This is a genomic window from Bradyrhizobium australafricanum (genome assembly GCF_020329495.1).
Taxonomy (GTDB): Bacteria; Pseudomonadota; Alphaproteobacteria; order Rhizobiales; family Xanthobacteraceae; genus Bradyrhizobium; species Bradyrhizobium australafricanum.
In genome coordinates, this window is record NZ_JAGKJL010000015.1 from 1 (window position 1) to 45,000 (window position 45,000).

The 45,000-nt window shown below is 64.9% G+C and carries 40 protein-coding genes, 1 rRNA gene and 1 riboswitch; of the genes, 20 read left to right on the forward strand and 21 right to left on the reverse strand.

What is annotated here, in order from left to right:
• From J6525_RS47260 to J6525_RS15395, 3 genes are all read right to left on the reverse strand, one after another.
• On the reverse strand, positions 1–251 hold a 251-nt coding region (locus J6525_RS47260; protein WP_312009796.1), incomplete at its 3' end, for a helix-turn-helix domain-containing protein.
• A 218-nt stretch (positions 252–469) separates the two neighbouring features.
• Complete coding sequence (locus tag J6525_RS15390; protein ID WP_225645307.1) at positions 470–1,381, reverse strand: NAD(P)-dependent oxidoreductase; 912 nt, start codon at positions 1,379–1,381, stop codon at positions 470–472.
• Positions 1,382–1,580: 199 nt separating this feature from the next.
• Entirely contained in the window at positions 1,581–1,964 is a 384-nt protein-coding gene (locus J6525_RS15395; protein ID WP_018268955.1) for a carboxymuconolactone decarboxylase family protein, read from the reverse strand.
• Positions 1,965–2,135: 171 nt separating this feature from the next.
• Between J6525_RS15395 and J6525_RS15400 the strand changes: the two genes are divergently transcribed.
• From J6525_RS15400 to J6525_RS15415, 4 genes are all read left to right on the forward strand, one after another.
• Complete coding sequence (locus J6525_RS15400; protein WP_168857835.1) at positions 2,136–4,754, forward strand: TIGR02302 family protein; 2,619 nt, start codon at positions 2,136–2,138, stop codon at positions 4,752–4,754.
• A 319-nt stretch (positions 4,755–5,073) separates the two neighbouring features.
• Positions 5,074–6,387: a pilus assembly protein TadG-related protein gene (locus tag J6525_RS15405; RefSeq protein WP_225645308.1), complete on the forward strand. Its 1,314-nt coding sequence runs from the start codon at positions 5,074–5,076 to the stop codon at positions 6,385–6,387.
• Positions 6,388–6,398: 11 nt separating this feature from the next.
• Positions 6,399–6,902 carry a TadE/TadG family type IV pilus assembly protein gene (locus J6525_RS15410; RefSeq protein WP_225645309.1) on the forward strand — a complete coding sequence of 168 codons (504 nt, stop codon included), beginning with the start codon at positions 6,399–6,401 and terminating at the stop codon, positions 6,900–6,902.
• Positions 6,899–7,276 (forward strand): TadE/TadG family type IV pilus assembly protein, encoded by a 378-nt coding sequence (locus tag J6525_RS15415; protein WP_225164603.1) that lies wholly within the window; start codon positions 6,899–6,901, stop codon positions 7,274–7,276. Before J6525_RS15410 ends, J6525_RS15415 begins: the two co-directional genes overlap by 4 nt.
• A 171-nt stretch (positions 7,277–7,447) precedes the next feature.
• Here J6525_RS15415 and J6525_RS15420 read toward each other — a convergent pair whose 3' ends face one another.
• Together J6525_RS15420 and J6525_RS15425 are read right to left on the reverse strand one after the other, a co-directional pair.
• Positions 7,448–7,825 carry a response regulator gene (locus tag J6525_RS15420; protein WP_225160505.1) on the reverse strand — a complete coding sequence of 126 codons (378 nt, stop codon included), beginning with the start codon at positions 7,823–7,825 and terminating at the stop codon, positions 7,448–7,450.
• A gap of 37 nt (positions 7,826–7,862) precedes the next feature.
• Entirely contained in the window at positions 7,863–8,729 is an 867-nt protein-coding gene (locus J6525_RS15425; RefSeq protein WP_225645310.1) for an MJ0042-type zinc finger domain-containing protein, read from the reverse strand.
• Positions 8,730–8,910: 181 nt separating this feature from the next.
• Between J6525_RS15425 and ftsE the strand changes: the two genes are divergently transcribed.
• From ftsE to J6525_RS15445, 4 genes are all read left to right on the forward strand, one after another.
• The gene (gene ftsE, locus J6525_RS15430) at positions 8,911–9,570 is read left to right on the forward strand and encodes a cell division ATP-binding protein FtsE (RefSeq protein WP_016845305.1); all 660 of its coding nucleotides are present in this window, start codon (positions 8,911–8,913) and stop codon (positions 9,568–9,570) included.
• Entirely contained in the window at positions 9,563–10,534 is a 972-nt protein-coding gene (locus tag J6525_RS15435; RefSeq protein WP_092080552.1) for a cell division protein FtsX, read from the forward strand. The genes ftsE and J6525_RS15435 overlap by 8 nt, the downstream gene beginning before the upstream one ends.
• A 164-nt stretch (positions 10,535–10,698) precedes the next feature.
• Entirely contained in the window at positions 10,699–11,409 is a 711-nt protein-coding gene (locus J6525_RS15440; protein ID WP_092080555.1) for a YdcF family protein, read from the forward strand.
• Between the two features lie 13 nt (positions 11,410–11,422).
• Positions 11,423–12,184 (forward strand): lysophospholipid acyltransferase family protein, encoded by a 762-nt coding sequence (locus J6525_RS15445; RefSeq protein ID WP_225645311.1) that lies wholly within the window; start codon positions 11,423–11,425, stop codon positions 12,182–12,184.
• 233 nt (positions 12,185–12,417) lie between these two features.
• On the opposite strand, the gene J6525_RS15450 is transcribed toward J6525_RS15445, so the two are convergent.
• The 4 genes from J6525_RS15450 to J6525_RS15465 all read right to left on the reverse strand — a co-directional run bounded on the left by J6525_RS15450 (position 12,418) and on the right by J6525_RS15465 (position 19,224).
• Positions 12,418–13,641: an ABC transporter substrate-binding protein gene (locus J6525_RS15450; RefSeq protein ID WP_225645312.1), complete on the reverse strand. Its 1,224-nt coding sequence runs from the start codon at positions 13,639–13,641 to the stop codon at positions 12,418–12,420.
• 163 nt (positions 13,642–13,804) lie between these two features.
• Positions 13,805–15,286: an aldehyde dehydrogenase gene (locus J6525_RS15455; protein ID WP_225645313.1), complete on the reverse strand. Its 1,482-nt coding sequence runs from the start codon at positions 15,284–15,286 to the stop codon at positions 13,805–13,807.
• 107 nt (positions 15,287–15,393) lie between these two features.
• The gene (locus J6525_RS15460) at positions 15,394–15,864 is read right to left on the reverse strand and encodes a peroxiredoxin family protein (protein WP_225645314.1); all 471 of its coding nucleotides are present in this window, start codon (positions 15,862–15,864) and stop codon (positions 15,394–15,396) included.
• Positions 15,865–15,921: 57 nt separating this feature from the next.
• Complete coding sequence (locus J6525_RS15465; protein WP_225645315.1) at positions 15,922–19,224, reverse strand: efflux RND transporter permease subunit; 3,303 nt, start codon at positions 19,222–19,224, stop codon at positions 15,922–15,924.
• Positions 19,225–19,229: 5 nt separating this feature from the next.
• Here J6525_RS15465 and J6525_RS15470 point away from each other — a divergent pair, with 5 nt between their 5' ends.
• Positions 19,230–19,520, forward strand: coding sequence for a hypothetical protein (locus J6525_RS15470; RefSeq protein WP_225645316.1), 291 nt, complete (start codon positions 19,230–19,232; stop codon positions 19,518–19,520).
• A 17-nt stretch (positions 19,521–19,537) separates the two neighbouring features.
• Here J6525_RS15470 and J6525_RS15475 read toward each other — a convergent pair whose 3' ends face one another.
• The gene (locus J6525_RS15475) at positions 19,538–20,134 is read right to left on the reverse strand and encodes a gamma-glutamylcyclotransferase (protein WP_225645317.1); all 597 of its coding nucleotides are present in this window, start codon (positions 20,132–20,134) and stop codon (positions 19,538–19,540) included.
• A gap of 153 nt (positions 20,135–20,287) precedes the next feature.
• Here J6525_RS15475 and J6525_RS15480 point away from each other — a divergent pair, with 153 nt between their 5' ends.
• On the forward strand, positions 20,288–21,475 hold the full coding sequence (locus J6525_RS15480) for a DUF2125 domain-containing protein (protein WP_225645318.1): 1,188 nt from the start codon (positions 20,288–20,290) through the stop codon (positions 21,473–21,475).
• 127 nt (positions 21,476–21,602) lie between these two features.
• On the opposite strand, the gene J6525_RS15485 is transcribed toward J6525_RS15480, so the two are convergent.
• Positions 21,603–21,833: a hypothetical protein gene (locus tag J6525_RS15485; RefSeq protein WP_225645319.1), complete on the reverse strand. Its 231-nt coding sequence runs from the start codon at positions 21,831–21,833 to the stop codon at positions 21,603–21,605.
• Positions 21,834–22,087: 254 nt separating this feature from the next.
• On the opposite strand from J6525_RS15485, the gene J6525_RS15490 reads away from it, so the two are divergent.
• From J6525_RS15490 to J6525_RS15500, 3 genes are all read left to right on the forward strand, one after another.
• Positions 22,088–23,656, forward strand: coding sequence for a hypothetical protein (locus J6525_RS15490; protein ID WP_225645320.1), 1,569 nt, complete (start codon positions 22,088–22,090; stop codon positions 23,654–23,656).
• Positions 23,657–23,783: 127 nt separating this feature from the next.
• Complete coding sequence (locus J6525_RS15495; RefSeq protein ID WP_092080590.1) at positions 23,784–24,293, forward strand: hypothetical protein; 510 nt, start codon at positions 23,784–23,786, stop codon at positions 24,291–24,293.
• A 298-nt stretch (positions 24,294–24,591) separates the two neighbouring features.
• Positions 24,592–25,581 carry a Bug family tripartite tricarboxylate transporter substrate binding protein gene (locus J6525_RS15500; RefSeq protein ID WP_225645321.1) on the forward strand — a complete coding sequence of 330 codons (990 nt, stop codon included), beginning with the start codon at positions 24,592–24,594 and terminating at the stop codon, positions 25,579–25,581.
• Between the two features lie 35 nt (positions 25,582–25,616).
• Here J6525_RS15500 and J6525_RS15505 read toward each other — a convergent pair whose 3' ends face one another.
• From J6525_RS15505 to J6525_RS15525, 5 genes are all read right to left on the reverse strand, one after another.
• Positions 25,617–26,468 (reverse strand): SH3 domain-containing protein, encoded by an 852-nt coding sequence (locus J6525_RS15505; RefSeq protein WP_225645322.1) that lies wholly within the window; start codon positions 26,466–26,468, stop codon positions 25,617–25,619.
• 246 nt (positions 26,469–26,714) lie between these two features.
• The gene (locus J6525_RS15510) at positions 26,715–27,149 is read right to left on the reverse strand and encodes a VOC family protein (RefSeq protein ID WP_225645323.1); all 435 of its coding nucleotides are present in this window, start codon (positions 27,147–27,149) and stop codon (positions 26,715–26,717) included.
• A gap of 90 nt (positions 27,150–27,239) precedes the next feature.
• A complete protein-coding gene (locus J6525_RS15515; protein ID WP_225645324.1) occupies positions 27,240–28,172 on the reverse strand; it encodes a prephenate/arogenate dehydrogenase family protein in 933 nt (310 codons plus the stop codon).
• Positions 28,173–28,176: 4 nt separating this feature from the next.
• Positions 28,177–29,274 carry a histidinol-phosphate transaminase gene (gene hisC, locus J6525_RS15520; protein ID WP_225645325.1) on the reverse strand — a complete coding sequence of 366 codons (1,098 nt, stop codon included), beginning with the start codon at positions 29,272–29,274 and terminating at the stop codon, positions 28,177–28,179.
• Between the two features lie 99 nt (positions 29,275–29,373).
• Positions 29,374–30,222 carry a chorismate mutase gene (locus J6525_RS15525; protein WP_225645326.1) on the reverse strand — a complete coding sequence of 283 codons (849 nt, stop codon included), beginning with the start codon at positions 30,220–30,222 and terminating at the stop codon, positions 29,374–29,376.
• 174 nt (positions 30,223–30,396) lie between these two features.
• Positions 30,397–30,476, forward strand: a riboswitch (SAM riboswitch).
• Positions 30,477–30,561: 85 nt separating this feature from the next.
• On the opposite strand from J6525_RS15525, the gene metX reads away from it, so the two are divergent.
• Both metX and metW read left to right on the forward strand, forming a co-directional pair.
• Positions 30,562–31,767 carry a homoserine O-acetyltransferase MetX gene (metX, locus tag J6525_RS15530; protein WP_225645327.1) on the forward strand — a complete coding sequence of 402 codons (1,206 nt, stop codon included), beginning with the start codon at positions 30,562–30,564 and terminating at the stop codon, positions 31,765–31,767.
• Positions 31,764–32,429 carry a methionine biosynthesis protein MetW gene (gene metW, locus J6525_RS15535; RefSeq protein ID WP_057017864.1) on the forward strand — a complete coding sequence of 222 codons (666 nt, stop codon included), beginning with the start codon at positions 31,764–31,766 and terminating at the stop codon, positions 32,427–32,429. Before metX ends, metW begins: the two co-directional genes overlap by 4 nt.
• Positions 32,430–32,518: 89 nt before the next feature.
• On the opposite strand, the gene J6525_RS15540 is transcribed toward metW, so the two are convergent.
• A complete protein-coding gene (locus J6525_RS15540; RefSeq protein WP_225645328.1) occupies positions 32,519–33,391 on the reverse strand; it encodes an alpha/beta fold hydrolase in 873 nt (290 codons plus the stop codon).
• 239 nt (positions 33,392–33,630) lie between these two features.
• Between J6525_RS15540 and J6525_RS15545 the strand changes: the two genes are divergently transcribed.
• Entirely contained in the window at positions 33,631–34,296 is a 666-nt protein-coding gene (locus tag J6525_RS15545) for a TIGR02594 family protein (protein ID WP_225645329.1), read from the forward strand.
• A gap of 42 nt (positions 34,297–34,338) precedes the next feature.
• Here J6525_RS15545 and J6525_RS15550 read toward each other — a convergent pair whose 3' ends face one another.
• Together J6525_RS15550 and J6525_RS15555 are read right to left on the reverse strand one after the other, a co-directional pair.
• The gene (locus J6525_RS15550; protein WP_225645330.1) at positions 34,339–35,130 is read right to left on the reverse strand and encodes an MOSC domain-containing protein; all 792 of its coding nucleotides are present in this window, start codon (positions 35,128–35,130) and stop codon (positions 34,339–34,341) included.
• A 55-nt stretch (positions 35,131–35,185) separates the two neighbouring features.
• Positions 35,186–35,701 (reverse strand): GNAT family N-acetyltransferase, encoded by a 516-nt coding sequence (locus J6525_RS15555; RefSeq protein ID WP_225645331.1) that lies wholly within the window; start codon positions 35,699–35,701, stop codon positions 35,186–35,188.
• 58 nt (positions 35,702–35,759) lie between these two features.
• Between J6525_RS15555 and J6525_RS15560 the strand changes: the two genes are divergently transcribed.
• The 3 genes from J6525_RS15560 (at position 35,760) to J6525_RS15570 (ending at position 39,978) form a co-directional block, all read left to right on the forward strand.
• On the forward strand, positions 35,760–36,323 hold the full coding sequence (locus tag J6525_RS15560; protein ID WP_225645332.1) for a helix-turn-helix domain-containing protein: 564 nt from the start codon (positions 35,760–35,762) through the stop codon (positions 36,321–36,323).
• Positions 36,324–36,622: 299 nt separating this feature from the next.
• Positions 36,623–39,274, forward strand: a complete 2,652-nt coding sequence (gene clpB / locus J6525_RS15565; RefSeq protein ID WP_225645333.1) for an ATP-dependent chaperone ClpB — start codon at positions 36,623–36,625, stop codon at positions 39,272–39,274.
• A gap of 293 nt (positions 39,275–39,567) precedes the next feature.
• On the forward strand, positions 39,568–39,978 hold the full coding sequence (locus J6525_RS15570) for a hypothetical protein (protein WP_225645334.1): 411 nt from the start codon (positions 39,568–39,570) through the stop codon (positions 39,976–39,978).
• A gap of 15 nt (positions 39,979–39,993) precedes the next feature.
• Here J6525_RS15570 and J6525_RS15575 read toward each other — a convergent pair whose 3' ends face one another.
• A complete protein-coding gene (locus tag J6525_RS15575; protein WP_225645335.1) occupies positions 39,994–40,251 on the reverse strand; it encodes a hypothetical protein in 258 nt (85 codons plus the stop codon).
• A gap of 94 nt (positions 40,252–40,345) precedes the next feature.
• Complete coding sequence (locus J6525_RS15580; RefSeq protein ID WP_225645336.1) at positions 40,346–42,409, reverse strand: M23 family metallopeptidase; 2,064 nt, start codon at positions 42,407–42,409, stop codon at positions 40,346–40,348.
• Positions 42,410–43,416: 1,007 nt separating this feature from the next.
• On the opposite strand from J6525_RS15580, the gene J6525_RS15585 reads away from it, so the two are divergent.
• Positions 43,417–44,905 (forward strand): 16S ribosomal RNA (locus tag J6525_RS15585).
• Positions 44,906–45,000 lie beyond the last annotated feature (95 nt).

Below are 45,000 nucleotides of genomic sequence, written 5' to 3' on the forward strand. Positions count from 1 at the left end.
AACACCGCGCGGCGCAGGCCGGGCTCCCGTTCGAGGCGTCCGCCCGTCCAGCGCCGCGCTCGCATCTGGTGCTGGGCATAGCTCGGCTTGTAGCCGACCTGGCTCCCCCGATTGCGCCTCAGTTCCCGAGAGATCGTTGATGGCGAGCGATCCAGAGCTGCCGCGATTTGCCGGACCGAGCTGCCATTGGCCGATAGGCAGGCAATCTCGCATCGGTCGTCCAGAGAGAGCTGCTTGTAAGTCCGCCCCATGGCAACACCTCCTCAAGGAAGTGTTGCACTTCGTTTGTGAACTCAGGAGACCCATTACCACCGCTTCTGATTGTTGTCCTGAGCTGGGGCCGCAGCTCAGCTAAACCACGAAGTCCTGTGGTGATGGGTCCCGGGTCGCGCGGAGCCTGTCATCGGGCGGCGCTTCGCGCCGACCCGTTGGCTTGCCCGGGACGACAGCGTTTATTTCGGCGAGAGCGTTACTTCGCGGCGTGACTGCCGCCTTTACCGCCGCCGACGATCACGCCCGCGGCCTTCTCGATCGGCTTGATCGCCGCGGTGAAGTCCGACTCCGGTCCCTCGTCGCGGATGATGACTTCCCAGAGCCGGCCGACCGCTTCGGCGACTTCCATCGACAGCCCCAGCGCGCGCATCTCCTCGACGGCGAGCCGCACGTCCTTCACCATCAGACCGGTGGCGAAGCCGAAGTCGAAGCTGCGTGGCAACACCGAACGCGGAAACTTGTCGCGGCTCGCGGTGTTCAGCCCGGAGCCGGCATTGATGACGTCGATCATCACGGCCGGATCGAGCCCGGACTTCACGCCCATCACAACAGCCTCCGAGGTCGCCACCATTGCGGTCGCCGACAGGAAGTTGTTGGCGAGCTTCATGGTCTGGCCGGAGCCCGGCTTGGTGCCGATGAAGAACACCTTGCCGATGACGTCGAGCGCGCCCTTCACCAGTTCGAAATCGGCGCGCGGGCCCGACACCATCACCGCGAGCGTGCCCTTCTCGGCGCCGGCGACGCCGCCGGAGACCGGGCTGTCGATCTGCACGATGTTCTTCTTGCCCAACAGCTCGTGGATCTTCACCGCCATCCGCGAGCCGACGGTGGAGAGGTCGACGAAGCGTTTGACGCGCGTGCCCTCGATCACGCCGCCGGCGCCGGTCGCCACCTCGAGCGAGGCCTGCAGCGAGGGCAGGCTCGCCATCACGGTCTCGACGCGGTCGGCGATGTCCTTGGGCGAGGTTGCGGCCACAGCGCCGAGTGCGACCAGCCTGTCGAGCGCGTCCTTGCTGGTGTCGAACACGGTGAGCTTGTGGCCGGCCTCGATCAGCCGGCGCGCCATCGGGAAGCCCATCTTCCCGAGGCCGATGAATCCGATTTCCATGAGTCGTTTCCTCTATGTCGTTATGTGCGATATGCGCGCCTCCCACATTCGCTGTCGTCCCGGCGAAGGCCGGGACCCATTACCACCGCGGTTGATTGCTGTGCTCCGCTGGAGCCACAGCGTGTTCCCACCACGAAGGCCTGTGGTTATGGGTCCTGGCTTTCGCCAGGACGACATTGCGGGTGAGGCAGCAGCTCGCTCACGCCTTGTTGTCGAGTTCGGCGAACACCTCGCGCGCGATGCGGAAGCTGTCGACGCCGGCGGGGATGCCGGCATAGATCGAGACCTGCATGAAGATCTCGCGGATTTCGTCGCGGGATACGCCGTTGGTCAGCGCGCCCTTGATGTGGGCCTTCAATTCGTGCGGCCGGTTCAGGATCGAGATCATGGCGAGGTTGAGCATGCTGCGGGTCTTGCGCGGCAGTTCCTCGCGGCCCCAGACCGCGCCCCAACAATATTCGGTGACGAGTTCCTGGAATGGCTTGTTGAAGCTGTCCGAATTCTTCAGCGCATTGTTGACATAGGCTTCGCCCAGCACCGCCTTGCGGATTTCGAGCCCCTTGTCGTGCGTTTTTTGGTCCATATCGCGTTCCTCATGCGTTAATGCGATGGTTCGGCCGGGACGTTACGGGGTCGAACCGCCGCAGTCACGCCTTCGTGTTATGCGTATTTCCCGGTGTGGGTTACTGCCTGGAACGGGTGCCTCAAAGCCGCCGCCGTGCTAGGCTGACCTGCCGGCTACCCGGAGATTTTATTGAGCGGAGCCAACATCGACCCCTCTGACCCGTCACGCGCCGTCCGCGACAGCGATGCGATCGCGCGGCTGAAACTGACAGAGGCTCTGCAGCGGGCAAGGTTCGCGATTGGGTGGGAACGGGCCTGGCCGCATCTGGCCCGGTTCCTGACGGTCGCAGGATTGTTCCTGGTCGCGTCCTGGGCCGGGCTGTGGCTGGTGCTGCCGTTTGTCGCACGCGTGGCCGGTGCCGGCCTGTTCGCGATTGCCGCGCTCGCGGCACTGTCGCCGCTGGTGCGCTTCCGCTGGCCGAGCCGCGAGGAGGGCCTGAGCCGGCTTGACCGCGGCGCCGGCATTCGCCATCGCCCGGCGACCACGCTCTCCGACACGCTCACCAACAAGGACCCGTTTGCGCTGGCGCTGTGGCAGGCGCAGCGCGAGCGCACGCTGGCCTCGATCAAGCGCATCCGCGCCGGGCTGCCGCGGCCGCGCGTGTCGCTGCACGACCCCTGGGCGCTGCGCGCGCTGGTCATCGTGATGCTGGTCGCGAGCTATGTCGCCGCCGGCGACGAGCGCGGCCTGCGGGTCGCCTCCGCATTCGACTGGAACGGCATCATGGCGCCGGCCAATGTCCGGGTCGATGCCTGGGTGACGCCGCCCAACTACACCGGCAAGCCGCCGATCATTCTGTCGAACGCCAACAAGGACGCCAACGCGGCGGACACCACCCCGCTCGCGGTTCCGGCCGGCAGCACGCTCCTGGTGCGCTCCAGCGGCGGCAGCATCGACGTCGTCGTCGGTGGCGGTGTTACCGAGGTCGCGCCGGACGGGCAGGCGCCCAAGGGCACCAACGAGCGGCATTTCAAGATCACCGGCGACGGCACCGCGCATGTCCGCGCGCCGGCCGGCCAGCCGCAATGGAAGTTCACTGCGACGCCGGACCGCCCGCCGTCGATTGCGCTCGCCAAGGATCCGGAGCGGCAGGCGCGCGGCGCGCTGCAGATGTCCTACCGGCTCGAGGACGATTACGGCGTCAGCGAAGCGCGCGCGCAATTCGCAGTGCGGCCGACCGATGCGCCGAAGGAGGCCGACGGCAAGAAGGATGCCGACGGCAAGGCGGCGCAGCCGCGACCGCTGTTCGAGCCGCCGCAATTCGCGCTGGTGCTGCCGAATGCGCGCACCCGCAACGGCGTCGGCCAGACCGTGAAGGACCTCAGTGAGGATCCCTATGCCGGCGCCGACGTGACCTTGACGCTGACGGCCAAGGACGAGGCCGGCAATGAGGGCAAGAGCGAGCCGTTCAACATGCGGCTGCCGGAGCGCCTGTTCACCAAGCCGCTGGCGCGCGCGCTGATCGAGCAGCGCCGTATCCTGGCGCTCGACGCCAATCAGAACGGCCAGGTGTTCGCCGCGCTCGAGGCGCTGATGATCGCGCCCGAAATGTTCATGCCGGAGACCGGCTATTACCTTGGCCTGCACACCGTGAGCCGGCAGCTCGAGGCGGCGCGCACCGACGACCAATTGCGCGAGGTGGTCGCCAGCCTGTGGTCGCTCGCCGTCACCATCGAGGACGGCAACATCTCGGACGTCGACAAGGCGCTGCGTGCGGCGCAGGACGCGCTCAAGCAGGCGCTCGAGCGCGGCGCGACCGACGAGGAGATCAAGAAGCTCACCGACAATCTGCGCGCCGCGCTGGACAATTTCCTCCGCCAGATGGTCGAGCAGTTCCGCAACAATCCGCAGCAGCTCGCCCGGCCGCTCGATCCCAATGCCAAGGTGCTGAGCCAGCAGGATCTCAAGAACATGCTCGATCGCATGGAGCGGCTGTCACGCTCCGGCGACAAGGATGCGGCGCGGCAGCTGCTCGAGCAGATGCAACAGATGCTGGAAAACCTGCAAATGGCGCAGCCCAATCAGGGCGACGACGACATGCAGCAGTCGCTCAACGAGCTCGGCGACATGATCCGCAAGCAGCAGCAATTGCGCGACAAGACCTTCAAGCAGGGCCAGGATTCCCGCCGCGACCGCATGCGCGGCAAGCAGGGCGAGCAGTCGATGGGCGACCTGCAGCAGGACCAGCAGGCGCTGCGCGATCGCCTGAAGAAGCTGCAGGAAGAGCTCGCCAAGCGCGGCATGGGACCGGACCAGCGCGGCCAGAAGGGCCAGAAAGGCCAGGGTCAGAAGGGCGACCAGGCGCAGCCGGGCGATCAAGGCGGCGACCAGGGCGATGACGGCGATGACGGGCTCGACCAGGCCGATTCCGCGATGGGCGATGCCTCCGGGCGGCTCGGCGAGGGCAATGCCGACGGCGCGGTGGATTCGCAGGGCCGTGCGCTGGATGCGCTGCGCAAGGGCGCCCAGAGCCTCGCCGACGCGATGCAGCAGGGCGATGGCGACCAGCCGGGCGACAGCCCCGGCAACCGCGCCGGCCGCCAGCAGAGCGGCGGCAACCAGACCGATCCGCTCGGCCGCCCGTTGCATGGCCGGGAATTCGGCGACGACTACACGGTGAAGATCCCCGGCGAGATCGACGTGCAGCGCGTCCGCCGCATCCTCGAAGAGCTGCGCCGCCGCCTCGCCGATCCGTCGCGGCCGCAGATCGAGCTCGACTACATCGAGCGGCTGCTGAAGGATTATTGAGCGCCTCGTCCTTCGACTGTCGTCATCCGTGAAAGCTCGTGCCTACTCACGAGACATCGGCGCTTGAATCGAACGGCCACGGCGACCTGTATGCCGCGCTTCCACTGGAATGACGCGGAATATGCACGACGGTCGTAAGCCTGCAGACGTCAGCTTCTGCGGGCTACGCGCCCCGCGTTCCAATCGGGTGCGATCGGGACCGGGTGTCGTCCGCCCGTTTCGCACAATTTTCCTAAAATTGTCGGGTTCCCGTTGGTGCGCATTTAAGTCGCTTGCGTCACCTTACTTCGGAAAATTGGCAAGCGTCTCAGGAGAGCACATGAGGCACAGCCGTTTATTCATTGCATCGTCATACCGGCCATTGGGTATTACTCGCCGGCACCAACATCAGACCAGCTTGGTTCGACAATTCGTTCGAGACCAGTCGGGCAGCTATGTGATCATTTCAGCGCTGCTCATGCCGGTCCTGGTCGGCACGGCAGGGCTCGGTACCGAAGTGGGATGGTGGTACTACAAACATAAGAACATGCAGAGTGCCGCCGACTCCGGCGCGGTGAGCGCCGCAACGGCGGCAAGTGCAGGCGCCGACCTTTTGTCCGAAGCCAATGCGGTCACGGCAAACTACGGTTACGCGAACGGGGCGAACAACGTCACGGTCACGGTGAATCAACCGCCGAAGACCGGCAGTCAGACGTCGAACCTGCAGGCGGTCGAAGTCATCGTGAGCCAACCGCAACAGCGGTTGCTGTCAGCCTTGTTCGGCTCGGCCCCGGTGCCGGTCACCGCGCGCGCGGTCGCGCTGCCGAATTCCGGGACGGGCTGCGTGCTTGCGCTCAACGCCAGCGCCAGTCCCGCGGTCAACGTGAGCGGCGGCAACCAGCTCAACCTGATCAAGTGCAACCTTTACAGCAACTCGGGTGCAAGCCCATCGCTCAACGTGGCCGGCAGCGCGACGGTCGCCGCCAATCAGGTCGGCGTCGTCGGCGACGTCTCCGGCACCAGCAACATCACCGCCACCAACGGCGTCAAGACGCATGTGAAGCCAATGGCTGACCCGTATGCGAACGTCTCTCCGCCGTCGAAGCCGAGCTGCACGAACGCCAAGATTACGGTCAATTCCAACGGAAAGACGAACTCCCTCAGCCCCGGCTGCTACTCGGGCAGCATTACGGTGAACGCCGGCGCAACGCTGAACCTCGATCCGGGCATCTATTACCTGGACGGCTCGAACTTGAGCGTCGCGGGCAACGCCACCATCACGGGCACCGGCGTGACCCTGGTCTTTACGGGCTCGGGAAGCAAGTGGGGCACGGCTTCGATCGGCAGCAACGCGATCGTCGATCTGACGGCGCCGACCTCCGGCTCCACGAAGGGCATCGTCATGTATGGCGACCGCAACATGCCGGCCGGGACTACCTTTAATCTCACGGGTGGTGCGACCCAGAACTTCGGCGGCGCCATCTACCTGCCGAAGGCCGACCTCAGCTTCGGCGGTGGTAACGGCACAAGCACATCATGCACCAAGATCATCGCGGACACGCTGACGTTCAGCGGCACGTCGAACCTTCAGGTCAATTGTTCGGCGCTCGGCACCGCGACGATAGGCACGCAAACCGCGCAACTCATCGAGTGAGGTTGGCCCCGATGCAAATCCAGAGATCCTCATCCAACAGCCGTGATCGATTGGCTTTCTCTCTGACGCGGCTGGTGCGCACCGCCGTTCACGACAGGGGCGGCGTCGCGGCCATCGAATTCGGCATCATGATCCCGTTGTTGTCCCTGATGGTCGTCTCGGTAACCGACATCGGACTCGCGCTCTATCGCAAGATGCAGGTCGAGAATGCCGCGCAGGCGGGAGCGCAATACGCCATCGTGCGCGGCTTTGACGAGACTGGCGTCACCAGCGCCGTAACAGCCGCCACGAATTCCACAGCCATCAATGCCTCGCCCAAGCCGTACCAGTTTTGCGGGTGCCCGACCAGTTCGGGGGTCAGCACCGTCAGTTGCGGTGCGGTCTGCCCCAGCGGCGCGCAGGCCGGAACATATGCCATGGTTTCGGCGCAAGGGACCTACTACACGCTGATCAATTATCAGATTGTGGCGGCCACCTACACCTATAGCGCCCAGTCCACTGCGAGGCTGCAGTGAAACTCACACCGCTATGGCGGGACAATCGAGGGGCCTCCGCGCTGGAATTCGCTCTGACCGCTCCCGTGTTCTTCCTGTTCATATTTGGCATCATCGAATTCGGACTGCTGTTCTGGACCCAGCTCGGGCTGCAGCACGGCACGGAAATGGCGGCGCGTTGCGCGACCGTCAACAGCACGCTCTGTCCAAGCGGCAGCGCCATCACGAATTACGCCGCGCAACAGGCGTTCGGCCTCACGCTCCCGGCGCAGACATTCACCTATTCCACGTCAGCCTGCGGCAACGTGGTCAGCGCGAGTTATGCATTTCAATTTGCACAATTTCTCAATCTGTCCCCGGTGACGCTGACCGCCCGGGCATGCTTTCCGAGTTGAGCTCGTAACCCTAGTGTCCCGAATCCGAAGTTCGCATCATTTGCCGCACCTTCGGAGCGAACTTCGGATTCGACAAGGACACTAGCAAACTTTTGATTCTAGTGTGCTTTATGAATGCGAAGTTCGTGAAAGTGGCTGCCGCGAAATCGCACGAACTTCGCATTCAGCACACTAGCGGGCCTTCCGCGCCGCCAGCGCGTCCGCGACCGCGGTGCGGATATCGGCCACCGAGAACGGTTTCGTCACCACGTCATGCACGATCGCCTCGAGGCCGGAGGCGCGTTCGCGCTGATGGGCGAAGCCGGTCATCAGCAGGATCTTCAGCGCAGGGAAGTCGCGCGCCGCGGTCAGCGCCAGCGCGATGCCGTCCATCACGGGCATCTGGATGTCGGTGAGCAGAAGGTCGAACGCGCCTTCGTCGCGCGTCAGCACCTCCAGCGCCTCGGCGCCGTCCTGCGCGGTCACGGTTTCGTGGCCGTCCATGGCGATGGCGCGCGCCACCAGCGAGCGCATCGAGTCTTCGTCGTCGGCGATCAGAACACGCGTCATGGTGATTGGTCGGTTCCCGATAGAGTTGGCCGGCGGCTCACGCGCGGCCGCCGGTGAGATCACGCTTGTTGAAGAAGCGTACGTCGATATTGCGGCCTTCGGGCGGCGGCGAGGCGAGGCGCGACTTGAAGAAGGCCCGCTCGCCGGGATTGAGCACCGGCTGCTCCAGCACGGCGTTCCAGGCATAGATTTCGGCGCCCTGGGCGTCGCGGACCGAGAAGCGCAGCCGCGGCAATTCGACCGGCTTCCTGGTCTGGCCGACGATCATGCCCTCGATCACCAGCACCGGCTTGCCGTCCACGGTCTCGTTGGTGATCTTGAGATCCTTGAAGGCGAGCCCGCGCAAATTCACGTCGAGCCCGGCCATCTTGTAGAACAGCGCGGTCTGCGGCAGCAGCCGCACCACGTCGTTGCGCCAGACGAACAGCGCGATGATCAGCGCGGCCATGGCGCCGCAGGTGGTCGGCAGGGCACCGATCACCGGCATGAACGGAATTCGGGGCAGGGCGGGCAGGCGGAACAGGCGGGGAAACCGGTGCAGGCGGAAGCGGCCCCTGGTTCCCGCGTCCCCGGCGTCGGCATGGGCCGCGGCATCCGCCTCGGCCAGCGCCGGCCATTCCGTGGCGGCGTCGCTGCCCTCGGCGGGCAAATCGGCCGAAATCGAGGGGCTCTCGACCATCGGGGTCGCGTCAGCCTCCTCCCGGCCCATGGCCTCCCATTCGGCGGCGAGGTCGGATCCGGCGGACTGATAGGCCAGAGTGGGCGCGGTCGCCCCGATGGCGTCCTCCGGCCGGGCCAGCCAGACCTCCCGGCAGCGGGAACAACGGACGGTGCGTCCGGCCTCGCCAAGGGTGGCCGGATTGATGGCGTAGGATGTTGTACAATGCGGGCAGACAATATGCATGGAGGCCGAATCTCCACCGTGTGGATGCCCGGATGCTACTTAGCGACCGTTAACGAATCGGAAACCATAACCGAAGCACAAGCTTTCTGTGCGGTTCGCGGGCGCTCGGCCGGGGTTCGGGCCGTCTTCGCCGTCGGTGTGGGGTATTGGGCCATCGGCCCTCTCGAACGGAGCTAGCGCATTGGTTCGGTTCGAAAATGTCGGTCTGCGCTACGGGCTCGGCCCGGAGATTTTGCGCGACCTCTCGTTCATGATCCCGGCGCACTCGTTCCAGTTCCTCACCGGGCCGTCGGGCGCGGGCAAGACCTCGCTGCTGCGGCTGTTGTTCCTGTCGTTGCGGCCGACCCGCGGGCTGGTCAATCTGTTCGGCAAGGACGTCTCGCTGCTGAGCAAGGACCAGGTCGCCGACCTGCGCAAGCGGATCGGCATCGTGCTGCAGGATTTTCGCCTGCTCGATCACATGACCACCTATGAGAACGTCGCGCTGCCGTTCCGCGTGATGGGCCGCGAGGAATCGAGCTATCGCCGAGAGGTGATCGATCTCTTGAAATGGGTCGGCCTCGGCGAGCGCATGGATGCGCTGCCGCCGATCCTGTCGGGCGGCGAGAAGCAGCGCGCCGCGATCGCGCGCGCGGTGATCTCGCGGCCGCAACTGCTGTTGGCGGACGAGCCGACCGGCAGCGTCGATCCGACGCTCGGGCGCCGCCTGCTGCGGCTGTTCATCGAGCTCAACAAATCCGGCACCGCGGTCATCATCGCGACCCACGACATCACGCTGATGGATCAATACGAGGCGCGGCGGCTGGTGCTGCATCAGGGACGGCTGCACATCTATGAATAGAGGCGGCGACGAGAAAGTGTCGTTGGTCGATCTCGGGCGCGAACGCCCGCAGGTCCCGGCCACCGCGCGCAACATGTCGCCGATCGTGCCGCGCGCCTCGATCTCGGGCCGTGCGCTGGTCGCGGTCGTCGCGATCATGACCTTCCTCGCCTCGCTGACAACGGGCACCGTGCTTTTGGTCAGCGCGTCAGCCGCCGAATGGCAGTCGGAAGTATCGAGCGAGATCACCATCCAGGTGCGCCCCTCGCCGGGCCGCGATCTCGATCGCGACGCGCAGGCCGCGGTGGAGGCGATGCGGGCGCAGCCCGGCATTCTCGAGGTCCGTCCGTTCAGCAGGGAGGAATCCGCCAAGCTGCTGGAGCCGTGGCTCGGCAGCGGGCTCTCGATCGACGAACTGCCGGTGCCGCGCGTCATCGTGGCGCGGGTGCAGCCCGGCACCACGCTCGATCTCGCCGGCTTACGCGCGCGGGTGACGCAGGCGGCGCCGACCGCAAGCGTCGACGATCACCGCGCCTGGATCGAGCGCATGCGCTCGATGACCGGCGCCACGACGTTCGCCGGCGTCGGCATCCTCATCCTCGTGATCATCGCAACCATCATCTCGGTGTCGTTCGCGACCCGCGGCGCGATGGCCGCCAACCGCCCGATCGTCGAGGTGCTGCATTTCGTCGGCGCCGGCGACAGCTTCATCGCCAACCGCTTCCTGCGGCATTTCCTTCGGCTCGGCCTCCAAGGCGGGCTGATCGGCGGCGGTGCGGCGATGCTGGCGTTTGGCTTCTCCGAGTCGATCGCCAACTGGTTCTCCGGCACGCCGGTGGGCGACCAGTTCGCGGCCCTGCTCGGCACGTTCTCGCTGCGTCCGTCCGGCTATCTGGTGCTGGCGATGCAGGCGGTGCTGATCGCGGCGATCACCGCGTGGGCATCGCGGCGCACCCTGTTTGCCACGCTCGACGACATCGACTGACGGCGCCGCGAAAACTCGAAATCATGGCGCCGCCTCGTGATCGCATTTCGTCGCCCAAGTGTGATTTCGCGCGCATGCACGCGGCCCTGGTCCCGGGGAAAACCGGTTTTCACTTTTCCGGATCATGCTTTAAAATCCCCCGGGGGGAAGGATAACCGCATCACATGAGTTTGCAGTCCGACGATACGTCGCCGAATGGCTTTGCCGCGCGCCCGCGCGGCTGGCTGCGTGCTGTTATCGTCGCGCCGCTGGCGCTTGCCTTCGTCGCCGCGGCGGTCGGCTTTGTCGGCTTCCTCTCGCAATTGCGCGGCGTCGAGACCGACCCGCCGCAAAATGCCGACGGCATCGTGGTGCTGACCGGCGGCTCGTCGCGGGTGTCCGACGCCATGGAACTGTTGGCCGCCGGCTACGGCAAGCGTTTGCTGATCTCGGGCGTACATCCGACCAACGACGCCAGCGACATTTCTCGCTCGGTGCCGGACAGCAAGGGGCTGATGAGCTGCTGCGTCGATCTCGACCGTTCGGCGCTCAACACCCGCAGCAACGCGGCGGAGACGCGGCGCTGGGCGCGCGAGCGCGGCTTCAAGTCGCTGATCGTGGTGACCTCGAACTACCACATGCCGCGGGCGATCGTGGAACTGTCACATGCGATGCCCGACGTCACGCTGATCCCGTTCGCGGTGGTCGGCGACAAATGGCGCGACGAGCCCTGGTGGACGAGTGGCGCGACGTTCCGTCTCTTGCTATCGGAATACGCCAAATATGTCGCCGCGGAGATGCGGGTGCGGCTGGCCGATCTCGGCCTCGACCTGACCTCCGATCTCGCCGAGCCGGCTGCCGCGCCACGCCGCCCGGCGACGGCGCAGGCGAATTAGGACCAAGGGTGAAATGATTTTCCTGCGCTCGCTGATCTTCAACGTGCTGTTCTATCTCGTGCTGGTGGTGCTCTGCATCATCGCGCTGCCGGCGCTGCTGTTGCCGCGGGGGGCGTTGATGGCGCTCGAAGTCGCGTGGGCCAACATCAGCCTGTTCCTGATGCGCGTGATCTGCAACATCAGGATCGAGTTTCGCGGCATCGAGAAGATTCCGAGCGGGCCGCTGGTGGTCGCCTCGAAGCACCAGTCGTTCTGGGAGACGTTTGCGCTGGTGCGCTTCTTCGAGCATCCGCTGTTCATCCTGAAGCGCGAGCTGATGATGATCCCGGTGTTCGGCTGGTACCTCAAGAAGGTCGGCATGATCTCGGTCGAGCGCGGCGGCGGCCCGCGCTCGCTGATCAAGACGCTGAAGCGCGCCGCGGCCGAGGTGAAGCTCGGCCGCCAACTTGTGATCTTTCCCGAGGGCACCCGCACCGCGCCCGGTGCGGCGCCGAACTACAAGGCCGGCGTCGCGCAGATCTATGCCGAGAGCGGCGTGCCGTGCCTGCCGATCGCGCTCAATTCCGGGCTGTTCTGGCCGCGCCGCACCTTCATGCGCTATCCGGGGACGCTGGTGGTCGAATTCCTCGATCCGCTGCCTCCGGGATTGCCGCGCGACGAGTTCATGGCTCGCCTGCGCGACCAGATCGAAACCGCCACCACCCGCATCGTCGAGGCCGGCCGCGCCGAGCAGGCGAAACTGTTCGGCGGTGTGCCGAACGCGGCGAAAGGGTAGGGCGCAGCACAAGCTTTGGTGCGGTTGCTGCCGGGAATTTCGTGCCCGCGGTTTCGTCGGTCCCTTCAGAAATCGTCATGCCCGGGCTTGTCCCGCGCATCCACGTTTTTGGTTCGGCCTGAAGCAAGACGGTGGATGGCCGGGCACAGGCAAGCCGAAGCGATGCCGTCCTTCGGGCGGCTGCCCGGCTCATGACGATGCGGAGAGTTACCGTATCGCGAAAGGCGTCGCCATCACTGACCGGCCGCCGCGTCGGTGTTGAAGGTCTCGCCTTGCGGCACCCAACTCTTGCCGTCGAATGTCGCTATCTGCATCTGCGTGAACGGCGCATAGCGGTCCGGCCGCGTCGAGATGGCGATGCCGGGCAGCAGCAGCGGCGCAACCACCTTGTTGAGGTTGGTTGCCTGCTTCAGCAAATTCTCGCGCGTCAGATCATCGCCGCACATCTCGATGACCTTCACCGTCATATAGGCCGAGATGTAGCCGGTGACGTTGCTGCCGTCGGCGATGTCGCCTTGCGGGTACCACTTCGCCAGGAACTCCTTGAACTCCTTCACGTCGGCGGTGTTCTCCCAGGTGGGATCGGTCGGCGTTTTGAACGCGAGCGCGGTCAACAATCCCTTCGAAGCTTCGATGCCGGCCGGCTCCATGACGCCCTTGATCGATGAGGAGACGCTGACCACGTAATTCAGCGGTTTCCATCCGAGCTCGTAGACCTTGCGGATCGCCTGCGCGCCGAACTTGGGCGTTGCCATCGTGAACAGCGTATCGGCGCCCGAGGCTTTCAGGGAGACGATTTGCGAATCGACCGTGGGATCGGAGACCTCGTAGGTCACCTCCTTGACAATCATCGTCTTCGCCTTGTCGCCGAGGCCATCCTTCAGCCCCTTGACGTAATCCTTTCCGGCATCATCGTTCTGCGAGAACACGCCGAGCTTCGCGTCGGGTTTGTTCTTCAACAGATATTTGGCGAAGATCATGCCCTCCATCTGGTAGGGCGGATAAAGCTGGGTGGTCCACGGGAAGTTCTTCGGGTCGTCCCATTTTGCCGCGCCCGTCGAAATGAAGATCTGCGGGACCTTCTTCTGGTTCAGATATTTTTGGATCGCTGAATTGGTCGGCGTGCCGATGGTGCCGATGATCGCCAGCACCTCGTCCTGTTCGACGAGGCGTCGCGTCTGCTCCACGGTCTTCGGCGGCGAATAGGCGTCGTCGAGTGAAATCAGCTTGATCTTTCGGCCATTCACGCCGCCCTTCGCGTTGATCATCGCGTAGTAGGCCTCTTCGAGACGCCCCTGGGTGCCGTAGGCGGACGCCGGGCCGCTATAGGGCATGGTCTGGCCGATCTTCACTTCAGTGTCGGTGACGCCGGGGCCGTATTTCTTGTCGGCGAGGGCAGGTTGGGCGGCGGCGAGCATGAGCGCGCAGAACACTGCGCGCGCGTAACGAAACGTCATGGCGAATCTCCCCAAGTATCGGCCACGCTCTTCGGCGCGTGCCGTGGGGCTGATGATCGCTGCTTCACCCTGCACGTCAAGTGCGACAGCTCGGCGCGCGCGGGTGCCGTCGTACCTCTGTCCGTCCGGGAGCGGTGAAGCAAGCGATGTCAGTGCGGAAAACTCACCGCATCACGAACGGGTTCGCCGGCACGTCCGTCGCGGTCGAGATCCAGACGCTCTTGGTCTCCTGATATTCGCGGACCGCGTCGATGCCGCTTTCGCGGCCGACGCCCGAGTGCTTCATGCCGCCGAACGGCATCATGTAGCTGATGGCCCGGTAGGTGTTGACCCACACGGTGCCGGCGCGCAGTTGCTTCGGCACGCGGATGGCGCGTGCGAGATCCTTGGTCCAGATACCGGCGGCAAGGCCGTAGATCGTGTCGTTGGCGATCCGGATGGCATCCTCCTCGGTGTCGAAGGAGATGATCGACAGCACCGGCCCGAACACCTCCTCGCGCGCGATCCGCATGGTGTTGTCGACGTCGGTGAAGATGGTCGGTTCGACGAACTGGCCGCCCTTGATGCCGTCGCCAGTGGCCGGCTTGCCGCCGAGCAGGCAGCGCGCGCCCTCGGCTTTCGCGATGTCGATATAGTCGAGCACCTTCTTGTACTGCGCCGGCGTCGTGATCGGGCCGACATTGGTGTCGGACTGCATGGGATCGCCAATCTTGGCGGACTTTGCCAGCTCCAGCACCCGCGCGACGAACTTCTCCTTGATCGAGCTCTGCACCAGGAGGCGCGATCCGGCGATGCAGGTCTGCCCTGTGGCGGCGAAGATGCCGGAGATCGCGCCGGCCGCGGCGGCGGTGAGGTCGGCGTCCTCGAACACGATGTTGGGCGACTTGCCGCCGAGCTCGAGCGAGACGCGCTTCAGGCTCTTGGCCGCGGTCTCGTAGACCTTTGCGCCGGTCGTGTCCGATCCGGTGAAGGTGATCTTGGCGACGCCGGGATGGGCGATCAGCGCGGAGCCCGCCTCGGGACCGAAGCCGGTCACCACGTTGAAGATGCCGTCGGGAATTCCGGCCTCCTTGGTCAGCGCGGCGAATTCCAGCGTGCTGGCCGAGGTGAATTCCGACGGCTTGACGACCACGGCGCAACCGGCGGCGAGCGCGGCGGCGCATTTCCAGGCGACGAACAGCAGCGGCGAATTCCAGGCGGTCAGCGCCGCGACCACGCCGACCGGTTCATGGGTCGTGTAGGCGAAGGTCTCCGCCTTGTCGATCGGCACCAGGCCTCCCTCGAGCTTGTCGACGAGCCCGCCGAAATACCACCACCACTCCGGATGGTAGCGCAGCTGGCCGAGCATCTCGGCCATCAGCTTGCCGTTGTCGCGCACCTCGATCTCGGCGAGGCGCTCGGCATTGGCCGCGACGAGGTCGCCGAGCTTGCGCATCGCCTTGCCGCGTGCGGAGGCCGTCATCTTCGCCCAGGGGCCGCGCCACATCGCCTCATTGGCTGATTTCACCGCCTTGTCCGCGTCGGCGGCGGTGCCGCGCGGAATCTTCGCCCAGGCCTCGCCGCGATAGGGATCGATGCTGTCGAACCATTCGCCATTGGCGGGGTCGACGTACTGGCCGTTGATGTAGAGCTGATAGGTTTTCATGACATCCTCCCGCAAGGCGATGGTTCTGGTTGGCGGAACGCTATCACGCATTGCGCGACGCCGTCATAACGCAGTCGCGTGAGCCGGGTTGCAGCCGGGGCGGGCCGCTATCGGCCGTGCGGCGCGGCAAGCTCGGCTGCGATGATCGCGCCGAGCGCCATGTCGCTCTGCTGTCCGAAGCCATGATGCACGATGGTGCCGTCGCGGCCGATCAGGATGCTGGTCGGCGTTCCCTGCATCCCGTAGCGCTGCATGGTGACCGGGATCGGCGTGCCTTCGCCGGCCTCGTCGACGCCGATCGGGAAGGTCAGCCGGTACTCGTGGATGAAGGCTTCCAGCGACACCTCCGTCATCGCCGCGTGGTGCTCGAATACGGTGTGCAGCCCGATCACCTGCAGGTCCGAATGCTTGAACAGCTCGAACGCGCGCTGGGTCTGCGGCGTGCCGTGCGCGACGCAGCCGGGGCACAGCATCTGGAACGCGTGCAGCAGGACCGGCCGGCCGCGCAGCCCAGCCAGGGTCAGCGGCTCGCTGGTGTTGAACCAGCGCGACGCGGCGATATCAGGTGCGAGAGTCACAGATCGGTTCCTTGCGTCCGCTCACGGCGCAAGGTTGGCAACATCGATACGGGTCTGTCAACGACCGGCGGCGCTTGATGCTGCCGCCCGGCGTGCGCGGCGCGCGGCGTGGCGGCGCTGGGTCCAGAGCCTGGCACGGTCGAGATAGAGATAGACCACCGGCGTCGTGTAGAGCGTCAGGATCTGGCTCAGGATCAGTCCGCCGAAGATCGCGATGCCGAGCGGCTGGCGCAACTCGCTGCCTTCGCCGAGGCCGATCATCAGCGGCACTGCGCCGAACAGGGCGGCCAGCGTCGTCATCATGATCGGCCGGAAGCGCATCAGGCAGGCCTCGTAGATCGCATCGCGCGACGACAGCCCGCGCTGGCGCTCGGCATCGAGCGCGAAGTCGATCATCATGATGGCGTTCTTCTTCACGATGCCGACCAAGAGGATCACCCCGATCATGCCGATGATGTCGAAATCGGTGTGCGACAGCATCAAGGCCGCCACCGCGCCGACGCCGGCCGAGGGCAGCGTCGAGAGGATGGTCAGCGGGTGGATGTAGCTCTCGTAGAGCATGCCGAGCGAGATGTAGATCGTCGCCAGCGCAGCGAGGATCAGGAACAGCTCGTTCGCCAGCGCCTGCTGGAAGATTTTCGCGGAGCCCGCAAACCCGCCGGAAATGCCCGCGGGCATGCCGAGCGCGTGCATCGCGTTCTCGATCGTGGTGGTGGCCGTGCTCAGCGAGACGCCTGGCGGCAAATTGAACGAGATGGTGCTCGAGACCAGGAGATCCTGGTGGTTGACGGAAAGCGGCGTCTCGCCGTGCTCGAAGCGCGCAACGCTCGACAGCGGGATCATGGTCTCCGCGCTGGTGGAGACTGCGGTACCGGTCGAGGCGACGCCCTTGCCGGTGGCACCGATCGAATTGGTGGCCTGGTTGCGCACCACATTGGCGGCGACCGCGCTGACCGAGCTTTTTTGCGAGGACGAGGCCACCGTGCCAGCCACCGCATTGGTGCTCTGCGTGCCGCTCGCCGAGCCGCCCGAGGTCGAGATATAGACCTCCTTCAGGGTCTGCGGGTCCTGCGAGAAGCGCGGCGCGACCTCCATGATCACATGATACTGGTTGCGCGCGACGAAGATGGTCGACACCTGGCGCTGCCCGAACGCGTCATAGAGCGTGTTGTCGAGCTGGCTGACCGTGATCCCGAGCCGGGAGGCGGCGTCGCGATCGATGATCAGATTGGCTTGCAGCGCCTTGTTCTGCTGGTCGCTGTTGACGTCGGCGAGCGTCGGCTCCTTCTGCAATGCCGCGACGAGCTTCGGGGTCCACTCGTTCAGCTCCTCGAAGGTCGAGCCCTTCAGCGTGTACTGATACGCCGCGTTGCCCGAGCGTCCGCCGGCGCCGAGGTCGCCGATCGATTGCAGGAACAGCGTGGCGCCCGCGACGTTTGCCAACGGCTCGCGCAGCCGCTCGATCACCTTGTCGGCGCGCAGCCGGCGCTCGTCCATCGGCTTCAGCGAGGCGAACACGGTGCCGGTGTTGGTGCCGCCGGGACCCACGCCGCCGCCGCCCGTGAAGCCAACCGCGGTGTCGACCGCCGTATCCGACTTCACGATGTCGATGAACTGGGTCAGCTTCTGCTGCATCAGCTGGAACGAGGTGCTCTGGTCGGCCTGGATCGAGCCGACCAGCAATCCGGTGTCCTGCTGCGGCACGAAGCCCTTGGGCACCACCTTGTAGAGATGGAAGTTCAAATAGAGCGTCGAGCCGAGGATCAGCATCACCAGGAGCGGATGGCGCAGCGCGAGGCCGAGCGTTGCGCGGTAGCCGTTCAGCATCAGCTCGAAGATGCGTTCGCTGATCCGGTAGATCCGGCCGTGCGGACGGCCCTCCTCCTTGCGCAGTAGCACCGCGCACATCATGGGCGTCGTGGTCAGCGAGACCACCAGCGAGATCACGATCGCGATCGTGATGGTCATGGCGAATTCGCGGAACAGGCGGCCGACCAGCCCGCCCATCAGCAGGATCGGCACGAACACCGCGATCAGCGACACGCTCATCGACAGCACCGTGAAGCCGACCTCGCGGGTGCCGACCAGCGTGGCCTCGAGCCGCGACATCCCGGCGTCCATGTGCCGGGTGATGTTCTCTAGCACCACGATGGCGTCGTCGACCACGAAGCCGGTCGCCACCGTCAGCGCCATCAGCGAGAAGATGTCGAGCGTGTAGCCGAGTAGATACATCACGGCGAAGGTCGCGATCAGCGACACGCCGACCGCCACCACCGGCACCAGCGTGGCCCGCGCATTGCGCAGGAAGGCGAACACCACCAGGATCACCAGGGCCACCGCGATCAACAGCGTGATCTCGACGTCGTGCAGCGAGGCCCGGATCGTCTTCGAGCGGTCCATCGCGAGGGTGATGTCGACCGCGGGCGAGACCGAGGCCTTCAGCTGCGGCATCAGCCCCTTCACGGTGTCGACCATCTTGATGATGTTGGCGCCCGGCTGCCGGTACACGATCATCACGACTGCCGGCTTGCCGTTGGAAAGGCCGAGCGTGCGCACATTCTCGACGGAATCGATCACGTCGCCGACATCGGTCAGGCGCACCGCCGCGCCGTTGCGGTAGGCGACGACCAGCGGCCTGTAGTCGGCCGCCTTGCGGGCCTGGTCGTTGGCGTAGATCTGGTAGCGCTGGTTGCCGACGTCGATGCCGCCCTTCGGGCTGTGCGCATTGGCGCTCGAGAGCGCGGCGCGGACGTCCTCGAGCCCGATGCCGTATTTGTACAACGCCGGCGGGATCAGCTCGACGCGCACCGCCGGCAGCGAGCCGCCGCCGACCGAGACTTCGCCGACGCCCTCGACCTGCGACAGCTTCTGCGCCAGCACGGTCGAGGCGGCGTCATAGAGCTCGGCCGGCGTCAGCGTGTCCGAGGTCAAGGTGTAGATCAGGATCGGCGCCGAGGCCGGGTTGAACTTGCGGTAGGTCGGATTGGCGCGCAGGTTGGTCGGCAGGTCCGCCCGCGCCGCGTTGATCGCCGCCTGCACGTCGCGCGCCGCGCCGTTGATGTCGCGGTCGATGTCGAACTGCAGCGTGATGCGGGCGGAGCCCAGCGAAGACACCGAGGTCATTTCGGTGACGCTGGCGATCTGGCCGAGATGGCGCTCGAGCGGGCTTGCCACCGTGGAGGCGACGTCGGCAGGGCTCGCGCCGGGCAGGGTCGCCTGCACCATGATGGTCGGGATGTCGACGTCGGGCAGCGGCGACACCGGCAGCTTGAAGAACGCAATGATGCCCGCCACCACGAGGCCAAGCGACAGCAGCGTGGTGCCGACCGGCCGTCGGACAAAGGGGGCGGAGAGGTTCATCGAATTTGCGAGCGCTGTTTGCGGATCAGCTTCTATCCGTCCGCGCCGGGATGCAAAAGCCTAAATGTCACAGGGCGGCGCCATACCGCCGCCGCGATTTGCCGGATGCACCGCGCCGCACGCCGAAAAACGCGGATCTGGCAACAACCCGTTTACAAAGGCTGATCGACGATGGCGGCGAAGCGCAGTCGCAAGCACTGCGAAGGCCAATGAAGAAGCTCAAGGCATTCCGCAAGTCGCCGGATAGTCCGCTCGGCGAGGTCGTTAAACGACTGCTGGCCAAGCGAACTAAGTAGAGCCTCGCGACGCAGCCTTACGCATCCCGGGCTTCCTGCAGCGGGTGACGCACCGCGTGGGCATCATGCAGCATCGCCGCGAGCTGGTGCAGCTGCGTGTCGCGAAAGCCCTGCTTCTCGATCGAGGCCACTGTCGAGAGCACATAGTCGCGGTTGTTGCCGGAGCGGCCGTGGCCCTGCAGCACCAGGCGCTGCTGCTCGGCGAGCGACAGCCGCCCGGCATATTGCACGTGGCCGCGATCGACCACATAGGCCAGCGCAGAGACGCGCTCGCGCGCCGCATTCTCCAGCCACACCGAGCGCATCACCTCGCGATAGACGTTGGTGGTCTGCTCGCGTCCGCGCAAATAGGCGATGGTGTCGTGGCGCAGGCGGGCGGCGACGCGGAACGCGATGCCGCGGCAGGCGCCGCCGCGGTCGAGCCCGAGCACCAGGCCCGGCTTCTCCGGCGTGCCGCGGTGGTCGAACGAATAGACGCAGAGTGCGCGATGCTCGCCGATCAGCCGCGCCGGCACCTGTTCCAGGAACTCGAAGCCCGGCTTCCACATCAGTGAGCCATAGCCGAACACCCAGAGGTCGCCGTCGGTTTCGGAATGGGGAGGATTTGCTGACATCGCGCTGATGGGCTAGCAGAACGGGCAGTCGAAGCGAAGCGGATTCCGTGTTGTTTCCAAGGCTTGCTGAAGGCTAGCTCAGGGGTTGCTCGGGGCTTGTTCAAGGCTCGCGGCCGCTTAGATTTTGACAAATTCGCCCGCCAAAGGACCTGCATGTCGGATCAGACCTCCGCCCCCCGCCGCCGCTCGCGCTTCGGCCTTTATGCCGTCCCCGTCGCGGTCCTGATCGCCGCGGTGCTGTGGAGTGCCTTCTGGTTCTTCGCCGCCTCGCAGGTCGGCGTGCAGGCCGATGCCTGGCGCGCGCAGGAGGCGAAGGCCGGCCGGGTCTATGATTGCGGGGACCGTTCGGTGGCGGGCTACCCGTTCCGATTCGAGGTCCGCTGCACCGATCCGAGCGTGATGCTGGTCTCGCAGACCGCCTCGCCGCAGATGGCGTTCGTGGCGCGGCTCGCCGAGATCCTGGTCGTGGCGCAGGTCTACGATCCCAAGCTCGTGATCGCGGAGTTCAAGGGACCGGCCACGATCGCCGAGCGCGGCGCGCAGCCGACGCTGTCGGTGAGCTGGAGCAAGGCACGCAGCAGCGTGGTCGGCCTGCCGGCGCCGCCGCAGCGCGCCTCGCTGGTGTTCGACGATCTCGCCATCGACCGCACCGGCGGCGCGGCGCCGGCGCCGCTGGCGCGGGTCAATCACATCGAGTTGCACGGCAGGCAGGTCGACGGCTCGGCGCCGGACAGTCCCGCGATCGAGACCGTGCTGCAGATTGCCGGCGGCACCTTGCAGGAGGTGCATCCGCTGCTCGCCCAGCCGTTCAACGCCGACATCCATGCGCGGCTCAACGGCCTCAAGGATTTCTCGCCGAAGCCGTGGCCGGATCGCTTCCGCGAGATCCAGGCCGCCGGCGGCAGCGTCGAGATCCAGCAGTCACGGATCGAGCAGGGCGATGTGCTGTCGGTCGCAGCCGGCACGCTGCGCCTCAACGCGCAAGGGCGCATCGAGGGCGAATTGCAGATGACGGTCGCCGGCCTCGAGCGCGTCATCCCCGCGCTCGGCATCGACAAGATGCTGGAGGAGGGCGTTCCGCAGTCAACGCTTGATCGCGTCGCGCCCGGCGTGAAGAGCCAGGACCTCAGCAATCTCTTTGGCGCGCTGGATCGCGCCATCCCCGGCCTCGGCAAGGTGATCAAGCAGAACGCCAATGCCGGCATTTCCGCCGGCATCAATTCGCTCGGCACCGAGGCTACCCTCGAAGGCAAGAAGGCGCGCAGCTTCCCGCTGCGCTTCGCCGACGGCGCGGTGTTCTTGGGGCCGCTGAAAGTCGCGCAGATCCCGCCGCTGTTCTGAGCCGCGGCGGATTGCGCTGACGCGAACTCGCCCACGCACCGTCAGGTGTGCTCAAATGGGCCGACCTCGCGGATCACCTTGCAGATCTGCAGGAAGCCGCTGGCGTAGAACTCGGCATGTCCCCGCTTCATGGTTTCGACATGGTCGGGATGATTGCGCCAGGCTTCGAGTGCTTGCTCCGAGGCAAAGCGAAACAGGGTGAGCTCCTCGCCATCCGCCGCCCTGAATGATTCACCGACAGGAATCCCGGAAGGCGGCTGACAATGTCGTACATGCGTTCGCCCAGCCGGTTGTATTCGTCAAGCGGGGCGTTCTCCCGTAACTTCAAGTCACCAACGACAATGACTTCACCGATCATGTTGCAGTCCTCCGTCGATCCAATGTCCGTGGCAGGTTGAAAACCATCGCCCGAACACAATTCGAAATCGCGGCCGGTGTTGTTACGCCTCCACCTCGGGTGTTCCTCGCGCGCGATATCGTCCGTCGCGGCAATCTATTCCCGCCGCCGCGATGAGAAAAACGTGACCGGAATAATGCGCTCCGGCGCGAATATCACTCCCCGAGTACCGCTCTCTCTCGCCTGAGGAAGTAACCTCGTGTGGAGGAGAAGCGATGCGAATTCTCGGGGGAATTCTGCTCGGTAGCATGCTGCTGTCGGCAGGTTCGGCGCTGGCGGAGGACGATGCGTCCGAGCTGCGTGCGCTGAAGGCACGGCTCAAGCAGCTCGAGCAGAAAATGGAGACGCAGGCGCGCAAGGAGGAGGCGCTGGCCGCAAGACAGAACGCAATTCAGAACACGCAGATGACGGCGAAGGCGCCGGTGCCGTTCGATCCCTGCGCATCGGGCAAGCTCTGCTACAAGGGCGTTACCTTCACCTTCGGCGGCTGGGTCGATCTCACCGGCATCTATCGCAGCCGCAACCTCGCCTCCGATTCGGGCTCGGTCTACAACTTCATCCCGTTCCCGCAGAGCAAGAACTACAACACCGGCGAGTCGCGCTTCACCGCGCGCCAGACCCGCTTCTCGGTGCTCGCCGAAGCCAACGCCACAGAGAACGTCCACGTCGCCGGCTATGGCGAGCTCGATTTCGAGGGCGCGGCGCAGACCGCGAATTCGGTCGCGACCAATTCGTTCAATCCGCGGCTGCGGCAGGCCAGCATCGAGATCGACCGCAGCGATCTCGGCTTGCATGTTCTGGCCGGCCAATCATGGTCGCTGAACACGCCAAGCAAGGCGGGCATCGATCCGCGAGGCGCCGATACGCCGGGCGTGATCGATTTCGAACTGGTGCCGGGCTTCCTCGGCGCGCGTCAACCCGGCGTCCGGGTCTGGCAGGATATCGGGCCCGAGTTCAAGCTCGCGGTCTCAGCGGAGAACCCGCAGACATCCTTTTTCGGCGGCAACAACCCGCTGGTCGGCACGCCGGCGGTTGGCCCGCAGGGCGTGCTCAATCCGAACCTGCTGGTCAATCTCACCGGTCCGGGCGGCAGCTTCTTCAACAGCCTGAACAATGTCAGCCTCAACCACGTTCCGGATTTCACCGTGAAGGGCGCGTGGGATCCGCGGCTCGGGCCCTACAAGCTGCATGTCGAGGCGTGGGCGCTCTACCGCGATTTCTATGATCGCTTCAACTTCGCCAATCATGACGTCAACACGGTGAGCTTCGGCGGCCACCTCTCGGCCGAGATCGTGCCGAAGCTGCTCGAGGTGCAGGCCTCCGCCTCCTACGGCGCGCTGGGCCGCTTCACCGCAACGCCGTTCCCGGATGCAACCGTGCGCCAGGACGGCTCGATCCAGCCGCTGCCGATCACGGCCTTCCTGGTCGGCTCGGTCTGGCACACGACGCCGTCGCTCGATCTCTACGCCTATGCCGGGCTAGAAAAGACCAAGGCGACCTTTTCCAATGTCGGCACGGTGCCGTTCGGCTACGGCAATCCGCTCTACAACAACCTCGGCTGCAACATCGAGAACTCGCCGGCCGCGACCTGTAACGGCAACACTTCGGAGGTGAGGCAGTACACCGCGGGCTTCTACGACACGATCTTCAAGGGCTCCTACGGCACCATCAAGGCCGGCGCGCAATATTCCTACACCCAGCGCTTCGCCTTCCAGGGTGTCGGCGGCGCGCCGAAGACCGACGACCACATCGTCATGACCCAGATCCGCTACTACCCGTTCTAGGGCGTGACGAGATCAGGTTGAGCTGGAGCGGCAACGGCAGTTCACCTCTCCCCGGCGGGGAGAGGTGAATCGAGTTCGCGGTGCCGTCTCAGTCTAGATTCATCACCAGTGAGGAGGGAGAGGTCAAATGAGGATCGTGACCAGACCGAAGCAGAGGGCCGTGATCGCGCGCGAATTGATGATGGTCAGCCGCGCCGCGCATGTGCTGCAGCGAACTGGCCTCGCGATGGCCGGTGCCATGGCCGGCACCTTCGTCGCCGCCCAGCTCGCCAAGGGCCATGTCGCTGTCTTCGGCACGCTGATCTTCATCGCAACGACGATCGTGATCGGCGCCGCCGGCTTCTATCTCGGCATCGATGTTCCCAAGCCGGTGATGCGCGGCACGGGGCGCATCGATGCCGTCGAGCTGATGAGCGCGGGCGGCATCTTCCTTGCCGCGCTGGCTGCGCTGGTGTCGGTCTACGGCATCGTGTTCGACGAGATTCCGCCGCGCGCCTGGGAGTTCGTGATCGGCTCGTGGTGGTTCGGCGGCGGCGTCATGCTGGCGACCGCCGGCCTCGTCGGCCGTCAGCGGCCGGCGCAGAAGGCCGCCGCGCTATCGGCGGGGCCGATCCGGGATCAACGGCTGCGGCGGTGAGCGCCGTCGCGATTCGAACGATCGCCCTCTCACTCCATCACCCTGAGGTGGCCGCCTCTTCGGCGGCCCTCGAAGGGCGGCGGCCCGGCTGCGGCCGTGCATCCTTCGAGGCTCGCGTAGCGGCGCAGTTGCGCCGCTGTGCTCGCACCTCAGGATGACGGGGCTGACACCATTGCGCGCCTTGCCTCGACCAGTGCGTCGCAGCCTTCCGCTGCCACATTTCCTCGCTGCGCCAATCTGTCCCGTAGCTGCGATCGGCCGATGCGATACCCTCACCAAAAAATCGGGAGGGACTTCAATGCCAGCGAAATTCAGCCGCCGTCACGTCATCGCTGCCGGAACCGCGGCTGCCGCGATGCCCTTCCTTTCACGCGGCGCCTCGGCGCAAGCCGCCTGGCCCTCGCGACAAATCCGCATGATCTGCAGCTACCCCGCCGGCGGGCAGACCGATCTCCTGGCACGCGCATTCGGCGAATTCATCGCAAGGCAAGTCGGGCAAACCGTCGTCATCGAGAACAAGGCGGGCGCCTCGGGCTCGATCGGCGCCGCCGAGGTGGCGCGCGCCGCGCCTGACGGTCACACCATCCTGTGCTCGATCTCGACCACTTACGTGATGAACCGCGCGATGATGAAGAACCCCGGCTACGACATGGACAAGGATCTGACGCTGGTCAGCGTGATCCCGGGCGCCGGGCTGCTGCTGGTCGCGAGCCCGAAATTGGGCGTCAAGACACTGGCGGAATTCGTCGCCTATGCGCGCAGCAGCGGCAAGGTGAATTTCGGCACCTATAGCGCGGGCTCCGCGCCGCACATGACGATCAACGAGCTCAACAAGCAGTATGGCCTCACCATCGAGCCGATCCACTATCGCGGCGAAGCACCGATGTGGACCGGGCTCGCGGAAGGTACGCTCGATGTCGCGATGGGCAGCTACACCGCCGCGCAAACCGTCCTGCAAAGCGGTCGCGGCGTCGTCTTCGGGGTGCATTCGAAGAAGGTCGACGCGATCCCCGAGATCAGGACGCTGCCCGAGCAGGGCACGACGTCGAAGTTCTTCACCGTGAGCGGCTTCTCGGGCTGGGCGCTGCCGAAGGCGACGCCGCAGCCGATCGTCGATCGGCTGTCGGAGATTTGCGTCGCCGCCAATAGCGATCCGAAGGTCAAGGAGGTGCTCGCGACCTTCGTGCTGGAGCCCGCGATCGGCTTCAAGGACAGCAATGCGCTGTATCAGCGCGAATTGCCGGTCTGGATGGAGGCCGCGCAGTCACTCGGCCTGCCGCCGGCTTGAAGCGATCCGGAACTGAAGGATGGCTGGATCGACGGTCACCATTCGTCGTAGAACCACTCCCTCGGGATACGAGGCCGCGCTCTTGCGTATGGCGGGATAGACGTCCGCTCGGGCTTGCGCGCGGCCGGCGCCGGCTGCGTCGGAGCCGGCAACGCCTTCGGCTCGGAAACTTTCGCGAGCGCTCGTTTCATTTCTTCCTGGCTCGCCTTGAGTTCCTCAATGGCTTTGGAGCTCTCGCGGGCCATCTGTTGCTGGTTCGCCTTTAGTTGCTCGATATTTCGCTCAACATTTGCGAGGTCGCGTGCGATCGTTTGCAGCAGCTGCGTCTGATCGGGCAGGGCTGTGTTGGCTGTCGGCGCGGCGTCCTGCGGTGGTGCGGGTTCAGGCAACGGCGTCGCTTGGGGCGGAGCGGCGTCTGCCGCGGCGACCTGAACGGTAGGTGAAGCGGGCTGCGCCGGAGGCTGCGGATCATCCGGCGGCAATGATGGAGTTGAAACGAGCTGCGGCGCCCAACGAGCGACAAGCAGCTTGGCTTCCCCGCCATATGACGACTGCAAAGCCAGGGCAGCGACAACGATACATGCTGCCACCGACAAGGCGGTGAGGGCTCGGAATACCGGTCTTCCGGGCGGCGATAGCGCGGCAGGTCCGGAAGAAGCAGGGCTGGGCCCGGAAGAAGCGGGGTTTGGTCCGACCGGGGGCGGGTTTGGCTTTGCCGACGGGTGGGACGCGGCATCGCGCTCCATTCTTGCGAGCTGTTCACTCAAGCGCGTGAGTTCTTCATCGGCGCGCGCAATCTGCTTTTGGGCTTCCGCGAGTCTTTCGTCGGCGCGCGCGCTCGGGCTATCGTTCGATCCAACTGGGTTCGGAGTGGGTGTGGAGTTCATCGACGTTTCCCTTTCCGTCCAATGTCACCCAAGAGTACCGACTCGGCTATCCGTCAGGGGCGATCAGCCTCCAGCACTCCCTTCAGTCTTGTCCAAAGAATGGCCGGATGATAGCGCGCCCGAGGTCTCGTGATAATGGGGCGAGATACCGGCCCGGGCTAGCGGGAGGCCGGGTCCACACGGGTCAAAGGCCGACATCATTCCGCGCCGCTTGGGGCAAGGCAAACGGCCCTGGCCAGCGTAGTCTCAGGCGTCCCGCTGGACCAACTCGAAGGTGATGCCCTCCGGGCCCTCGAACAGCCGGAGCTTCCGGCTGATGTAGTCCATCTCCTCGCTCAGCATGGTGACACCGTTGGCCACCAGGTGCGCGGTGGCCGCCTCGATGTCGTCCACGCGGAAGGCGAGGTGATTGAAGCCCAGCTTTCGCAGATTGGTCGGGTGCACCCCCGGATCGGTCCCTGGGGGCGGGTCGAACTGAAGCAGCTGGATCTCGAAATCCGCTCCTTCGAGTGCGAGGGTGATGTGCTGCGCCTTCATGGCCGGCATGCCCATGTACCGGGCGGGAACGCCGCCGTCGATGGTCGCGACGTGAGTCTTCTTGAAGCCGAGCAGTGCGAAGAACGCGATCGCCGGGCCGGCATCTGCCACTGCGATCGTCACATGATCCGGACTGAGTATCATCTGATCGCTCCCTGTCATCAGCGACGCGCCGGCTTTCCTGCTGCGAGGCTACCAGCTCGCTCCGTCGACCGGTAGGCGGGTCGGCCCCGCCTACTTCTCCAAATTCGCATGCGGCCGGCCGAAGTCGGGTGCGGCGGAGTCCTGGCCGGTCTCGACGATGCCGCGGCGGATGGCGCGGGTGCGGGTGAAGTGGTCGAACAGCGCTTCGCCGTCGCCGCGCCGGATCGCGCGGGTCAGCTTCGACAAATCCTCGTTGAAGGTGCCGAGCATCTCGAGCACGGCGTCCTTGTTGGCGAGGAACACGTCGCGCCACATCGTCGGGTCCGAGGCAGCGATGCGGGTGAAGTCGCGGAAGCCGCCGGCGGAGAATTTGATGACCTCGGATTCCGTCACCTGCGCCAGCTCGTCGGCGGTGCCGACGATGGTGTAGGCGATCAGATGCGGCAGATGGCTGGTGATCGCGAGCACGAGGTCATGATGGTCGGGCGTCATGATCTCGACCTTGGCGCCGAGCGCGGCCCAGAACGCGCGCAATCGGTCGGTCGCCGCGGGATCGGTGCCTTCGGGCGGGGTGAGGATGCACCAGCGGTTGATGAACAGCTCGGCGAAGCCGGAATCCGGCCCCGAATGCTCGGTGCCGGCCACCGGATGCGCCGGGACGAAGTGGACGCCGTCAGGCAGATGCGGCGCCATGTCCTTGACGACGGCGCCCTTCACCGAGCCGACGTCGGAGATAATGGCGCCGGGCTTGAGATGTCCGGCGATCTCGGCGGCGACCGGGCCGCAGGCGCCGACCGGGATGCAGAGGATGACGAGGTCGGCATCCTTCACCGCCTCGATGTTGGTCTCGACGACGCGATCGACGATGCCGAGCTCGGCGACGCGCGCACGCGTCTTCTCCGAGCGCGCGGTGGTCACGATCTCGCCGACCAGCCCCTGCGCGCGCGCGCCGCGCGCGATCGAGCCGCCGATCAGACCGAAGCCGATCAGCGCGATGCGTTTGAAGAGCGGAGCGGTGGTCACGATGTCACTTTCCGGCCAGGAAGTCGCGCAGCCCCTCGACCACGAGGCGGTTGGCCTCCTCGGTGCCAATGGTCATGCGCAGCGCATGCGGCAGCTTGTAATTGTTGAGTGCGCGCAGCACGAGGCCGCGCCGCGTGAGATAGGCGTCGGCTTCCGCCGCGGTCTTGCCCGTGTCGGTCGGGAAATGGATCAGCACGAAGTTGGCGACGCTCGGCGTCACCTTCAGCCCGAGCTTGCCGATTTCCTCGGTCAGCCAGTTGCGCCATTGTTCGGTGTGGGTCCGCGACATCTGCACATGCGCCGTGTCCTCGATCGCCGCCACCGCCGCCAGCATCGCCGGCGTCGTGACGTTGAACGGACCGCGGATGCGGTTGCAGGCATCGACGATATGCGCCGGCCCGAACATCCAGCCGATCCGCAGCGCCGCAAGACCGTGGATCTTCGAGAAGGTGTGCGTCACCACCGTGTTGTCTGTGGTCGCGACCAGCTCTATGCCGAACTCGTAGTCGTTGCGCGAGACGTAGTCGGCATAGGCGGCGTCGAGCACCAGCAGCACATGCGAGGGCAGCGCGGCGCGCAGCCGCTTGACCTCGTCGAACGTGATATAGGTGCCGGTCGGATTGTTCGGGTTCGCGAGCCAGACCAGTTTCGTGCGCGGCGTCACCACCCTGAGTATGGCGTCGACGTCGGCCGTGAAGTTGGTCTCGGCCGCGATCACGTTCTTGGCGCCGTTCGCCATGGTGGCGATCGGGTAGACCAGGAAGCCGTGGGTGGTCGAGATCGCCTCGTCGCCGGGCGCGAGATAGGTGTGCGCCAAGAGATTGAGGATCTCGTCGGAGCCGGCGCCGCAGATGATGCGGTCGGGGTCGAGCCCGTAGGCGCGGCCGATCGCCTCGCGCAGCACGCGCGAGGTGCCTTCCGGATAGTCCTCGAGATGGTCAGCCGCCGCCTTGTAGGCCGCGATCGCCTTCGGAGACGGACCGAACGGCGTCTCGTTGGCGGACAGCTTGAACACCTTGCGGCCCGGTTCCGGCACCGGGCTCTTGCCGGGCGTGTAGGGCGCAATATCGAGGATGCCGGGGTTCGGCACGGGGCGGGACATCATCAACTCCGAACAGAGCGTTTTCGAGCGAAGTGGATACCGGTTCGCGTGAAGAAAACGCGTCAAAACAAAAGCCTGGACGGGCGGCTGGCTCTTGCTTCAGGTCCTGGCCGATCCGTTAGAAGGCACCGTATAGCGCGTTGCGTGGCTGCCGACGAGGGCCGACGAGCGAACCGAGGCGCCGGCCTTGATCAGGGCGAGCTTGATGGCCTCGAAATCGTGGCCGGTGACCGAGATCAGGAGCGCCGCGCCGTCGAAAGCGGTGTCGGGGACCGCGACGATCTCGGCGAGCGGCGCCAGCGCCCGGGCGACGTCGGCGTTCCAGCCGGAGACGCGCACACTCCAGGTCTGCACTTCGGTGACCATGGCGTCGTCGGCGACCCGCGAGATCACGAACACCGGCAGCGCGGCGGGATGGTCGGCGCGTTCGAGGAACGGCAGCCGCGCGATGATCTTCGGCGCGCCATCGGCCTCGAGCGCATTCCACCACGGCGTACGGCTTGCGATCGCGGAGACCAGCGCGAGGTCGCCCTTCGACTTCGCCACCGCCTCGACCGCGGCCTGCGCGCTGAAATGCGAGACGTAAGGCACCACGAAGCCGAAGTGAAACCGCGCCGAGTCGCGCATGGCCGACTCGCCGACGGAAACATCGGCATGCACCGCGAACGGCGCCTGCACATAGGTGAAGGTCGAGATGATGACGCGCCAGATGCTCTCGATGGTGTCGAGCGGCAGGATGCCGCGATGACGCCGCACCAGCTCGCGCATCATGCTGGCCTCGCGCGCCGGGCGGAACGCCGAGCCGACCTCCTGGGTCTTCTTGACCTGGATCAGGCGGTCGATGATGTCGCCGCGCGCCATCAACAGGCGGTGAACCTGCTCGTCGATCGCATCGATCTCCTTGCGCAGATCCTGCAGCGAGGGCGGCGACGGGGGTGGGTTGGACATGCTCTCAAACCTTGTCGTCGGGGCGGCCCGTTGCCGCGTCGGACAGGGTCCCTGATTAGGAAAGACGGGCAGCGAAAGCAAAGAGAAACGTCGCAGGCGTGCCTTGCGCATTCGGTTAACCAATCGGCCGTGGACAGGGCTGTCTTGACGGCGGGGGGCGTGGGGACTACGTTCCCTGCGTCCCGTGGTCATTTGAGCCGGCCGGCTTGCAGCCACGTTAAACAACTCGCTAAACAGGCCGGGGACCTTATCAGCTCCCGGCCGAACCTTTGTTCAGGCCGGGTTTTTTATTGGCCTGAGGTCCGTCGAGCCCTCCCGCGCGGAGGCAGGGTCGCCTAGATGAGCAACGTGCGTCCGATACCGAGCCCACAAACCCCGAACGATGATCGCGCCCATGAGGCCGACCATCCGTCGTCACTGGTGGCGAAGTTCGGGATGGACCAGCCGCTCAAGCTCGATTGCGGCGTCGATCTCGCACCGTTCCAGATCGCCTACCAGACCTATGGCGAGCTCAATGCCGACCGCTCCAACGCGATCCTGGTCTGCCACGCGCTGACCGGCGATCAGCATGTCAACAACATCCATCCCGTCACCGGCAAGCCCGGCTGGTGGGAGACCATGGTCGGCATCGGCCGGCCGATCGATCCCGACAAATACTTCATCATATGCTCCAATGTGATCGGCGGCTGCATGGGCTCGACCGGCCCCGCGTCGTTGAACCCCGCGACCGGCAAGGTGTGGGGACTCGATTTCCCGATCATCACCATCCCCGACATGGTGCGCGCGCAGGCGATGCTGATCGATCGCCTCGGCATCAATACGCTGTTCTGCGTGGTCGGCGGTTCGATGGGCGGCATGCAGGTGCTGCAATGGACCGCGGCCTATCCGGAGCGCGTATTCTCGACGCTCGCGATCGCCTGCTCGACGCGCCACTCGGCGCAGAACATCGCGTTCCACGAGCTCGGCCGCCAGGCCGTGATGGCCGATCCGGACTGGCGCGGCGGCCGCTATGTCGACGAGGACACCCATCCGCACCGTGGATTGGCGGTGGCGCGGATGGCCGCGCACATCACCTATCTCTCGGACGCCGCGCTGCACCGCAAGTTCGGACGGCGGATGCAGGACCGCGAGCTGCCGACCTTCTCGTTCGATGCGGATTTCCAGGTCGAGAGCTATCTGCGCTACCAGGGCTCGTCCTTTGTCGAGCGCTTCGACGCCAACTCCTATCTCTATCTGACCCGCGCGATGGACTATTTCGACATCGCCGCCGACCACAACGGCGTGCTGGCGAAGGCGTTCACCGGCATCCAGACGCGGTTCTGCGTGGTGTCGTTCACCAGTGACTGGCTGTTTCCGACCTCGGAATCGCGCGCGCTGGTGCATGCGCTGAACGCGTCGAGCGCGCGGGTGTCGTTCGCCGAGATCGAGACCGACAAGGGCCACGACGCCTTCCTGCTCGACGTGCCCGAATTCCTCGAGATCTCCCGTGCGTTCCTGCTGGCCGCAGCCAAGGCGCGCGGACTGAAGGACGGCGGCCAGTCATGAGCATGCAGCAGACATTGCCCTTGCCGGGCATCGCGCCGGAGCGGACCGGCGGCTATCGCACCGATCATCTGCTAGTCGCCGACATGGTGCGGCCGGGCTCGCGCGTGCTCGATGTCGGCTGCGGCGATGGCGAGCTGTTGCAGCTGCTGGAAAGCCGCGGCATCGACGGCCGCGGCATCGAGCTGTCGCGCGAGGGCGTCAATGGCTGCGTCGCCAAGGGGCTCGCCGTGGTGCAGGGCGATGCCGACACCGACCTCGTCAACTATCCCGACGACGCCTTCGACTACGTGATCCTGTCGCAGACCTTGCAGGCGACGCGGCAGCCCAAGGTGGTGCTGGAGAATCTGCTGCGGATCGGCCAGCGCGCCATCGTCTCGTTCCCGAATTTCGGGTTCTGGAAGATGCGGCTGCAGCTTCTGATCGGCGGCCACATGCCGCGCACCGAGAATTTGCCGGCGAGCTGGTACGACACCTCGAACATCCACTTCTGCACCATCAAGGATTTCGTGCAGCTCTGCGAGGAGATCAACGTCAAGATGGAGCGCGCGGTGGCGCTCGATCTCTACGGCCGCCCGGTGCCGCTCAACCTGCCGTGGTGGGTGTGGAACATGTTCGGCGAGCAGGGTGTGTTCCTGCTCAGCAGGGGAGGGCAGGGGAAGTGACGTCATGGCGTCATTCCGGGGCACGCGAAGCGTGAACCCAGAATCTCGAGATTCCGGGTTCACGCTTCGCGTGCCCCGGAATGACAGGACTACACCGGCGCCGCCACCTGCGACCGCGGATCGCGCACCGGCCAGCGGCCGGCCTCGACCAGCGCGATGAAGCGCTCGACCATCTCGTTGAACAGCGCCGGCTCCTCGAGGTTGAGCACGTGGCCCGACTTCGGGAAGAACGATAGGCCGGCGGCCGGCAGATGCTGCTTCAGGAACATGCTGGGCGCGATGCAATTGTCGTCCTCGTCGCCGCACAGGATCAGCGCCGGCGTCGCGGCGCGCTTGATCGCATCGGTCATGGTGTAGATCGAGGGCCTGCCGCCCTGGAAGCTGCGCATCGTGTTGGCGGAGCCCCTGGCGTCGTGGCGGGCGAGCGCGGCGTAGAAGTCGGCGTGGCCGCGCGGATCCTTGACCAGGAACGGAATCCGGCTCGGCGCCTCGCGCGTCACCTTGGCGACCTCAACCGCGCCGATGCTCTCGTATTGCGCGGCATTGGCGCGGCACTGCGCGCGGAAGGCATCGAGATGCTCGAGGCTGGAGCCGGAGCCGACCGCGGCCAGCGTCATCGACAGCGCGCGCTCCGGCGCGTTGAGGGCGATCTGCAGCGACGAATAGGAGCCCATCGAGAGTCCGACGAAATGCGCCTTGGTGATGCCGAGATGGTCGAGCACCGCGAGCGCGTCGGTATAGAAGTGCTGGTAGGTGTAGACGTCGGCACTCGCAGGCACGTCGGACGGCGTGTAGCCGCGCGCCGAATAGGCGATGCAGCGGTGGCCGCGCGCGAAATAGCGCATCTGCGGCTCCCAATTGGTGTGATCAGCGGCGAACTCGTGCAGGAAGATGATCGGGGTTCCGCTGCCGGCCTCTTCGAAATGGAGGCGGACATGATCTTTCGTCGTGGCGTAGGGCATTGAAATTCTCCTCTCGTTGGCCGCCTCCAGATTTGCAGTTAATTTTCGAGGCCGCAATGCGGCAGTTCCGGTTCCTTTCTCGTCATCGAATCATCGCGGAATGACCCAGAAATTGTTCCCGCAGTGCCGCATGAAATCTTCCTCGCGCCATCCCGATTTTCAAAACCACCGCCGTGTTCCCTTGAGTGTTTCCTTGGGAACGCGACGGGGAATTGGTGTTACAGAGGATCTAGTGAAGTATGGTTCAGTTGCTTGCGTGTCGCCGGTCGCTTCGTGTTTTGGCGCTGGCTCTGTGTTCGCTCACTCTCGCCGTGATCTCCGCCGCACCGGCATCCGCCCGTCCGCATCATTCACGTCACGCGCATTCGGCCCATGCCGGCCATCACGCGCGTCATTATGCCCGTCATCACTATCGGCCCGCAGCGCGGCTGTCGCGCGCCGAGCGCCGCGCACTCGCGCAGCCGGGCGGGATCATCGAAACCAACGCAGCGCCGTTGCCCGGCAGCGCTGACGCCGTGCCCAATACCGGCGGCGTCAGCGCGGCAGGTGGCTTCGGCTCGTCCGGCATCGTGGCCGAGGCGCGCCGCTATCTCGGCGGCAATCCGACCGGCCGCTCAAGCCTGTGGTGCGCCCGCTTCATGAACATGGTGCTGCAGCACACCGGCCATCGCGGCACCGGCTCCGACATGGCGAGCTCGTTCGCCAGATACGGCACGCGCGTTTCGGGACCGCAGGTCGGCGCCATCGCCGTGATGAGCCGCCACGGCGGCGGCCATGTCGGCATCATCACCGGCGTCGATGCCAAGGGCAATCCGATCATGATCTCGGGCAACAGCGGCCACCGCGTCCGCGAGACGCGGGTCTCGCGCGGCCGCATCTACGCCTATGTGATGCCGACCAACTGATCGCTCGAAAGCGGGGCAGGGCGCGCACGCGCCTTGCCCGGCTTACGACGCTACAGGTCCCTCAGCGGCAATCGTGTCGCCGACGGCGGCACCGCCATCGCTGATGATCTCGGCGTAGATGCCGCATTCATTATTGCCGAAGCGCTGCATCAGCGTGTTCGGCACCGAGAGGTCGCGCGCGCCGGTATCGGGGTCGACATTGACCGCGGCGCAGCGGGTGATGCGCTTCACCACCCTGGCCCGGGCGCTGCCGATCGCAATGGTCTGGTCGAGCAGGCTGGCTTCATGCCAGGCCGGCCAGCCCTCGACATAGAGGTTGGCGCGGAAGCGCAGCGGATGCACTGGCGCCTGCACCATCTGCTCGATCGCCCGCAGGCTGGCCAGATTGATGATCGAGACCACCTTGCGTGGCACGTCGGAGAAGCTGTGCCCGGGGCTGACCAGCACCTTGGGCGGGCCCTTGATCTGGCCGGTATGACGATCGGCGAAATAGCGCTCGATCGCCGCGCGGCCTTCCGCGGTCTCGAGGTCGCCCTGGGCCACCATCGCGCCATCCCGGCGCAGCGTCAGCGCATGGCTGTCATCATCGAAATGGGCGCGCAGCGGCGCCAGCCACTCGTCCCGTTGCAGCATCAGGAAATGGGGCTTCGGCAGCCATTTCGGCGCCGAGGGATCGAAACCGCTCGGACCGTTCTCGATCGCATAGCGGCGATCGGAGCGGAGCGTCTCGCCGGCCTTTAGCTCTGCGTGCGGCAGCGGCTCGGGCGTGAGACCTTTGACGGGGTAGCGATAGATGCCGGTGATCCGGGCGGAGGAAGCGTGCGCGTTGTCCATTCGCCCGCTCTACCCTGTTTGGCGTGCGAGGAGAACTGCCGCCCGCGGGAAGGTACTAGTCGGCGCGCGCCGCTCCAGGCGCGTCCAGCAGGCGCTGCATGAACACGAGATCGAGCCAGCGGCCGAACTTGCGTCCGACCTCCGGCATCCGGGCAACCTCGACGAAGCCGGCCTGCGCGTGCAGCCGGAGCGAGGCGGGATTGCCGCCGTCGATGCCGGCGATCATGACGTGCTTGCCGAGCGCGGTGGCCGCGACGATCAGCTCGTCGACGATGATCCGGCCGAGGCCGCGGCCGCGATGATCGGCATGGATATAGACGCTGTGCTCGACGCTGTAGCGGTAGCCCGGAAAGGCCCGGAAGTCGCCGAATGTGCCGTAGCCGAGCACCGTTGTTTCCTCGACAGCCACCAGCACGGGATAGCCCAGAGCCTGCCGCGCCTTCATCCAGGCCAGCCGCTCGGCGTCGGAATCCTGCTTCTCCGTCCAGATCGCATTCGAGTTGGCGACCGCCTCATTGAAGATCGCGGTAATGGCCGGGATGTCCTGCTCGATGGCGGGGCGGATAATCATCGGTGGTTCCTTGGACGGGCCTCTTGAACGGCCTCCATCGTCTACTATATAAGACAATATGTCAATTATAGAGGACAAGGCCGATGAGGATCTCGGGCGGCGGGTTCGCGCCGAACGGGAGGGCCGCGGTTGGTCGCTGGCGGACCTCGCCAGGCGGGCCGGCGTGTCCAAGGCCATGCTGAGCAAGATCGAGCGGGCGGAGGCAAGCCCGACGGCGGCGACGCTGTCGCGGATCGCCACGGCCTATGGCTTGACCATGGCCGCGCTGTTCGAGGTTGCCTCACACAATTCCCGCCTGCAGCGGGCCAAGGATCAGCCGGTGTGGCGCGATCCGAAGGCGGCCTATCTGCGGCGGCAGGTGTTCCTGCATCCGGCCAATCCGCTGGAGCTGGTGGAGATCGAGCTGCCTGCGAGGCAGGAAGCCGGCTTCCCCGCCAGCGCCTATCATCTGGTCCGCCAGGTGGTGTGGGTGATCAGCGGCCGCCTCACCTTGATGGAAGGGGCGGAGCGCCACGAGCTCGCTGCGGGTGACCGCGTCGAGCTTGGTCCGCCGTCGGACATCGTCTTCCGTAACGAAACGGCTCAGCCTTGCCGCTACCTTGTCGCCATCGTGCGGCGCTGAGCTTCATCGGGCGAAATCGCAGACTGCGGCTCTTCCGTTTTAGAACCAAGTGCCCACATCTGCGGCAAGCCTGAAAAATGATGGCGACGACCAGAGGCTGGTTGAGGAACGTCAACGCGGCCCGCGGAAACCCAATGAAGATGCCGTTGTCATGCCTTCGCGCGTGGTCCGCGAAAGTGTGTGCGGTTTCGCGACAAGACCACGCGCAAACTTAAAGTTTGGGCGCGATCGGACGCAAAACCGGTACCCACTTTTGCTGATCGCGCCCCGGGTGACGATGGCAGGCCGAGGGAAAACGAATGAACATTGAGAAGTACACCGAGCGCGCGCGCGGATTCATCCAGTCTGCCCAGTCGCTCGCAATGCGCGACGGTCACCAGCAGTTCTCGCCGCTGCATCTGTTGAAGGTACTGCTGGACGACAATGAGGGACTCGCCGGCGGTCTGATCGACCGTGCCGGCGGCAATTCCAGAGCAATCCTGAAAGCGACCGAAGAGGCGCTGAACAAGCTGCCGAAGGTCTCGGGCAATGGTGCCGGGCAGGTCTACCTATCGCCGGAGCTGGCGCGTGCCTTCGATGCGGCGGAAAAGGCCGCCGACAAGGCCGGCGACAGTTTTGTCACCGTCGAGCGGCTGCTGCTCGGGCTCACGCTCGAGAAGGGCAGCGAGGCGGCCTCGATCCTGAGCAAGGGCGGCGTCACGGCGCAGAACCTGAACGCGGCGATCGAAGCGCTGCGCAAGGGCCGCACTGCTGACAGTGCGACCGCCGAGAACGCTTACGACGCGCTGAAGAAATATGCCCGCGACCTGACCCAGGCTGCGCGCGACGGCAAGCTCGACCCGGTGATCGGCCGCGACGAGGAGATCCGTCGTACCATCCAGGTGCTGTCGCGACGGACCAAGAACAATCCCGTCCTGATCGGTGAGCCCGGCGTCGGCAAGACCGCCATCGTCGAGGGCCTGGCGCTGCGCATCCTCAACGGCGACGTGCCGGAGAGCCTGAAGGACAAGAAGCTGCTGTCGCTCGACATGGGCGCCTTGATCGCCGGCGCGAAATATCGCGGCGAGTTCGAGGAGCGGCTGAAATCCGTGCTGCAGGAGGTCTCGTCGGCCGAGGGCGGCATCATCCTGTTCATCGACGAGATGCATACGCTGATCGGCGCCGGCAAGACCGACGGCGCGATGGACGCGTCCAACCTGTTGAAGCCTGCGCTCGCGCGCGGTGAGCTGCACTGTATCGGCGCGACCACGCTCGACGAGTACCGCAAGCATGTCGAGAAGGATGCGGCGCTGGCCCGCCGGTTCCAGCCGATCTATGTCAGCGAGCCGACGGTCGAGGACACCATCTCGATCCTGCGCGGCCTCAAGGACAAGTACGAGCAGCATCACGGCGTGCGAATCTCCGACTCTGCGCTGGTGGCCGCGACCACGCTGTCGAACCGCTACATCACCGACCGCTTCCTGCCGGACAAGGCCATCGACCTGATGGACGAGGCGGCGGCGCGGCTGAAGATGCAGGTCGATTCGAAGCCGGAAGAGCTCGATTCGCTGGATCGCGACATCATCCGGCTGAAGATCGAGCAGGAGGCGCTGAAGAAGGAGAACGATGCCGGCTCCAAGAGCCGCTTGCAGGCCCTGGAGAAGGAGCTCGCCGGGCTGGAGGAGCGATCGACGGCGCTGACGGCGCGCTGGAGCGCGGAGAAGAACAAGCTCTCCAATGCCCAGAAGCTGAAGAGCGAACTCGATGCGCTCCGCGTCGAGCTGGCCAATGCGCAGCGTCGCGGCGAATTCCAGAAGGCGGGCGAGCTGGCCTATGGCCGGATTCCCGAGCTGGAGAAGAAGCTCGCCGATATCGAGGCGCAAGAAAATAGCAAGCCGAACGGCGGCGAGATGATGGAGGAGGCGGTCACCGCCAACCACATCGCGCAGGTCGTGTCGCGCTGGACCGGCGTGCCGGTCGACAAGATGCTGGAGGGCGAAAAGGACAAGCTCCTGAAAATGGAGGACAGTCTCGCCAGGCGCGTCGTCGGCCAGGCCGAAGCCGTGCGTGCGGTGGCAACCGCCGTGCGCCGTGCCCGCGCGGGCCTGCAGGATCCGAACCGGCCGACCGGCTCGTTCATGTTCTTGGGCCCCACCGGCGTCGGCAAGACCGAGCTGACCAAGGCGCTCGCCGCTGACCTGTTCAACGACGAGACCGCGATGGTCCGCCTCGACATGTCCGAATTCATGGAGAAGCACTCGGTCTCGCGGCTGATCGGCGCGCCTCCCGGCTATGTTGGCTACGATGAGGGCGGTGCCCTCACCGAAGCGGTGCGGCGGCGGCCTTATCAAGTGGTGCTGTTCGACGAAATCGAGAAGGCGCATCCCGACGTCTTCAACGTGCTGTTGCAGGTGCTCGACGACGGCCGCCTGACCGACGGTCAGGGCCGCACCGTCGACTTCCGCAACACGCTGATCATCATGACCTCGAATCTCGGTTCGGAGTTCCTGGTGAATCAGCCGGAGGGCGAGGACACTGCGGCGGTCCGCGATCAGGTGATGGGCGTCGTGCGGGCGCATTTCAGGCCGGAATTCCTGAACCGCATCGACGAGATCATCCTGTTCCATCGGCTGCAGAAGAGCGAGATGGGCCGTATTGTCGAGATCCAGTTCGCGCGGCTGACCAAGCTGCTCGAGGATCGCAAGATCGAGCTCACGCTGGACGCCAAGGCGCGGGACTGGCTCGCGGAGAAGGGCTGGGATCCGGCTTACGGCGCCCGCCCGCTAAAGCGGGTGATCCAGCGCAGTGTGCAGGATCCGCTGGCCGAGATGATCCTCGCCGGCGAGGTCAAGGACGGCGATCATGTCGTGATCTCGGAGAAGGGCAACGTGCTGACCTTCAACGGTCAGGTGCCCAAAACCGCCGAGATCGTGCAGTTCGAGGCCCCGGTCTCGAAGCGTAAGCTGAACTGAGCGTTTCGATAGCGAAACCGGATGCGGCCTGGCGACAGGCCGCATCCATCGCCATGACATCGGCGGGCCGCATGCGACGGAGTTCCTGTTCGGCGGCCGGTTTTGTGAGCCCGAATTAATGAAACCGCCTCGGGACGGCGTTCGTTTTCATCCTGAATGATCGGCTGGCGTGGCAAACGTCCCGCGCAGCTGCAAAGGGATATTCGGCCCGAATCGCAGCGCTGATTCGCGCGCCGCCTTGCATCATCCTGCAAAGCCACACCGCCGGTCGCCCTCAGCAGAAGGCGAATTGCATGAGCAGAGACCTCATTGCCCATAACCGGCCCGTCTATGACGATCTTCATCCGCGCGTTTACGGCGCAGCCGCCGGCCTTGTCGCGTGGTTCGCGGTGGCGGCATGGATATTGTTCGACCGCCAGGACGACGTCGAACTGTCGCTGATGTTCGTCAGCGTATTGCTGTTCGTCGCGGTGCTGTTGCCGTGGGTGCTTTCGCTGATCTGGCGGAAATACGACGATCGGCACGACCTGCATCAGCGGTCGATTCCGTTCCGGGAGTGGCGGACCGGCGAATTCGCGGTCTGGGGCAGCACGATCAACAGCACCCATGCCACCATCGACATGCTGCTCCCGCTCGCATCCGTGGCGTTCGGGCTGACCGCGATCGGAATCGTGTTCCTGATCTGCGCCAGCCTCGCGCCGTAAACCTTGCCGGAGCCGTCATTCCTGCGGGGCGATGGGCGGTGACGGCTCGTCGTCCTCGCCGGGCTCGAGTTCGGACAGGATATCGACCAGCTCGCGGGCGCGGCCGGTGGCCAGCGGCTTGCCGGCATTGATCAGCGGCTCGTCATTGGCGAGCCAGGCCTGCGCCTCGGCAAGCTCGGTGATCGTCGCCCCCGACGCGATAATCCTCGCGATCGTGACGTCGTCGGCGGAGCCGACGGCCTTCAGCACATCGTCGCGGGTGAGGCTTGCCATGCGCGCCTCCTCTGCAAGGTTTACCTAAGCGGACAAAGCCTGACCGGCGCGGATGGTTCCGGATGGAACGGCTTCCTGAGCGAGGTTTCCGCCGTCAGCGGTTGGTGGTGGAGCGCGTCTGCGACGTGGAACTGGTGGCGTCCGAGACGATTCGCGAGCTGCCGCGGCTGGACATCTGGGCCTCGATCCGGTCGCGCTCCTTCTCGAAGTTCGCCAGCATCGGGCCTTCGAGCGAACGGCCGCGCGGCAGCTTCACGCGCATCGGGTCGACGAATCGGCCGTTGACCAGGATTTCGTAGTGGACGTGCGGGCCGGTCGACTGGCCGGTCGAGCCGACGAAGCCGATCACCTGGCCCTGCCGCACCTTCTTGCCGATCTCCATGCCCTTGGCGAAGGCCGACATGTGGCCGTAGGCCGTCTCGTAGCCATTGGCATGCTTCATGCGGATATATTTGCCGTAACCGCCCTCGTATCCGACCTTCTCGAGGACGCCGTTGCCGGAAGCGAAGATCGGCGTGCCGTAGGCGGTAGCCCAGTCGACGCCGGTGTGCATCTTCACATAGCCGAGGATCGGGTGGCGGCGGCCGCCGAAGCCCGAACGCATGATCGCGTTGTTGACCGGCTTGCGTACCAGGAACTTCTTCGCGCTCTTGCCGGTCTCGTCATAGTAGTCGACGAGGCCGTCGTCGGAGCTCTGGAATCGGTAGTATTTCTTGGTTTCGCCGCCCACGGTCAGCGCGGCGTAGAGCACTTCGGTCTTTTCGGTGCTGGTGACGCCCTCGTCCTCGCCGGCAAAGAAGACGTCGAACGAATCGCCGGGCTGGACCTTGCGCTGGAAATCGACGTCGTAGGAGTAGATCTTGACCATGTCTTCGATGACGGTCGGCGGCACCTTGTTGCGCAGCGCGGTCTCGTAAATGCTCTGATAGAGCCGCACGCCGCTGCCATCATCCTCGTCATCGTCGCTGGAATTGTCGGCGGTCTCGGTGACGGTGTTCATGCTCTGCACGTCGACGGCAACGTATTTGCCGAGATCGGACAGTGCGGCGACGGCCTCGATGACGGATTCGTTGGCGACGATCACGCGATAGGGCTGCAGCCTGACATTCGGTCCGGGCGCGGCCGGCGCCATCAGGATTCGTACCTTCTGGCCTTCCTTCAGGCCGCCGTCGCGGCCGCGCGGACCGAGCGTTGCGGCGATCGCCTTCGCCTCGTCGGGCGTCGCGCCCTGATCGCGCAGGATCGAGGTGATGCTGTCGCCCTTCCTGACGAGGTGAACCCGTTCGCCGACCGGATTGCCGCCGGTGACCTGCTCTTTGGTCTTCGGCAGCAGGGTGACGTTCTCCGGCACCACGCGGGTCTCGAAGCCGGCATAGGGATCGGAGGTGTTGCCCTCGGTGGCGTAGGCCATCCTCATGTCAGGGCCGGCGCCGCTCGCATCAGCCGCGGCATTGGCGAGTGAAGCGTAGCGCACCGAGCCGCCGGAGCCGCGCCAGTTGGCGGCGTCGCGGACCCGCATCAGCACGTCGTCGAGCGCGACGACGGCGGCGAGCTTGGCTTTCGGCAGCACGGAGCCGAGATCTTTGGTGACGAACGAGACCTCGGCGTCGGGCTCGGCCGCGGCATTCGGATCCTCGGCCGCCGCCGGCGTGTCGGAGCCGACATCGGTCAGCAGGCGCTGCGCGTTGAACGCGGGGATTTTTGCCGACAGATCGCTCGTGGTCATCGAGAGATTGCCGGAAATTCGGATGAAGGGCCGCACCCGCATCACGTCGCGATTGCCGACGCGGGTCACGGTCGACACGCGCACCAGGCTGCGGGAGGCGGAGGATTCGCTGGGCGGCGGCAGGCGGTCACCCTTGTGCAGGCTGACGACGCGATCGTTGCCGGTGAACGCGCCGCGGAGCGCGCCTTCAACGCGCTCCGGCACCTTGGCGAAGGTCATCTCGCCGTCGAGCGACGCAAAAACGGCGCCGCCGATCAGGGCCGCGCCACATAGTCCAGTCAGAATGGTGCCGCTAAACCATTGAACCGAGACACGGCGGCGGTCGATCACCGCGGCCTCGGTGCCGTCGACCGAAAGCGGCGGTTCGTGACCGAGATCGATCATCCCGGTCTCGCGCCCAATGCCGCTTCCGCGTGACGCCCGTTGGCTCAACCCGATATCCCCCCAAATTCCAGCAACTGCGATCGACCTCAGCTCGTCCTCGTCCCCACCTTGATCCCCCGAAGAGGAATCTCGGCAGTGTGGCGAGCCACACGCATCGAATTCGAGAAGCCGATGGCCATTAGCTAGCCGCGATCTCGAACGTCAATGGTGTGCAGATCTCTCGATGTTGCTCGGCCGCGAAGGGAAGAGGCGACGGATTCTTGGAGAAAATCGCCTGGTCCCCCAGAAAAACCGCCCCAGCCCCCACAGGTTACGAGCGGTTCAATGCATTCGTTATAGCCAGAACGTCGCAGGATTGTGGCTCAAGTGCGGCATTTGAGGTGGAAAAGCTTCCCTGAAAGCAGGTCGATGCCCGCCGCCCGGCCCGGGGCGGTCGGAACCCGTTTTGGAGGGCCTCACGGGCTCCCCGGCGACGAACTTTTTTTAAAGTTTTTTGCCGCGAGGGCTGGGTGGCGAATTTTTACCTCCGGCCTAAGCTACGGAAAGCACGAGAATTTCTTCGCACCGCACAAGCGATTTGGGCGTGCGACGATTTGTTGACAATGGCCGTTGACAATCCCGAGGGGTGCGGACTATAAACCAACCACTGAGCGCGGCGCCGCCGGGTCACTGACCAAGGCGAGCGAACGCGCCACTGATGCTCCTCACTTCGATGAGTGACACAACAGCCGACATAAATCGGTTGAAGTTCACCGTCGGCCGGTGAAGGGTAGAACCACCCTCTAAGGGTGTGGGGTCATCGGATCCCGGGCTGTTTGACAAGTGAAGATGAAGAAAGAGAAACGTGGACGGCGGAGTCCTTGCGTCTCTCGGGATACTTGAAAGCTTCGGCTTTTGACTTCTGAGAGTGGACGAAAGACTTCGGCGGTACACGTTTTAAAGGTTACACCATCGCTGCCAACGATGTGAATCGCAGGCGGCTCGTTGACTTCGGTCGACGAAGAATGGTGGGACCTCGTCAAACGTTGTGATCAGCCGGTTCAAGGTTTCAAGTCCAACTTGAGAGTTTGATCCTGGCTCAGAGCGAACGCTGGCGGCAGGCTTAACACATGCAAGTCGAGCGGGCATAGCAATATGTCAGCGGCAGACGGGTGAGTAACGCGTGGGAACGTACCTTTTGGTTCGGAACAACTGAGGGAAACTTCAGCTAATACCGGATAAGCCCTTACGGGGAAAGATTTATCGCCGAAAGATCGGCCCGCGTCTGATTAGCTAGTTGGTGAGGTAATGGCTCACCAAGGCGACGATCAGTAGCTGGTCTGAGAGGATGATCAGCCACATTGGGACTGAGACACGGCCCAAACTCCTACGGGAGGCAGCAGTGGGGAATATTGGACAATGGGCGCAAGCCTGATCCAGCCATGCCGCGTGAGTGATGAAGGCCCTAGGGTTGTAAAGCTCTTTTGTGCGGGAAGATAATGACGGTACCGCAAGAATAAGCCCCGGCTAACTTCGTGCCAGCAGCCGCGGTAATACGAAGGGGGCTAGCGTTGCTCGGAATCACTGGGCGTAAAGGGTGCGTAGGCGGGTCTTTAAGTCAGGGGTGAAATCCTGGAGCTCAACTCCAGAACTGCCTTTGATACTGAAGATCTTGAGTTCGGGAGAGGTGAGTGGAACTGCGAGTGTAGAGGTGAAATTCGTAGATATTCGCAAGAACACCAGTGGCGAAGGCGGCTCACTGGCCCGATACTGACGCTGAGGCACGAAAGCGTGGGGAGCAAACAGGATTAGATACCCTGGTAGTCCACGCCGTAAACGATGAATGCCAGCCGTTAGTGGGTTTACTCACTAGTGGCGCAGCTAACGCTTTAAGCATTCCGCCTGGGGAGTACGGTCGCAAGATTAAAACTCAAAGGAATTGACGGGGGCCCGCACAAGCGGTGGAGCATGTGGTTTAATTCGACGCAACGCGCAGAACCTTACCAGCCCTTGACATCCCGGTCGCAGACTCCAGAGACGGAGTTCTTCAGTTCGGCTGGACCGGAGACAGGTGCTGCATGGCTGTCGTCAGCTCGTGTCGTGAGATGTTGGGTTAAGTCCCGCAACGAGCGCAACCCCCGTCCTTAGTTGCTACCATTTAGTTGAGCACTCTAAGGAGACTGCCGGTGATAAGCCGCGAGGAAGGTGGGGATGACGTCAAGTCCTCATGGCCCTTACGGGCTGGGCTACACACGTGCTACAATGGCGGTGACAATGGGATGCTAAGGGGCGACCCTTCGCAAATCTCAAAAAGCCGTCTCAGTTCGGATTGGGCTCTGCAACTCGAGCCCATGAAGTTGGAATCGCTAGTAATCGTGGATCAGCACGCCACGGTGAATACGTTCCCGGGCCTTGTACACACCGCCCGTCACACCATGGGAGTTGGTTTTACCTGAAGACGGTGCGCTAACCGAAAGGGGGCAGCCGGCCACGGTAGGGTCAGCGACTGGGGTGAAGTCGTAACAAGGTAGCCGTAGGGGAACCTGCGGCTGGATCACCTCCTTTCTAAGGATGATCCTTCAGATCAGCTCACGCTATCTATCGGATCGTTTTAGAAACATTCAGGGGCCAACAGTTTCAGGTTGAGCTCCATTGGCGGG

Coding starts and splice junctions, on each gene's coding strand:
- J6525_RS15390 (WP_225645307.1), bottom strand. CDS start 1,381: ATGGAAATCGGATTCATCGGCCTCGGGAAGATGGGCTTCCCGATGGCG.
- J6525_RS15395 (WP_018268955.1), bottom strand. CDS start 1,964: ATGGACCAAAAAACGCACGACAAGGGGCTCGAAATCCGCAAGGCGGTG.
- J6525_RS15405 (WP_225645308.1), top strand. CDS start 5,074: ATGAGGCACAGCCGTTTATTCATTGCATCGTCATACCGGCCATTGGGT.
- J6525_RS15410 (WP_225645309.1), top strand. CDS start 6,399: ATGCAAATCCAGAGATCCTCATCCAACAGCCGTGATCGATTGGCTTTC.
- J6525_RS15420 (WP_225160505.1), bottom strand. CDS start 7,825: ATGACGCGTGTTCTGATCGCCGACGACGAAGACTCGATGCGCTCGCTG.
- J6525_RS15425 (WP_225645310.1), bottom strand. CDS start 8,729: ATGCATATTGTCTGCCCGCATTGTACAACATCCTACGCCATCAATCCG.
- J6525_RS15435 (WP_092080552.1), top strand. CDS start 9,563: ATGAATAGAGGCGGCGACGAGAAAGTGTCGTTGGTCGATCTCGGGCGC.
- J6525_RS15440 (WP_092080555.1), top strand. CDS start 10,699: ATGAGTTTGCAGTCCGACGATACGTCGCCGAATGGCTTTGCCGCGCGC.
- J6525_RS15445 (WP_225645311.1), top strand. CDS start 11,423: ATGATTTTCCTGCGCTCGCTGATCTTCAACGTGCTGTTCTATCTCGTG.
- J6525_RS15450 (WP_225645312.1), bottom strand. CDS start 13,641: ATGACGTTTCGTTACGCGCGCGCAGTGTTCTGCGCGCTCATGCTCGCC.
- J6525_RS15455 (WP_225645313.1), bottom strand. CDS start 15,286: ATGAAAACCTATCAGCTCTACATCAACGGCCAGTACGTCGACCCCGCC.
- J6525_RS15465 (WP_225645315.1), bottom strand. CDS start 19,224: ATGAACCTCTCCGCCCCCTTTGTCCGACGGCCGGTCGGCACCACGCTG.
- J6525_RS15475 (WP_225645317.1), bottom strand. CDS start 20,134: ATGTCAGCAAATCCTCCCCATTCCGAAACCGACGGCGACCTCTGGGTG.
- J6525_RS15480 (WP_225645318.1), top strand. CDS start 20,288: ATGTCGGATCAGACCTCCGCCCCCCGCCGCCGCTCGCGCTTCGGCCTT.
- J6525_RS15485 (WP_225645319.1), bottom strand. CDS start 21,833: ATGATCGGTGAAGTCATTGTCGTTGGTGACTTGAAGTTACGGGAGAAC.
- J6525_RS15490 (WP_225645320.1), top strand. CDS start 22,088: ATGCGAATTCTCGGGGGAATTCTGCTCGGTAGCATGCTGCTGTCGGCA.
- J6525_RS15495 (WP_092080590.1), top strand. CDS start 23,784: ATGAGGATCGTGACCAGACCGAAGCAGAGGGCCGTGATCGCGCGCGAA.
- J6525_RS15500 (WP_225645321.1), top strand. CDS start 24,592: ATGCCAGCGAAATTCAGCCGCCGTCACGTCATCGCTGCCGGAACCGCG.
- J6525_RS15505 (WP_225645322.1), bottom strand. CDS start 26,468: ATGAACTCCACACCCACTCCGAACCCAGTTGGATCGAACGATAGCCCG.
- J6525_RS15510 (WP_225645323.1), bottom strand. CDS start 27,149: ATGATACTCAGTCCGGATCATGTGACGATCGCAGTGGCAGATGCCGGC.
- hisC (WP_225645325.1), bottom strand. CDS start 29,274: ATGTCCCGCCCCGTGCCGAACCCCGGCATCCTCGATATTGCGCCCTAC.
- J6525_RS15525 (WP_225645326.1), bottom strand. CDS start 30,222: ATGTCCAACCCACCCCCGTCGCCGCCCTCGCTGCAGGATCTGCGCAAG.
- metX (WP_225645327.1), top strand. CDS start 30,562: ATGAGCAACGTGCGTCCGATACCGAGCCCACAAACCCCGAACGATGAT.
- metW (WP_057017864.1), top strand. CDS start 31,764: ATGAGCATGCAGCAGACATTGCCCTTGCCGGGCATCGCGCCGGAGCGG.
- J6525_RS15540 (WP_225645328.1), bottom strand. CDS start 33,391: ATGCCCTACGCCACGACGAAAGATCATGTCCGCCTCCATTTCGAAGAG.
- J6525_RS15545 (WP_225645329.1), top strand. CDS start 33,631: ATGGTTCAGTTGCTTGCGTGTCGCCGGTCGCTTCGTGTTTTGGCGCTG.
- J6525_RS15550 (WP_225645330.1), bottom strand. CDS start 35,130: ATGGACAACGCGCACGCTTCCTCCGCCCGGATCACCGGCATCTATCGC.
- J6525_RS15555 (WP_225645331.1), bottom strand. CDS start 35,701: ATGATTATCCGCCCCGCCATCGAGCAGGACATCCCGGCCATTACCGCG.
- J6525_RS15560 (WP_225645332.1), top strand. CDS start 35,760: ATGTCAATTATAGAGGACAAGGCCGATGAGGATCTCGGGCGGCGGGTT.
- clpB (WP_225645333.1), top strand. CDS start 36,623: ATGAACATTGAGAAGTACACCGAGCGCGCGCGCGGATTCATCCAGTCT.
- J6525_RS15570 (WP_225645334.1), top strand. CDS start 39,568: ATGAGCAGAGACCTCATTGCCCATAACCGGCCCGTCTATGACGATCTT.
- J6525_RS15575 (WP_225645335.1), bottom strand. CDS start 40,251: ATGGCAAGCCTCACCCGCGACGATGTGCTGAAGGCCGTCGGCTCCGCC.